We start from the raw sequence: 55016 nt of genomic DNA, 5'->3' as shown, positions 1-55016 counted from the left end.
GATGTTCCCGGCGTGCGGCCGCGAGCATGCCCATGTTTTCGATCTTGATTGACTTGCGGCTGCCGAGGCTCACGAGGTTTCGCAGAGGGGCATACCAATCGTCTTGTTGTTGCATGATTTCTCCTGTCAGTGCCAGAAGCTGGCGAATAAAAACTGGCAGGCAGAGAGCTTGCCTATCGTGCGATAGGCAAGCCTGGTGGGGCTTGCGGTGAAAGTGTTGAAGGGGTTGGTTGCTGATCAGGTGCCGAACTGGCCGAGGAAGAGTTGTAACTTCTCCGCCGCTGGCTTGCTGAACTTCCAGTCCAGGCTGTCCTTGAAGGCCACGATTTCAAGGCCCGGGAAGGTGAACTTCTCGCGCGATTCAAACGTGAAGCTGTAGTCGCCGATTTTGTGGCGTTCGGGCTTGAGTGCCAGAGACAAAGCGTCCAGGCCGCTCCACTCGAACACGTGGCTCAGCGCGTCGAAGACTTCGTTGACATCACGACGCTCGTAGAGCTTGTAGGGTCCGGTTTTCGAGCCGTAGCTTGCTGGTTCGCTCCGGATGTTTTGGTATGCGATGACAGCGTTGGCCGTGCGGCGCATATCCTTGTCGTTCAGGTGCAGGCGCCGGATTAGCAATGGGGCGAGCTGCTTGTAAAGTGCGACCTGGCCGGCTTCCCCTCCATATGTTTTCTCCAGATAGGCCCAGATTTTCTCGAGGTCGACCGGAATGCCCGTGCGGCGTGGCGCCAGCGGGTCGTCGGGCGTGTTGATGCCGCGGCGAGCCCTTACGGGCGGCTGCTCGAATGCCTTCTGCCAGTTTTCCTGACCTGTCGCGGCCAGCACCTCGCTGACCTCAATCGATAGCGTGTTGTACTGGTTGGAAAACTGCTTCTTAGCGTTGTAGATCATCATGTTGATGGCCTGCTTTGCCAGATCCTCGATCCCGTTTGTTCCAGGGCGGGTCGTCAGCGCAAAACCGAGGACGTCGTTCTCTGCGCCAGACATCTTGGCTGCTGCGGCACTGATCGCTTCCTCAAATTCAATGTAGCGCTTGAAAATGTCATTACGTGTTGCAGGTTGTAGAGGCTCGATACTGGCGACACTGTCTGCAACTGAAGGCAGTGCTGCCAGCACGGGCGCGGTAGGTGCCTGCGCGGTGTTGCGGGGAGTGCTGGCGATCGACAGCAGATCGTCGAGGTCGCCGGTATCGTAATTTCGGCTCGAACGTAGCTTGCTCGGTGAGATTGCTTGTTGGGGCATGTGCTTCTCCAGTGGGTGCCGCAGGGCGGCAATAGAAACTGGATGCGCTGACATTGACGGTGCAGCTTGTCCATCGACGCTTCGATGGACAAGCCCAGGAAGGGCTTGTCGTGAAATTGAAAAGTTAGTTTTTGCTCGATCAACTCAAGCGCCGTACTGGCCCAAGAACAGCCTCAGCTTCTCGGCAACGGAATGGTCAAATTCAAACGTCCACTTCTCCTTGAACGCGATGATGCCGAGTCCAGGGAACGTCTCGCGTTGCCGCGACTTGAAGGTGAAGCAGTAGCCGGCAATAGCTGAGCGGGACAGTGCCGCTTGTAGGTCGTATCGCTCTGCCCAGGCCATCACGCATGCGAGTGCTTGGAATGCCCTGCTGATACGCTGGTGCTCGTTGTAGCTCACTTCAAGCGTGCCCTTCGGAGCGTAGTCTTTGTGATTCGACCATACCCTGACCGTGCAAGCCACATGCCGCTTCGTGGTCGCCACTGCTTCGGTGTCATCGAAGCGGAAGAACTTGATCAGCTCGGCTGCAGCTTGCTTGTATGCCGCAGTTTCGCCGGCGTCGCCGCCGTAAGCATCGGCAAGGTACGCGTGCATCCTGGCCAAGTCGAATGGAACTAGTGCCTCCCGTTCGATGAAGCGCCAATGACTGCGTTCGTCGAGGCCGAGATCGCGAAAGACAGCGCTGCGATCGATGGTCAGCGTGCCACCGGGTGGTGCGTACTGCTTTTCGGCCTGCTTGAGAAGGTTTTCGATTGCCAGGTAAGCGATGTCACCGGGGCTCTTGGTTTCCGGCGTGTTGATCACCGAGTCCCAGTGGTCGCCGAACAGGTGCGCCTCGATCTTCCGTACCTCGAAAGCTAAGGCTGCGATCTTCTTTTGGTACTCCCGGTAGGAAGCAAAGAGGTCATTGCGCGAAGTGGGCATCGGCGGCAGGGATTCCGGCTCCGGCGTTGCTGCTATAGGCGATGCAGGTTGAGGGGTGCTGCGGCTGCTGGTTGATGAGGTGGCCAGGTCGAGCAAGTCATCGAGCTCGGCGGAACTTGCGAAGCCAGTACGGCGGCTAGTGCCACTGGGTACAGGTGATTGTTGAGATTGCATGTGCTCTCCAGTTCGTGCCGCGGTGCGGCGGGGAAATGGAGGCGCCCGAAAAGGGCTTGTCAGGGTGACCTGAGAAGCCGGAGCTTGAGGAAAAACAAACGGCCCTGTCTTACGAGAGGGCCGTTGTTGTGCTGCCAGGGCTGCGCCCTGGAGACTTGTTGATTAACGCGTTGCTGGGCGACGGATGTCGCGCTTCACGAATTTATACGCGGCCACGATCGGCGCAAAAAAGTCACGAAAATCTTGCTTGGCTACTTTTTTAACATGTTGCACGAGTTCGCTCATGTCTTCACTCCTTGAAATCATTATATGCCTTGACTGCAATGTACCTCACAACGAGTGCGGCGTCAATCAAGAGCATGATGCTCTCAAGAGTGTACAGCACTGCCAACGTGAGGCCATCGACACCAAGGCTCTCAATGTATTTCATGAACTTGAACAGTAGCACGGCAGGCAGCGCCACCGCGAAGAAGCTCACAAGGCCAACGACCGCGTGGGTGATGTTATCGAGTACGGTGATATACCACTTCGTTCCGTGTTTCACGTTCTTTCCTTCATAACAAATCCTTTCCAGATTCTCAGTGGGAGGAAGTAATTTCTAAGCCGTCGCTTTTGCCGATATAGCTAGACAGAAGTTCCGGTGCTTTTTTAAGGCCCATAGAGCCACATGACGTCAATGCCGGAAATCCGACAGTGCGAAAGGATTGAGTATTTACTCATCGGTCGTGGACTGATGAGTCATCAATTGAAGGGAAGTAGCGAACGAAGGAAAAACGGTCCAGCTCTCGCGAGTTGGACCGTTCAACAGATCAGCGTGAGGTGACTGATCTTAAGCTATTGCTTTCGCAGAGCCGTTACTCATCAGAATCGTCGCAGAATTCGTCTGCAATCTTTTTGATGATGTACCAAAGTGCGCAGGCAACGTCCAAGGTTACAAGAGCATTGGCAAATCCCGAGAGCAGGAATACCAGGTACGTAGTAGCACCATGCGCTTGCAGCCAGTGAACATAAAGGTCAATACCATATGCAGCGGTGGCGACTAGCAGAAAAATGAACGTCCCCATAATAACGTGGACGGTCATGTTGACGGCAGGATTGTCCCAGCGGCCTTTCTTCGCTGGTTTATCCTGTTGTTTTTGGTTTTTGTTGTTTTTGAATCTATCGTTCATTATTTGTCTCCTTCTATAAGAATCCCTTTCCTTCGGACCATTCCGAATAAAGTTGAACGGTTTATCCAGTAGTTTTAAATTCTCCGAAAAGAATCTAGTCCCGCTGAATTCTGGAATGCCTAAACGGCATGAATACATTGCCGGAAATCCGACATAGTAAAATTTGAATGGTGCTCATCTATACGGGCGTGTGTATAGACGAGAAAGTAACTTTGAGGATGTAAGTCAGCGCGAGAGCAGCGGGCGACGAAGTGGTGCAGGTGGCGCGAGGCCGAAGGGACATTGCCGACAGAGCGACACGAGGATTGTATCCAAGTCATTGCGTAGTAGCAAGTACAACGAGCCCACCCCTCCGGGGGCGGGCTCGTTTGTCAGCAGGGTCCGTTGCCCCTCTTGAATGCGCCGACAGGATAGCTCCAGGTGCCAGCTGGTACGATGATGTCAGCGTAGTAGTTTTCGCTTTCGGCCAGCAAAAGCATCTCGAGCTGGCAGATATGTGGAATGCCACGATCTGCTTGCTGCTCAATGCTCTCACCGTGCTTGATTGTCACACCGAACTCGCGCTCATACGATGCAATCGGCTCGAACGCGCCGGGCATGTACAGGCGGACTGTAGCCCACTCATTCGGTCCAGAAAAAATACAGCCTCTGCAGCTCATGCGACTCCAATTTAGGTGGTACGCCGGGTGGGGGTTTATCAAGTGTCTCTTGAGCACATCCCACACCTGGATCTCCGTGAAGGCATGGACAGGACGGTAGTGGTCGATATGACGGGTATAAGCCCGGCCGTCGCGTAGGTCGTCCCTGTGCTTCTCAAACACAGCGTAATTAGCGCGGTTTGCGGACTCCTCTGCGCGCTCACCAGTGACAACCAAAACGCGCTGTCCACGGAAGCGAAGATCATTCGTCAGGATTCTCGAAAAAACATCAATTTTCAAGGCCGGGGAACAGTAGCGTTGCTGTAAGTTCCCGGTCACCTGCGGAAACATCCGGCGGCGCCCCGGCTTTCCCCGTGTTCCGCCAACCGTTACTACCTCGCCCTCGAGGGTCTCGAACGAAACGGGCGCAGTAGACTGTCCGTCTCGTAGCATCTCGCGTAGGAACCCTCCTTCACGCCATGACTCGATGACGCGGATGCCAAGTACTTCTCCCAGTTTCCGAACGTAGCTGGAACTGACGGGCCAATCCATGAAGTTCGGCCCTTTTCCATCGACCAGGTGGTGATGGATTTCGATGCGGTCCTTTGGGACGCCCGCTTCCAGAATCAGTAGCAATGACGCTATTCCGTCTTTTCCGCCACTTACCGCACAAAGAATTTTGTCGTAGCTCCCCAGGTCAGGAAGGTCTTTCTGCGAAGGTCGCGCAAGCGGCCCTACTTCTCGTTCTTCGATACTGCCGTTGCAATCACGCATTTGCGACTCCTATTCAATGCCGGGGGCCGGCGTTTAGATTCGGAGTGCTGTCGGGGAGACATACCGCTGCGCTTGCGCAGTGATATGGGGGGATCTGAGAAGCATGCGCCACCCCCTGTCAGGAGTGGCGCTGCCGTTACGCAGCAGCAGCTTGAGATGCTGCGGCCGCTTTTTGTTTAGGAACCCGCGCGACGTACCCCATACGCTGCCACACATCCGTGTCGAGAGCGATAGGGCGGGACACGCCAGTTTCCAAGTTCACGAATTTGCCAGAGTAGTTCAACTTGCCGTTCCGGAAGAGCATCCACAGCAGATTGAAGACCTCGTTGGCCATCGTGTTGTTGATGACCAGGCTCTGCTTCTGCAGCGCTTCCGCCACCGAGCAGCTTGGCTTGTCGTCTTTCGCATCGAGCTCGACGTTCACCATATCGGGAAACAGATCGGCAACATGCGGCAGCCGAATTGCTTTGCGGTTGCCTTCATAAAGCTCGCCGATGACGACCTGGCCAGTGTTCTCGCTGTTGCCTGCATCGATGTAGTAGCAGTGATAGCCGCTACTCGCACCGATGATTGCTGCCCGGCCTTTACGGGAATCGACGCAGCCGATGATGATGTCCGCGTTGATGCGATCGGACTTCTTCACCTTCTTCGGTACAGCTTCCCACTTCGTCCCCCAGCACTGATTCAGCCGGTTGATGATGAGCGTTGCCTTGTATTGGCCGACGTCTTGCGGGAAGAAGCACTGGCGCCCGATATTCGCCTTCGACACGATGTCGTCGTCGTAGAGCGTCACCTGCAGGCCATGGGGATGGCCCAGTTCTTTCATCGCAAAATGCAGCTGCATCAGGCGCGGTAGCAAGGCCGAGCCGGTGCCGCCGGCGCCAACCACAGCGACTTTGACGAGTTCGCGCAGGAGTGGCGGATGGATATTGTGTTCGACTTTCATGGGTCAGATTTTCCAGGTTAGATTTTTGAACACGCCGCGTGCACAGAGGCGCGAAGCGATCGAAGGATTGTTGGTGTTGCAGTGACCGACAACGAACGCGTACTTCAGCGCATGCTGGTCGTCAGCGTCGTCGGTAGCCGAGAAGAACGCATGTCCGTGGCTGTGCGAGTGACAGTCCACAACGATGTGAACGCCCTCGGGGAGAGTCGGCAGCTCGTAGTCGAGATGGTCCGCGGTTGCCGTGGTCGATTTCGCGCGGAGCAGTGCGTACTGCCCGGTCTTTTCGTCCCAAGTGATCACAGCGCCGATTTCGACATGGTGATCGTTCTGCGCCCACTCCACGAACTCTTGGAGCAGCGCTCGCGGCAGCTTGCCTGCCTTGAACTCCACGGCCGGTTTCAACTCACCGAAGGGCACAGTCGTTGCGAGCGACGGTCCGACCTGGACGACTACACGAATCCATGGTCGATTCACCTCGAGAAAAGTCCCATTTGCGGCGAGCATGATGCGCTCGCCGTTCCGGTCCAGCGGGCTTAGCTCTGTGAACTTTGGCACGCCGGTGACTGGGCAGGACATTTGCAGTGCGATATCGCGCTTGTCCATCATTTGCGCTCCATCAGTTTGCGAATGGCCTTCATCAGGCCGGCGATCGTCGATTCCTTCGGCACGAGATACTCGACCGGGAATTGTTGATAAACCCCATCGAGCAGCTCTTTCCACAACGCGTACTCTCCGCGTGGATGAGACGCCTTCCGCTCCCCGCCGTTGATGTGCGTGAACTCACTGTCAAAGAAGGCAGCTTCCCATTGCGGAATCGCACCAGTAGCGATCCCGACCGGTCGTGCGGCAGAACCAGCACAGATGGAGCCGTCGTCGTAAACGTTGAAGTAAGGCGCGTGGCAAAGCGGCGTATCGAGCTTTGGCCGCTCCGAGCCAGTCAGCGCGAAGACATACCAATTGCTCTTTACGACCGCGAAGACCAAGCCCGGATGAGGGACTTTCGCGGCTCGCTTGCCCAGCTCCTTCGTGTTAAAGAAGACGTTGCGTTCGCATGCAGGCATCCACCAGACCATGTGATCCGCGGAGATGCTCAGCACGTTTTCAGGGAGGAAGTCGACATTCAAGGTCAGCTGTTTAGCGAGCTGCTCGAACATCGCCACGATAGCCTCGCGCGTCACCGGCTGGCCAGCTGCGATTTGGAAGTCAGGATCGGCTTCGGTGCCGAAGTTCTCGACTTTGTGCTGGGTGGCGTACAGGAAGTCGCCGAGCGAACCCTGGGCACCTTGACGCGAGTACAGCATGATCGCCCTCGAGAGCACGATCGCGCTTTCGCCGGTTTGCAGTTCAAAATTGTTCATCGATTGGGTCATTGCTATTACTCCGCGAAAGCCGAATATGAGAGTGATGGGATCAGCGCATCCATCTTCGATACGAGATCGAGAAGGGCGTCGAGATTATTGAAATAGGTTGCGAGGTCGCTGGCCGTGGTCGGCAGCTGGTCGAGCGAGTGCAGGTCAGTGCCCTCCCCGTTCTCCCACAGATACTGGCCCTCCTGGTCCATGTAGTGTGAGCAGCGATCGTCGTTGTTGAAGAGAAGGATGCAGGCGACCCAATAGCAGCGGAGCCCACGCAGACCAGGGAGGTCTGCTTTCATCTCTTTGACGCGCCGGTAAGCGCGGCGCAGAGCCAAAAGTTTCGTAGCGATTCCTCCGACCTCGACGTTGTAATGGCGAGTCAGTTTTTTCAAGCGCCGGTTAGAGAATCGAACACGGTTCCGCTTGCTGCGTGCCGGCCGCGTCTTTGTCGCCAGATCGAGGCAAAATCCGTTTCCGTAGGCCTCGATTACGGCGTCAGGCATGTAGTGGTCGAGGGTCTCTTCGCAGTCCTCCCCGAAGCGGTCCATTAGTTCCTGCCTGGCCTCTTCATCTTCCACGGAGTCAGCATCGGTTCCCCAAAGCGAATAGCAGGTTTCATTAGCCAGAATGCGCTCAGGATGCTGTACCTCTACAGTTCGATAGCTCGCGCTTACGAGTTCAGTAAAGGCGGTCAGGAATAGTCCTGGCACCATTTTTTCGATCTTGCGAGCGACATCTTCGACGTAGCGCAGGTCGGCAGTTGCTCCCTGTATGCCAAGACACGGGCCGGTGAACTCGTCTCCTTCCCACTGCGGATGGTCGACGGCTGCATTAGCAGCTTCGGCGTCCAGAACTTTGACGTCGAATCGCATATGCTCCAGGCCACCGATGCGCCGCATGAACCACGCATTCAGGCCTTCAGCGACCACCTGTTGCGGCGTAAGAGCCTTCTCGGAAATGTCGTCGGGGTTGATGACTTCCGCGGCTAGAAGGTTGTGCCCCAGCTCGGAAAAGTTAGTTTGGTACTGCACCATTTGCGCGGTGCGAGGAACCGAATTGTGAAGCTTCGGCAGTTGGAAAAGCGAAGGCAGGGATTGCGCTGGAATGACGCCTTCGAGCAGGCGCAATTCGGTGTTGTTGAGTTGCATGTGCTACTCCTTGTACGTTTCCGCAAAGCGGTAGGAAAAGGAGCAAGCCGTAAGGGCTTTCTTGTGCTGTTAGCAGAAGAAAGCCCCCTGATTTCAGGGGGCGGGGGCCGCTTAAAAGATCGGCGGCAGTTGTGAGGATTCCAGAGGCAGCGGCCTGGCACCCGTGCGAGCGTGACACAGGCTAGCCAGCGACGAAGCACACGCTAGTGTCTCTGCGTTGCCGACGATGACCGCTTTCGCGGCCATGTCGTTGGCTAACGTGCGCTGGCCGGACAGGATCGCTGTGATGCGAGCCTTGTCCATGCCCTAGCCCTTCGTTCCGACGTTGCGGGTGAAGGTATACGTCGCGACGTCGTCCTTGATGGTCGGGTCGTTGACGATGGCAGTGCTCAGGTCCGGATACTGGTTGCTGTAGATGTCGCGCACTTCATCAGGGGTGAAGGCCTCGCCCGGGTCGGGAAGGTCGGCACCATTGAAGGAGAACTTGCGGGTCATTTTGATGGCTTGGATAGTCATTTCTCTTTGCTCCTTAAGCGCCCATGAGGCTCAACAGATCATCATTCGCACCAGCCTGCGATTTCGCCGCAGGCGGTGCAGCAGGCGTAGCCGGTGCTGTGTTGCCGGTAGCCGACGGCCCGTCAAGGACGTCGTCGCCTTCGTCATGCACGTCGTCGCGCTGGTCGTCGCCGGCTGGGTCTGCCGTCGCTGCTGGCTGCGAAGACTTCTGCAGCGCCTTCGTGGCCTTTCCAGCTTCGCTCTTCTGAGCTGCGGCCATGATGGTTGCAGTGACAGCGACCTGCTCCTTGAGTCCGGTGCGCGAGGCTCCGAACTCCATGAGGGCGCCGACGAAGCCGGAGTCCAGATCCTGCGGGGTGGCGGCCAGCGCCAGGGGTTGAGCCAGAGCGATGTTCGAGCCTTTTTCAGTCTTGGGCATGACGACCACTTTCATGCGACCGTCCTTGCCAGGTGCCGTGATCTTCACGGTGATTTCTTCGTTTTCCCCGATGATGCCGGCGAGTGCTGTGAACATAGTTTTTCCTTCAAAATTTTGTTAAAAAAAGCGCCGGGAGCGGCGCTTTTCTGGGTTTCATTTACTTGTACATCAGGACCGGAGGGATGGTCGCGGCGTAGTCGAAGTCCTTCACACCGAGCAGTTTCGCGATGAGTGGTTCCTTCTTCTCAGTGAACAGCTTCTTGAAGCCGTCTCCGAGCGCCTTGTCCAGGCCAACCTGCTTGGCAACCAGCTCGATCTGGCTCTTCGTGAACAGGTTGAGGAACTCAGCGTCCATCTTCCAATGCTTGGTCAGGTCGAGCTTGACGTGCTTTGCAAGCCGCGTCAGCTCGGTCTCGGGCAGATCGTTCATCGCCGTGACAGCCAGCATCTTCGTAGCCGTGTCGAGGTTATCCGGACCCATCTGCTGCACCTGGTTGGCAACGGCAATGAGGTCGGAACCTTTTTTCTCGCCAGTCAAGCGCTCGAAGACAGCGGTCATGCCGCTCTGGTTCACGTGACGGATGTTCCCGGTCACTGCCAGCGCGATGAGGTACTGCACCGACAGCTGGTAGTCCTTGGCGACTTCCTTCTTCATCGCGCCACGCCAGATGCCGAGGCGGTATTCCTTCACCTTGTCGCCTTCGCTCACCGTGGTCTGCACCTCAGCTGGCTTAGCTTTTGCCTTGTCCTGGGCCGCGCCTTTCGACGAGTCCTTGGAGTCGGCAGTGCCGGAAGTAGCTTTTGCAAGCGCTGCTTTCGCCTCAGTCTGTGCCCGGATGTTCTCGGCCACTTTCTTCTGATTGCAAACAGGATCGAAGCACTGATCCTTGAAAGCTTTACCGAGGTGCTCCGGGATGGCGCTAATGGCCGCACCGAAGTTGTCGCATCCGCGGCATGCTTCCGCCTGCGCTTCGCCGACACTGCCGGGGCCTTCGGCCCTGATCCGCACCTGCGCGAAGTTGTCGCCTGCACGAACGATCCGGATGACCGGGTATTCTTCCTTGAGGCCTTCCTTCATCGCTTCCAGCGCCGCTTCGGTTTTACCCTTGTAGCAGACACTGTTGGTGCAGCTTCCGTCCGTGATGCAGGCCTCGAACATCGTGCCTTGGACGCTGCTGTTGTGCTGGCAGCCAGCGCAATCGGTCTTGTCGAAAATTGCGGCCGACAGCTTGGATGCAGCTTTCTCGATGAGCGATTTCAGGTCATTGACCGTGACGCCGCGCTCGATAACTGCCGGAAGCAGCTTGTCCTGATTTTCCTTCGCGAGAGACGCGAACAGCTCGGCATGCCCCAGCTTGATGACGCGCTCGTTGAGGGCCTTTTGGACCTGTTCCGAGCAATTCATCAGCGCCACACGCGAGTCCAGCTTCGAGCGGGACCAGCTGAGCAGACGTGCTGCTTCATCGCGGTCGCCCTTCACCTGGCCAAGGATCTTCGCTGCCGATTTACCTTCTTCGGTAGGCGACATATCCGCGCGGATGGTGTTCTCGATGTTGGCCAGAACGTCCGCTTCTTCTTCGGTGCAGTCGACGATCATCACCGGCATGTCGTACTCATCACCGTGAGCGGCGGTAGCCGCGCGATAGCGGCGCTCGCCAGCGATGATTTTGTACTTGCCGTCGCCGATCGGGCGGATCAGGATCGCCTGCGCGATGCCATTCACGCGCACCGAGTCGGTCAGTTCCTGCATTTCCTTCGGGTCGAAGTAATCGCGGGGATTGTTGCCAGGCTCGATGAACTTGAGCTTGACGATGCCGGGGGTGCGCACCAGGGTGCTGACGTCCCGGGCTCCTGCTGCGACCGACTCTGGCGAGACGATCTGGATCAGGGCGTGGGGCGTGGTGGCGTTGCTTGCTTCAGGTGCTGCGGTGGTGTGTGCTGCGGTTTCGGTGTTGATGGTGGCGAGGGATGCGTCGACGATAACTGCCGACGGCGCCGATGCGCCAGCTTGCAGGCCAATAACTTGCATTGGAATTCTCCGAATTATGCCGAATACCGGCGTTAGAAATTCAGAGCGAAGTGAAACTTTCGAGTGCGTGGCACTGGAAAGTTACTTTAGACAGCGACAAAGCGCTTTTGGTGGGATAAGTGCCGCATAGCGACCTGCGTAGAGTATCGCAAATCTTGGCCATATGCAATCTTTCGCTGAGGGGAGTCTCCCCTCAGCTTGGATCAGCGTTGTTGGTCAAGAAGCGTGCATGGGCTCATTTTGCCACTGCCGGCACTGGCCACATTTTGCGTCATCGAGGTACTTGTAGTAAGTCAGGTCGGGCGATTCGCAGGCCTTGCAGATGCAGTCGCCTGCGATGAAGACAGACGATGGCTCTGGGTCATCACGACGCATGAATACGATCGGGGCTGGTTTGGTTTTGTGTTTTTGTGGTGATTGCGTGTACATGAAGGAACTCCGTAATTTACCGCGTGGCGGCCTTTAAAGTCGTTCCAGTGAGGCTGTCCGATGCAGTGCATGGGAAAGCCGAATGCAATCCACAGAGGCCCCTTACTGGCGGCGTCCGTGGTTGCATGGCGTGAGCGGTCTTTCAGGCCGCGGTTGTTGGATTAGACGGGCGACAACGCGTCCGCAAGGATAGCGATGACCTGTTCACGGGGGCGGGCCGACATATCGCCGACTTCTTCCTCGATCCTGGTCAGCACATCCGGCTTGGACGTGTAGCCCTTGCCGTACTTGCTGAAGACATACCGGTTGAAGCTGGGCATGTCGATTTGCATGGCTGCCACCTTGACCGCGATCGACATGAGCTTCGCCACGCAGACGTTACCCACCTTCGACATATCTTTCAGCATCTGGACAGCTTTGCCGGTAGCAGCTGGGTCGTCCTCCCAACCAGCGCCGACCTTGATGTCGAAGTACTGGATCGCGACACCTTCATCGAGCTCCATTGCAGTGATCATCTGATCGAGCTGATCGCTCGGATCGTCCGAACTACTGCCACCCTGCCCTACTGGATTGGCATACTGCGTTCGAGCGCCATCGTCGATGACCGCTGGCGCCGGCAGCAGATCTGCACTTGGCATTCCTTTCGGAGCGGCTAGCCAGGCGACTGGAGTCGACGCCGCTGGCAGTGCGATGGTGCGACCGGTTTGCAGGAGGCGTCCAATGTCGATGTCGGCCTGCAGCTTCGGCACCCACTGGTTCCCGGTCTTTTTGTTGCCCCCTTCATCGAAGTACGTACGCTGCTCGAGCACCTTCGTGATGTAGAAGACAGGAGCATCGGGTTTGCTGGGATTCATCCGAGGGATGGTACCGAGCGTATCCAGGATGCGTTGCAGGTCCATCCAGATGCCCTCAGCGGCGTACTCCGAGCTGGTTTCCATCACCATCAGGCCGGTAGTGGGAATGCCCGGGATGTAGAACATGAGCCGGCCGCGGAACTTGCACTGTCCCTGCTGGAACTCATGGCAGATGCCTGGTTCACATTGACCGCGAACCACCTTCTCGCGCCGGGGCATTTTTTTGATGCGCCGCGTTTTGTTCAGCGCCAGCTGCTCTGCCGTGATCTCAGGGAGATAGCGGCAGTAGCGAATGCCATCTTCACCGTAGTGCGACTCGTAGTTCGGGTCGCCACCGTGACGCTTGAACTGGTTCGGGTAAACCTCATTCATGTCGTCGGAGTGGAAGACAACAGGGAATCGGTACAAACGCTTTTCGGCGTCACCGTCGCGGACTTCGCCGTAACGATCCACAATCATCTGAGCGATTTCGGGCATGCCGAAGTCGCTCGCCGCCACGCTGAAATACTGCGTGTTTCGAGGGAACATCGGGTTGGTAAGGTCAGTAACTTCCTTGATCTTTTTCTCGATCTCGGAAAACTTCAAACGCTTTGCGACCCCCTCTTTGTAGAGTTGCACAGCCCTCGGGTTCTGCTGGGCGGCGTTGGTCAGAACCTTGATGCCAGGTCGGATCTTCCCGGCGTGCTTGATCTGGTTGTCGGTGCTTGCGGCCCTCGAAGAGAGGATCGACATTCTGATTGGTGCGTTCATTTCGGTTTCCTTAAACACGGCGTTCGCCGGTTGGTTGTTGACAGGCGTGCGCCTGAAATTCGACTTGCATGCCTCGTGCGAGGCGTCGAGAAAACCGAGTGCGCTAAGCACAGGTATGAACGGTCAGACCAGTGCAGAAGGTTGTGAGGGGCTTTCGCATACTCGGTAGCATGAGAAAACCCCCTGAGAGGGGGTTAGGCCGTGAGGCCATGGAATCAGACTTCTTCCATAAGTTCGAGCATGGTTTCCTTCATCGCGCGGCCGGCACCGAACCAGCTGCTGTCGAGGCGGAATTCCTGATTGCGAGCGCGGACATGGTAGTCAGCGTATTCGGTTACAGCATTGATGAGGCCCCAGCCGGTGCCGGCGACGCCATCGATTTGCGAGCCCCTGCCGGTTTTGTTGAACAGGTCGAGGACTTTGACGAAGCCTTTCGACTTACGGATATCGCCTTGACGACCGAGGTTAGCGAACATGGTTTCGACAAGCTCTTCTGCCGTGGAGCCGGACAGCGACTTGTTGGAGAACAGGCGCATCCGGGTCATGAAGCTGCCGAACACGTTATCCGCGTCCAGGCCCAATTGCAGCTTGACGCTGTTCGGGTTGAACTCGGTGTTGTGGCGGACCGACACGCGCTTGGCAGAACCGCCGCTCAGGCTCATTTGGAGCGTGTTATTGCACACGACGCGGACGCTGGTGAACATCGCGGTGGTAGCCAGGCCCGAGTCGCAGCTGCTGACCAGGAGCAGGTAGGTGCGCACCGTGTCGCCGTCGACTACCTCAGCATCGAGGTTGGTGCGCGCCAGTGCCCAGAAGCGCTTGCCGCCCTTGAGAGTGCCAGCGGTTTCCAGCTCGAAGCCGTGCTGCGCGACCAGGTCGCGGAAGAATTCCAAGACCTGTGCTGGCTGAACGACGTTGTAATAATTGGACACCACGTTCAGTGGCGCCTTCGTGTCGCTGCGGTACAGCACTTCCTGCTGCGGCCAAGTTGTGAGCACAGCATCAGGATCGACAATGATGCCGCTTTCCGTAGTGCCCTCGCTGCGCCAGCTCGATGCGCTGAACTGGACCGGTGCACGCATGATTTCCCAGTTCATACCGGCAGCGATGCGCCAGTCTTCGACGGATGCGCCCGGTACCAGAATCTGGCCCAGACCGTGCCAAGGGGTTTCGCCAACGAAGGCCATTTCAGCGAGGCCGTTTGTGAAGGTGAGTTCGTGTGCCATGGAGTGCTTTCGGAAAGTAAGTTTTTACAGGAGGTTTTCGTAGGTCGCGACGTAGACGCCCTTGCGCAGCTGGACAGCCGGATAGCTGCCTGCGACGAGACGATCGAACGAGGCGCGTGCTTGCGCTTCATCCATCGGCTTGCCGTTCTTCAGCAGCTCTTTGTCTTCGTGCTTGTAGGGGCTGAGCATCGCCGTGCGAACGATGTAGGTGACGCCGGCGCCGTGCGTTTCCTGCATCAGCAAACGCATTTCGCTTTCGCCGGTTTTGGCGCGAACGATACGGATGGCCTTGCGGGTAACGGTGTCTGCCGGGGCCACAGTGACCAGCGGAAGCTGGCCGACGGCGCGTGCCAGCGGAAGATCGGGAACAGCGACTGCGTCGTCCGGGAAGAACGGCGGCGGCAGGCTGTCGAAGGTGAAGTCGTAGGTTGCGGTGTTCATGATGATGCTTTCAATGAGAGAACCGACGTGCGATGGACGAGGAAGTGCAAACAGCGCGCATAAGGCGCTGCAGCACGGGCCGGCGCTTGTGCGCCTGCTGCGTGTCGATGCAGTAGTCGATGAGGTTGCGATTGCCGTCTGTGATGAACAAGCCAAAGACGAACGTGCTTTGGCTGCTGGTGACGGTCTGGAATTGATAGATGCAGCAGGCGGTGTGCTGGAAAAGCTGGCGGTTGCGCTCAAACGTGGAAAGCACGAAATGGGCGCGGTCCTTGAACATGGCTACGGCCGCAGTGAGGTCCAGTCGCTGGAGCTCGCCCGCGGCGTATTGCAGGTTCATTTCGTCGTTCACACAATCGTGTGCGCGAACGAATTTGGAGATCTGTTGCGGGGTGTCGGCGTTGCCGACAGTGATGTTGCGTAGGGAATTCTCGAACGTCTTATGACCAACGTCCGGACATTTCAGTACGGAGGGAGGCATGCCATTTCCTTGCCGCGGTGCGGCTGTTTGAAATGGTCGGGGCGGTTTGATACGCCTCTTCAATGCGTGCGCATGGAAGAAGCTAAATTTGGCTACCTGCGGAGAGGTATAAAAAGAAGTTGCCGCAAAGCGACATTCGGACTTTACTCGATTTCTGTCACACGGACAACTTTTTTTCGGAAGCGATAAGCGGTCGTTTTTTCGACGCACTCAGCCCGGGACGGAGAGAGCACCGCGTTATGCTCGCGTGAACGCGCTTCTCTTGCTGCTCGGTTGTGCACGTCTGCACCAAGCGCAGCAACCTGTCCACTTAACGTCAACTGAAGATATGAACGAAAAAGCCCAAAAACTACTTGTCGCAATGGATGAGAAGCTCTGGCTGCGAATGCTAGTCCTCCTGCTCCCCGGCCTTGTCCTGGGCAAGGTAGCCGGGCAATTCCCCGGCGTGATCTTAGGTGTGGTCGGGACAGTAAGTCTTGTCGTCGGCATGGCCGCCTTCCTGATGTGGCCACGCCTGCGTTCGCTACTGCTGGGGCCAGATCAAATCGATGAGGAATCGGGTGATGATGCGCTGCAGGGTGAACACCAGGGCATCGAGCCAGCTGGTGTCGAGCCACGCGCAGGAATGGAAACGGCCAAACTCATGGCCGAGCTGCTGGAACTGTTTGGTGGTTCCGGTGCGCAGTTGGTCGACGCAATCCAAATGGAGCTCGATGTGAACGCACGCCTTTCATATGCAGAGGCCGTCGAGATGGCGCACCGTCGAAAACGGATTCAGTCGGCACGGTCGTAAAAAAAGGGCGCTCACGGCGCCCTTCCTTTTTGCCTATATCCGATCAGGTGCCCGTCTGGAAGTTGGCTGCCGAGAACCAGACGCCTGCGCCCAGCGCCACCAGCAGCGCGACGAGTGCGGTGGCTGACAACGAGATTGGCGCCAGCGGCAGGAACGCGAACAGGCCGCTCATCAACACCACCAAGTGCGTCGACGAATAGAAGAAGACGGGGTTGGAGGTCTCGAACTTGTACTTCTTGCGTGCACGAACTCCCGAGCCGTCCACGGCCGCGGCGATCGCCAGGGCCAGCAGCGGCAAGAAGAAGATCTGTGCGAGCACATATCCTCGCCACATGGCCTTGTAGACCATCATCCACACGCCGTTGATCCAGTTCTGCGCAACCCCCTGGCCGCCGGCGTAGCCATTACCTCGGAAGAACGCTTCAGTCTTCGGCTTGATGCCGGTCTCGATGAACAACGAAGTGAACTTGTTGTTCGCTGACTCGGTTAGCGTGTTGATGTCGATATTCATGCTCTCGACCATCGCTACTTCCGTTGGACTGATCGGCTGATCAGGCAGGACGAGAGGTATGAAAACCAGCGACAGGATTGGCAGGAAGAGACACCACAGGATGAGGTGCCGGCCAAACGAGTTGCTGACAGATACAGGATGGACAGCCATTTATCACGCTACCAGTTCTTGCCCGTTGAACAGCTCGCTCAGGGAGCGCTGATCCAGCATTGTGCTCGGAATGATCTTCGTCATCATGAAGGTTCGGGCCAGCATCGGGGCAATCTGGCATTCCTTGCGCTTGACGGTTGGCTTGGCGTTCTGCAGCTGGGCCAGGAAGGTACTCAGGCCGGAGGCGAAAGGCGTCCATTCGATCTCGCCTTGGCGAGTCTCGACCACGATGTCCTGGGCGAACACATCGCAGCTATATTCGAGGAGCGCGTTGACGAACGCAGCACGGGCCGCATCCTCATCCTCTTCTCGTTGGACGAACTCGGCCAGTGCTTTCTTCACCGCTGTCACCAGCAGCGGCTTGCCAGCTGCATCGATCGACTCCATGCCGACGTAGCCCGCGAAGCTCATCGCTATCTGTTCAAGCAGCGGATGCTGAATCCATACGACTTTGGCGGTCGCCTGGTCGCCAGTGGCCTTAACTGCATCCGCGAGGGTCTTCTTTTCGTTCACTTTGCACCTTTTCCGGTATTTTTATAGCTCTGCATGGTCATGATCTTCCCACCGCCGTTTATGTGTGTCGATCTAAGTCGACTAATGTCTACTCTAACTATTTTCTCAGGGAAAGAAGCGTGTGTTTTACTACAATGCGCAATATTCCCCCGCACAGTTGAAAATGTGTGGTGTCACTTCAACAAAGGAAGTCTTCCTTTGTAGAGCGTGCTGCCGGCGAGGAAGGCGAAGTACTGAAGGCCCGGCAGCCTGGTGAGCAGGTCAGGGCTGACGAATGGGATCTCGGTTTCGCTAAGCGAGCGGCTGGTCGATCCGCTGAACTCCGTGAAGGACTTGGACGAGCCTGACCCAGTTGAGTGGGTAACCCGCACATCTCGGGCCGCGGTCTGGCCGAACGACGTAGCGATCCATTTCGCCATGTCAGGATCTTTAACCCGCAAACAGATGACATTGTTTAGGTTACCAAGGGCTTGGCCGGTGCGTGCATTGTTTCCGAAAACCACGTCGAAGTCGGCAATGGTTTGAGTTGCAATGAAGGCTTTAATGCCGGCGCCACCGCCTTTGTTCAGCAGCTGAATGCCCTGTTCGTTCATTACCTCGGCTGCTTCGTCGATAAACAAATAAATGTCTTCTGGATCGCGGAAATTGTAGATTGCACCAGCAACGCTGGCCATGTCCGCAAGAAGGATCGAGCCGATTGCCGAGCCAATGATTTTGTTGGATAGTGAATCCAGCCCGACGTAGAGTACCGCCTTTTCCTCAATGATTTTCTGCGTGTCGTAAATGGGTCGCGTGTCATTCATATCCAGCGGATCAGGCGACAGCATTGCGCCCAATTCGTCCGAGCCGAGCATTTCAAGAATTGGCTCCAAAACCTGGATCATCTTGCTGTAGTGCTCTTTGGAATGGTGCACCATCGAGATCAGTGAAGAAATCGCTTCATCGTCCAAATTCAACGATTGGAATTTCCCGATCATTCCTTCCAAGCGCTCGGAACCGATGGGAGATTTTTGGTTGGAAGCGCGCGGCTGCTTCTGGACATACGACTGTAGGTCCTGGTCCCATGCGCCGCCCTGCAGGGCATAGAGCTTCTTCTGAATGAGGCGCTCGAGCAGCGGCTCAACGCCATTTTGCACGTACTCCTTGGCGCTTTTGATCGTAGGGCGAGTGCCATCGGCGACCTGGGCGCGCATCACTCGGAAAAGGGTTTTCCATGCGAACGCGCCAAAAGTGCCTTCTGCATCGATGAGTTGACCAATTCGGGTGGCGGCTTCTGAAACAGTGTTCCAATTTGCCAGGGGGTTCAACCGAATAGAGCGCGAGGGATGGGCTGGGTGAAAGTAAAGGAACTTTCGGCCGGCTCGCTCGCATTCATTGCGCACCCGCTTTTCCCAATCCTTATCGCCTTTCGGATCGATAATGATTAGAATCTTTTTTGCATTAACGATCTGCGCGGATAGCAATTCGTAAAGTCGAGTTTTGCCGGCGCGGGTAGTTCCGACGATAAGCGTGTGGCCGGATAACGCCTCGATTGGAAGCGTTAATTCCTCTTCTTCTGTGCTTAAGCCGTGAATCCACGAAACGCCGATAGCATCCTCTTTCAATGGCACATGGTTCGGGGGCTGGATTGCTTTCAACAACGGAGATGGAAGCCACGACGGAGGCCCCTGGATTTCGCCAGGGCTTCTGAACATAATCTGCCGTGCCACTTCCGCATGATGTTGGGTCCAGCGGAAACCGCGGCCTAGATAGAATCCCCCCTTCCCGCTCGTCTCGGTGATTTTCCTGCCGTCGAGCTTAAGGTGCTTCCGAGAGAGCTTGATGGCCTCTTCAACCGGAATCATCTCGACGCGGAGCGCAGAGATAGATGCGCGGAAGCGGTACAAATCAATCGCCTGCTTACCGCGTAAGGCAGAGGCGGCCATCATACCGACCGCGAGGACCGGCCACATTGGCGGGTGAAGAATGCTGAAAGCAGCCGAAGAGGCTGCCCAGGTTGCGCAGGCCGGCAGCTCGTAAGCTGGCCGAAACATATCGTGATAGGTCCGAGCCATGTTCTCGACTTCAGATTAGGAAACTTGTGGTTGGGTGGATTCGGGCGCCGGTGCTTCAGCGAATAAGAGCGCGCTTAACGAAGGCTGCACAACGATACTGCGTGCGTCGTCGGATCGCCGTATCACCAGGTTCGCGCCCTCCATCATCTTGCGGATGGCGGCGCCGGAGGTGCCGAACATGCCGAGCATGTTGATGGGGACTTCAATGCCCTCGTCTGTCGTCTTTAAATGGTCGCGCAGCGAACCGTAGCGCGGATGCATCTTCAGCGCGGCAAACCACTCGATGAGCACACGATCCGCGCCGCGCAGCGGGTCACCTTGCGCAAGAGCTGGCGCTGGTGCGGGTGGTGCGTCAGGAACGGCTGAAGTCGGCGCCTGACCAAGGGTGTCACCAGATCCCGGCGTAGGCATGGGGTGGGCCGGGACAACTGCGGGCTGGGGTGCGTGAGTAGGAGATGCTGGCACATGTGCAGGCTTGGCACCCGCCGGGGCCGCTGGAGCAGCAGGCGGCTGGGCGGGCTGGCCTACCGAAGAAGGCGTCGCGAGCGGATTGGTCGGCACCGTAGGGTTCGCGACGGCGACGACGCGGTTCGCGATAGCAGTCGCTTCAGACGTAGTGATCCCGATATCGTTCGACGGTTCGCGGAATACCGAGGCCTGTTTCGATGTGTAGTGCTCCAGTACCGCTTGCGTGGAAGATCGCACGACGCGAGCCAGCGTGCTCTCGACGCCGTTCATGGAGGATTTGATGTTGACGCCTTCGTACAGCATCATCACTGCACGTTTGTCGAACAATTCAAGCAGCCCGACAGGTATAAAACGCGCGGCGATCGCAGCGCATACTGGGGCGGTGAGGGGCGCTTCTGCGCTGCGCCAAGAAAATGCTGAGTTCGGTCGTTTGGCCAGCCATCCAGCCAAAGATTCGCGCGACGTCAGGGGATGATACTCATCGCCGTCGAAAGTAACTTTTCCAGCTCCATTCACCATTGCGACACTGGTGGCAAGGGTCGCGACAAAACTCATGAACTTGCACTGCGGCTCCAGGCGGCGGCGCTCTTCCGCGCCAATCTCGGGAAAGTAGATCACGGTGCTTGCGTAGCGGTAGGCAACCATCGCCGCAATGAGGCCAAAGTCCCAGGCGCCGCGCCCCGTCGAGAACGTGGTCGGTGAAAGAGGTAGGCCTTGAACGTGGTTGGCGTACGCGGTTAGAACCGGCATGCACAATCCGTTGAATTGTGCATCCGGCAGTCCAGCGGCAGTCTTGATGCCTTCGATCGCGCCAGCGGATTCAGCGATGAGCTGCGCGGCGTCTATAGGAGCGGTAAGTCGATTCATCTGAGGATTATCTTCCGCGCATCAACTGGAGGACGCGGCGAATGCTCGCGAAATACACGAACTCCTCAGTATTTTGACGGATTTGACGCGCCAATCGTTGTGACTCTTGCTGGATTGGAAAGTGTTTTTCCGGATTCGGGGCCACGTGGCCCCCGGCACTTAGCGTGCTGCTGATCGAGCGATCTGCAGCCGGAGCAGCGTGAGGACAGCTACGGGGCCACGTGGCCCCGAAGCTGAAGTCTGTTCATTCGTCGCCGAGAGTTGTCACCATATCCATGGAAGTGACATCGAACAGTGGGTATATGTCGCTGCAGTCATCCGCGAGGCATACGTGCCACTCACCTCGAAGCAAGTAAGCCGCAAAACGATGAGTCGATCCCTTCCGCGCATTCCCCAGCTGGACCTTACATGCCAGGGCGTGCCCGGCAACTCTCAGGGTGGCATCGGTCCAGGCCGAGATGCCCTTTACAAATGCTCCATCAGACGATGGAACGACTGTGAGTAGTTCGACACCGAAGTGTGTCTCAATTGCCTCAATTTGTGGGAGTGTAAAAACGCTTGCGCCACTAAGTTTCCGATAGGCCTGGGCGCTTGCAACTCCGAGAACTGTGGACAAGGTTTTAGCGTATCCAGAGGCGGGGACTCCGGCGGCGGCGAGTACGCGTTTGACCTGCAAAACTAGGTCCCTGCGTCTCTTCTCCAAGCTATCCATATCTATAGTTATATATTTGCAAAGTGTAGAGAATACCCGCTTTCTAACACTAAGTGAATTGGAAAAGCTCATGCAGATCAGATACTTACACCAGCACGGGCGTTCTAATTCTCACTAAATGTCACATGTCGCAATAAAAATACGCACAAGACAACTTTATTTCTCGCGGGATACATTTTCTCTTGACAGGATAATGTGACGAGGAAATACTGCAGTTTTTGCAGATATTCTTGAAGTTGCCTAGACAAGTCGAGCGAAACAAGTCGTCCATCTCGCCCGTACCACTTCCTGAACCCTAAATTGTTAGCAAAATCGCGCAGTTTTCAAAAGCATTGCTCGGGGGAAATCATGCATACTTTTTTTACCACCTTGTGGATTCGATAGGATACGGATATGTCAGCACGTGAAGTTGGTTTCCTCGCACAGCAAGTCAACGAGTACGAAGAAGGAGGCGAAGTCAGCGGTACCGTTGACCTCACGGACCTGTCAGAAGAAAACCGCACGGTGCTGCACTCCTGTGTGTCCGAATACCGTTCGGCTGGGCGGCGCGTGGTAAGCGAGCTTCACACGATGACCGAGCAGCTGGTCAAGATTCAGGAAATCGTCGGCGGCCGTCGCTTCTACCCGTTCGTCCGCAACGAGCTGGGACTGAGCAAGCGCACCATCTCGCGCTACCTGCATCTGCACAAAGTTCTCCAGCACCACTTCGCTGTCGAAGGCAAGGTTCCACACAGCGTGTCGAATTCGATTTCGTCGCGCGCACTGGAAATGCTCAGCCCGGACACCGATGCGGCCGTTATCGAAGAAGTCAAAAGCGTCATTGACGGCGGCGGCAAAATCGATAGCCGTGCAGTCGAGGCAATCCTCGCGAAGCGCGAAGCCGACCATTCGACGGCTCTAGCCAGCGCGCAAGCAGAGGCGCAGGCATCGGCACGTGCTCTGCAGGCCACCCGCGACCAGTTTGAAGTCGAGCTTGCACGTGCTCAGCGGGAGCTGAACAGCCAAACTGAACTGCTGCGCCGCGCCGAGGCCGAGCGCGACGACCTCGCTCAAGACAATGATGCGCTTCGTCGCCAGTCCACTCAAGTTCGCTTCGAGGAGAAGAGGGTCGAAGTCGTGCCACCTGGCTATGGCAGCGTTCAAGAGGCGATCGAAGCGAAGCAAGGCCAGCTGGACGAGCTGGCGGCCAAAGAAGAAGCCGCACAGCGCACCGTAGCGGCGCTCGAGCAGCAGCGGCGCGAGATGGAAGGCAAGCTTGCCCTCTTTAATGCAAACGTCGGCGACCTTATGGCAATGAAGGACCAGGTCGACCTGCTCATCTCCAAGTTCCCCATGGCCACCCTGAAGGAACTGGGCGCCGGCGACAAGCAAGTCGCTGCAGCAATGACCCATCTGGGACAAACCATGATGCTGTTCGGTGAGCAGCTGAAATCGGCAGCAGCTTAAGGGAGCCGATATGTCCGACGAGACCAAAAACAAAGATATCCCCGCATCCAAAGCGATCTTCGACACGCACAAGGCTGTGATCGCCAAAATGGAAGCGGCAAACCGCGCGGTTCACGAAGCCCTGGTGACGATGGTGGCCTACAAAGACCCAATGGCTCCGATCATCTTCAACGCGACGTGGGAGCAGCTGGAAGCGATCGCAAACGCGCCCCGCTCGAAGCTGAACGTGATCTTCCGGACCGGCTTCCCGGTCTTCGCGCTGCGCATGGCCAACGAGACGTTCCACACGGTGCTGAGCAACACCGACGACCAGGATGCGTGGCTGCGCACTCTCCTGGAAACCTATTCTGCAAATTTACCAATCGCTTCGCTGTAAGAGGATCTCGTGGACCACATCTCCGGCCATTTGGCGCACAAGGCCAGCGCACCCTACGCTTCTAAAGTGGCTATCGCGCAGGCGCTGGCCAGCATGGGCGCCAGGGCCGTGACCATCACCGCGATCGCACGTACCAAACCCGCTGACTCCCGCGCAATCTACAAGGAAGTGAACGGGACGCAGTCCCTCTCGGGTCAGACGCCCACCAATCACGAGTGGTTTCTTGGCAGCCGCAGCCTGCGCCTGCAGGCAGCATTCTTGCTGCTGATGTACGCCGGCTATCGCGAGCGCCACAGTGCTGAAGCAGATGCGCACGGCATCGCGTTCACACTGGCGTACCACAACTACCGCCGCCTCTATCCGGACGAAGCCTTGATCAGTCCAGAGCGCCTGGCGCTGTTGATCGGAGGTGGCTATAGCATTGGATGGCGCGAGATCCCCAAGGGCGGCGTGTCCAAATTCTCGGCTGGGAATGTGAAGGTTGCGAAATGTCGGAAATGTAAACTCCCGCACTTGGCCGAGGCCCACTTCAGAAGCTACCAGTGTGCAGACTGCCAGGCCAAAATCGAGGAGCCGCTGCTGCTTGCCGCGTGAGACAAGGCCCTGCTCGTGAACAAAAAAAAAGCCCGGCAAATGCCGGGCTCGTTGTTTCTAACGGAAATCAAAAACGCACTTGCTTGGCTGGTGCCAAGTTAGTGGCCCCCTTGAAGACGTCTGGTGTTGGCAGCGACGCCTTCACCCTTGCTTGCTTGACGGCCGGGACGTTAGCCAAGGCTGCTTGGCCGCCCTTCTTAATGCCGCTCAGTGCCACACGAACGCAGTAGCGGAGGATCGGCAGCAAGACGCTCCGAAGCACGAAGTACACCGCAATGACGACTGCTGCGATGACTGCTCCGAGGATGGTAGTGATAACTGCTTCGATCATGCCGGTCTTTGCTGCTTTCTCTGCTTGCGGTTTCATATATGGCTCCTAAAAAGTAAGTTTTTGATGGCCTAGTGGCTGCTGTTAGCTGAATGACCGGGAACGGTCGTGCTTGTGAGGTGTAAGAAAAAAGGCCCCAGACGGGGCCTTTTCGGTTTTGTGGCGGACGAATTACGTCGACCAGTTGTATGCGTCGTACGACGGCATGAAGTCGTCAAGGCGCAGGTTTGCTTTGAGGGTGAGCATGATGGCGAGCACGAACGGCGTTACCACGAAACCCACGAACAGGCCGAAGCTTTGCAGCGTGCCAGCGAGCGACGGGAGATCACCGAAGACGCCAGTCATGACATACGACGTGATGTTGCCGTTGTCGATCGCGAGCAAAGGCTGTCCAGCGATATGGTTCTTTGCCTCAATCACGACGCCGGCCATTGCGAGCACGGCTGCGATCATGAGCAGAACGATGACGGTGAAGATGATGCCTTTTTCGGACAGAAGTTTGCGAGCGAGTTTCATGGTTGTCTTTCGAGGTATGGTCGTGCGTTGTGGGCCGAAGATGCGCGAGGCTTTCGGTATGGTCTTGCGAAGAGGTGTGGCTGTTGCTGGTGAGGGCCGACTGGTTACGCTGCTTCGATGACGCCGGTGACTTCGGAGCCGACCACGAAGGTGGCGCCGTTGAGTTCCGACAGGTCGATAGCGTTGCAGTATTCCAGGAAGGCTTGCTCGTTGCTGAGGTCGATGGTGAACATCTAAAACTCCTAAGATCAATGCCGCAAAAGCGACGTGGGAAAAAAGGAGTAGCCATTGACGGCTTTCCTGCTGCCGGGCAGGAAAGCGGAAGGAAATTGGAGGTGGAGAGTGCATCCGGATGGATGCACCTCGAGAGGTTGTGGTGCGTCGGCGCGTCAGCGGACGCGGCGAGCTTTGCTAGTGCGCACGCACGAACACCTGGCGCATGGCGTCAAAGTGAAAGTTCGGGCGGAACTCAGTGTTGAAGTATTCCATGAACGCTATGTGGCGCTCAGGAGTGGCTTCGCGGCAGATGTTGAAGAAAACTGCCAGGCTACCCATCAGTTCGGGCTGAAAGTCAGGATGCGCGACTATGAGGCGGAACTCGCTCACATCACCAGCCTGCACCGCGACCTGTGCCGGCGTCATGCTGAACATGTTCTTGCCGTTGATGTCGTTCTCGTGCGGATTCCAGCCGTTGGTTTTGCCAGCGAAGGAAAGTTGGTAGGTGTTGGAATTGCGATTCATGATGCCTCCTTAGTCAGTTCCGCAAATGCGGTGTGGGAAAAGGAGTAGCGCGAGCGCTTTCCGATCTGTTCGGAAAACGGAGAGTTGAGCCGGGCCGTGGCCGCCCTGGATTGTGGTGGATTTTCAGCCCGCCTGACGAGGTCAGCTGGAGACTGGAAAGCACGAGCTGGATCGCTCTTGAAGAATTGCCGGAAGCCGACATGAGAATTGTACACGTACTTTTGCACGTTGGAAACAGGAGGGCTGTGAAGCCCTCCTGCTTGGTTACGCGTGCATTACATGCGTGGTTGTCGGAACCCGCGGCGCCGGGATAGGCGCCGGGAGCTTTTGTGTTTCGCGCTGGTGCGATGGCATATGCGTGCGCTGGCGCTGATTCTGCGAGCCGCAATACTGCACCCACATATCAGCGAAGTCCGTTCCCTCGACTGGTGGAATGCGGATCTCGACGTCGTATCCAGCTGCTTCCAGCCGGGTCTTCAGTAGCTTCGCATGATGCTCGCCTGGTCGATGGCCCTTTTTCGGGTCAACGGCGTCGTGATCGGCGAAGATGATGATCTTGTCGAACCGTCCCTTGGGGATGTCCGCCAGCTCGAGGTTCCCGCAGTTGAGCATCGACCACACGTTGATGCTGTAGCGATACCCGGTCCCTACCGCGACGGCGTTCTCAATCCCTTCGGCCAAACCCAACACACGGCTTTCGGGGACATTCACAACACGGATCGCAGCGCCATCGAGCTTTCGCACCCCGGCCATCTGTTTTTTGACCATCTCAAACGGAGCCTTGTCGCCGCCGGCCGTCAGGAATGTCCTGTGACAGGTGATCGGGTTTTGCTCTGCGTCGATGGCCTGCGCCAGCAGCGTCGGAAACGTGCCCAGCATCGTGAATTCGCCGTCGTCTTTGCGGTCCCAATACTGCATTCCACGGTGGAAGCGTAGCGAGCGGCTCAACTTCGACACATCGCAGCCGGGCACCCTCTTCTGAAGGTAGCGCGATGCCGGATCGAGCCCGGTAAGCGGCGCCGCCCTGCTCCACGCTCGCCGCAGCCGTTCGCGGTTCTTGGCCACCTTCTCTGGACTGAAGTCCTGGTCCTCGAAAGTGAACGCTCTTATAGGCGCGTCAGTGCTGCCGACCGTGCCGTCATCGAGGAACTTGAGCACCTCAGCCGCCGGCCAGCCAGTGAACTGCTTGAGCAGCGTGTACCCATTCCCTGCCTCACATTGCTGGCACCACCAGGTTCCTAAGTTGCCCTTGTTATCGAACCGAAAACGGTCCTTGCCGCCGCATAGCGGACACGGCTTTCCCTTACCCGACAAGCAGTTCTCATCGATCCCTGCGGCTCGGAGTTTCTGATGCCAATCTACCTTGCTGAAATCAATTCCCATAGATGCCCTCATTGCCAGGATCTGGCTATTGAAAATGGCGTAGGCACTCAGTACGTGAGGCTTTCGTGAGGCGGGACGACCTCAAGAAAACCGTGAAGGTTTTCCGGTGGAGCCGCGCTCCACCTGGTTGTTTAGAACTCGACGTGTGTGATGGCGTCTGCTCGGGCGATGAACGGGATCTCGTCTGATTCCTCCACCTTTGGCGCCGGTGCGCGACCTGGCGGACGATTGCCGCCGCCGGCGCCTCCGCCTTGCGATTGAGGTGCAGGCCTTGGCGCAGCTGGCGCCCTGCCCTGCCTTGCGTTGTCGAGCGCCTCGGTGATGGCCTGACGCGCGGAGCTTGGCTGAGATGATCCGTAACCGGCGTCCTGGTGGTCTCCGAAGTCATCGCCGCCAGCGCCAGCACGGCCGCCCAGCATCTGCATGTTTTCGGCAATGATGTCGGTCGCGTAGCGCTCGATACCGTCCTTGTCGGTGTACTTGCGGGTCTGCAGACGTCCTTCGACGTAGACAGACGAGCCCTTCTTCAGGTACTGCCCAACGATCTCGGCCAAGCGGCCGAAGAACGAAATGCGGTGCCATTCGGTCTGCTCTTTCTGTTCGCCGGTCTGGCGGTCCTTCGACTTGTACGAGGTGGCCACCGCAATGTTGGCGATCGCGTCTCCGCTCGGCAGGTAGCGCACTTCCGGATCGCGGCCCAGGTTGCCGACGATGATTACTTTGTTGACTGATGCCATGACGGCTCCTTGTGTTTGAAGCTGCCCGGGAATGGGCAGGCGTTAAGGTAGTGGTACCGGCCGCTCAGCGTCCGGGGTGAGCAACTGGCGTTGCGACCATCGCAGAATTGCCCACGAGGTGCTCGGCAACTAACTTGTCGAGGCGGACCAGCTGCTTGACCGACAAGCGGTCGCCGGTTGCCAGGGTGGCTTGCATCTCGAGCAGTTCTCGACGTTCGGTATCGATGCAGCGGAGATAGGTCTGTGCATATGCGCTGACCGATGCGTCGGCAAGCTTGGCCAGCCATAACGCGGCGGCCCTGTCGAGCACCTCGAGCGTCTGCTCGATCTGCTTTTCCAGTTCATCCCGGTTTAAGCTGCGCGCTACCCACCAGATGGCAGCTCCGATGAACAGGAGAAGGCCGCAAGCGAGTTGAGGAATAGAGAGCATCTTGCCTCCGTTAGAAGTTAATGAACCTTGATCGAGTAGTGGTTGCGCTTACGCGGTTCCATCTTCCCGTTCACCTCCACTTGGAAGTGTTCTTTGCCGACGAGCTGAACCGTAATTAGGTCGCCAATGCTCAGGCCGTTCTTTTCCACCAGTTCCTGCAGGTGCTCGCCGATGAAGTCCTTGGTGTATTCCATGGACTCGGATTCCATACGAAGCACGTAGGTCACGTACGCCTTCTGGTCACCGCGTGCAGGACGCGTTTCCTCTCCAAAGTTCAGGATTCGGCCTCGGAAAGGTCGACCCTGACGCTCGTCAGCCGGCACAAGCGTATGGGTGAAGGGCTCGGCCGCGCCGGTAGAGGCAGGCTTCTGGCTCCGCGGCTTCGCCAGTCCAGGGCGGGCCATGGGGGGCGACTTGTACGGCTCGTTGAGGGGCGGCGCCGACAGGTCTGCATCGTTCGATTGCACGACGCCGCGGCGCTCCTGAGACGATGTCTTTTCAGACTGAACACGTGCACCACCGAACCCGCGCTCGCGGATCCACTGGATAGCGCCGTCAAGGTCATACGCAATACCGCATTCGTCAGCGATCGCGGGAGTGAACGTCGCCTCCTGCAGTCGGCGATTGGCGCGGCACGACACCTTGATGACCTTCGCATCGAAGTACTGGAAGAAATTGACTTTCAGGCCGCCGATGTCGGCGCTGCAAACCCGGTTGGCCACGGTGAATGCTGTCGATGGCGCTACCGTTGGGGCTTGGGGTTTAACTGCCGCTGGTGCCGGCGCTGCTGGCGCTGTTGCAGCTGCTACTGGAGTGCGTGACAGGGTACGTCCGATGAGACGGCCTGCCGATTGAAGGACCATGTATGGCATGGTCAAGGCTGCGACAGCGAATGCCTCGCCTTTTGTAAGGGCCTGCGGGGGAAGGCTCATGAATTCTCCTCATTGCCGAAATTCGGCTTAAACAAGGAGTGAGCTTTGTGTTGCGCTCTTCGATACTGCTATCGAACAGCGTGGGAGATGCGATTGCCGGTTGCCGACAGGAATTATCTTACCGCATATTCCTGGTGGAGCAAAGACAACCTTGCAACGCTGAGAACAAAATCCGACGCCCAAGGGGCGCCGGATTTCGGATTGCTACAGTTTTGTCACATCGATCGTGAAATCAGCCACGCTCCAGAGTTCAGGGGTGTGGGTGATGAAGTATTCACGCTCGTAACCGCCTTGTGCCAATACCGCTCGCTTCATGGCCATGAAAGTACGTTTGACGATTGGGTCCAGGGCACCATCGCTCTCGTCCGTGAACAAGGTTTGATAGCTCGCCTTTCGATTTGACTGCGATGCGTGGAGAGCGATCGCACGAGTAAGGCACTCGTTGACCACCACCTGCTCACCGCCCGACATCAGGCGCAGAGGTTTGCCCTCTCCGCCACGCGAGCTGTCGAAAACCGTTACCTCGAACGTCTCCTTGAGGTTGCCGTTTTTCTGTGCCGTCTGGGTGTCGAGCCGGACCACGAATCGGCCGGCGAAACACTCTTTCAGCAGGTTGTTGCAGATGATGGCAATTTCAGGCCCCGCGTCATCGATGCTCAGTGCGACGCAGCCGTCATTGCCCAGCCCCTTTTCCAGCCGCTTCCAGAGCGCGATCTCGTCAGCGCACTTCTCGGCCATGACCTTGATGTGCGCGGAGCGAGCTGCCAATGCACGCGCCGCTTCAAGCTTGCCCACCATTGCCGTTTGCTGCTCGATGAATGCCGCCCGCCGTGCGCGAGATTCCTGCACCCCGCGGCTTGCAGCTTCGACGATTCCCTTTGCCCGATTGACCTCGACATCGGTGACCGGCGCAGCCAGGCTGTTCAGGCGCGCTTGGTAGTCGGCGATCTCCTGCGCATGGCTCGACTCCAGTTCGCTTATCGCGGCCTGGTGCTGCATATCGAGTTGCTGGAGCTGCCCGCTCAACGCCTCAGCACGCTGAACCGCCGAGTCACGCATCCGCTTGTGGTCGACGATATCGGCTTCTAGGATGGGCACCCGACGTTCAGCCTCATCGAGCAGTGGCTTCTTCGCGGCCGTCGTGGTCGCGCTGGCCAGATGCTCACCGATGCTCTTGCGTTGTGCCTGCATTTGCTGGAGCTTAGCCTCGATCGCAACGTAGCCATCGAGAGTGCCCTGTAGAGCCTTGGCACGAACGACGAGCGCTTCATATGCCTGACGCTTGGCTACCAAGTCACTTTCGGTACTAGGAATTGCGCCCGCCGCTTCGTTGGCATTCACGAGCAGCTTGCACTGCCCCTGCAGGCCGGTTCCACGGCACGGCACCTCTTCGATGAGAGCGGCAGTCTGCTTGAGCCGGATAATGGCTTGCGACTGTGCTTCACCTTGCGACTTCAACGATGCCTTCTCAGCGACAAGGCCCTGCATCGTTGCGCGATCGTCCTCAGCGCTGATCAGTTGCTGCCGCGCCTGCTCAATGCCCTGGTCGACCTCGGCCAGCGCAGATGTCGCTGTGACGACTGCTTGCGCAGCCTCAAGGACCGAACCGCGCTGTGCGAGAAATGCACGCTGACGCGCCAGCTCATGCTCGCTTGTGACGATCATCTGCTCCGCACGCGATCGCTCGGCACGGCAGCTTGTGGCCTCAGCTTGGATTGCCTTTCGTTGTCCCTCCGTCTGCGTGAGCAACTCGGTGCGCCTTGCGGCCGCTTTGCTGGTCGCACTGGCGACCTGCGCCGTGAGAAAGTTGCGTTCTTCGATGTCCCGGGCCTGGGTGTCGCGCTTGGCCTCCAGCAGCGACAGTGCCTGCCGTGCTTCATCCAAGATCGTCATCCTCGACTGCTCCTCCGCTTGCACGGTCGTCAGCGAGACTGCGATGCGCTTAAGTTCGTCGGACGCCAAGGCCACTTCGGTATCGTGCTTCCTCGCTTCCGCCAGGTCACCGTTAAGTTGGTCGAGCCGCTGCCTTATGAACTTCTGGACCCGACTCGCTTTTTCGGACAGCGAGTGAAAGTCGTCGAGGTTGAGCACGGACGCGAGGATCGACTTGATGTCGCCCACCTCATACTGCGCGATCGTTTTCCTCTTCTGCGCCGAGAACTGAGCGGTGAAGAACGCTTCGGGCGGGCCGAGAATATCCTCGACGCAGCGATCGTAAGTCGCTGTCCGGCCATCGCTGATCGTTCCATCAGCCAGCGCCACTGGTTGCCAATCCAGGGAGCCTTCGACAAGACGGTACAGGTAGCAATCGGACTTCGTCGTCTTCCCGGCCACACGGAACGAAAGGACAGTCTTGTAGTCGATTCCACCGTGCTCCCACTCCAGCTCCTTGAGAGCAGAAGGACCCTTAATGTGATCCCAGTACGAGAATCCACCAGGGCCCAGCGTGGTCGAGTGCGATGGCATGCACCTGTACGGCTGAAGGTTGTCCAAGATCGTGGTCTTGGCCGATCCGTTCGGGCCGATGAGGCAAACCAGCGCTGCTGCCGCTGGAATGGTCGTGAGGTCGAGGAAAAGCATGTCTCGACCGAAGGCATAGAAGATGCCTGCGAAGCCTTGCAGCTTAAGTTTTTTGGGTTTCAAGTTGATCTCCATGCCGCGTGGCGGCGTTTAAATGGAGTCAGCCTGTAGAAGGGCTTTCCGATCGGGTATCGGAAAACGTAGAGGGAAACATGTGGTTGCCGCTGAGCGACCCTGCCATCATAGCAGCAAGTTGCTTTTGTGGCTAACGTCCAACTCTGGGGGATGCGAATACATGGCCTGAGCGTATCTGCGGATCCAATGGAGCGCTTGAACTCGTCCAAACTTGCCGTCATAACTAGGTGCGCTCTACACTGCGCTGTTCGCAGGTCTTAAAACCGCAGAACCGTTGCAACCTTAGCTGTTCATTAAATCGAAAATCGATGGAGGTAATATGGAGTGGTGGTTGGCCCTGATCACAGGGGTTCTTTCAAGTGCCGTTGTCAGCACCTTTATCACTACTTGGTGGGCCGCCCGGGTGAGGCGCCAGGACCTGCAGCGCGAGGATGTAAAGGACGCAGAGCGCCTCAAGCACGTATACCTGGCTATAGCAACGCAACTCGAGACGTTCTGCTATCGGTGCATGATCCGTAAGAGCGAGATCTCCGAAGCACAACACATGTACATTACAGGCGAAGACCGAGATGCCTTGGGGCGACTCAGGGGCGTCCCCCTACTATTGGAGACGGACGCAAAATGGTTGGATCTCCCCGTATCAGTAGTTGACGAGGTGAACACACTTGTAGCGCGGTACGCCGCTGCAGGGGAGTGGATCGCCGGCGTTTTCCAAGACTACGCAGACGCGATGGACGCGAGCGATCTCGATTCGCAACGTTTTACGTACTATGGCCGAGAAGCATCGCGTATCGCAAAGAACATTCGGCACACGATTGGGCAAGCCAGGTCAATGCACGAGGGGTATGACGACGTGTTCAACTCTGATCTGGAACGTAGTCGGAAACGTCATGAGGAGTATCCAAGTAGTACCATCCTCCCCGAACTGCGCAGGACTTTTGCTAGCGCGTGATGGTTCGTTCCGTTAGGCCCGACTTGCTGTAATAGCTTAGGCCGGATCGAAAATGAAAAAGGCTCGCCTAAGCGAGCCTTTTTTCGATTCCGTTACTGGAAATTTCTCAATCGGCTGCTGTGGCGGAACGCCCATGGCGGCGTCGGATTAGCGTCAGCCCATAGGCCGAGGCGCTCACGCTTCGCTGCATTTTCGGCGCGGATGTAGGCCGGGTCGTTATCGAATTTGCGATAGTGCCAAGCGAAGCCTCGCTCGAGCTGTGCTTTGTTCACGTCGACGCCATTGACGAAGACACGGCAGACGGAGCGACCATAATGGTCACGGTCGACCACCTGGACGTGCACCGTTTTGTTGTAGACCAGATCGGACAAGCTCTGCTTCGAGCGCTGGCCATACGGCTGGTTCGACTCCGGCGCATCGATGGCAAAAAGCCTGCACTTCACTTGCTGCCGATCCCCGCTCAACACTTTAATCGTGTCCCCGTCGGACACACCGACGACGCGGTATTGGTCGGGCTGCGCGTGGGCGGTGCCGAAGGTCAGAGCCGCGGCCAGAATAGATAGGATTCTCTTCATTAAGGTCTTTCAGATAAGCGCATCAGCGCGTGGGTTTGACTTCGTGAAAACGACTTAACCACGCTGGTCCGCGCGACGGCGGACCAGGTGGATTATTGCATTGGCTTGCGACCTTTGTGAACTTCCGGCACGTAGTCGAAGACCCGGAGCGCGTACTGCTCGCTCAGCTCGCGCGCATAGTCAGCAGCCAGCTGGTGGGTGCTGAAGTCGCCGACTGCGTCCGCACCACCCTCCTTGATGTGCGCATACACCGAGAACGACTGCGGGTTCAGGTTGTCGACTTCATACTGCGTGTCACTGGCGCCGGTGCCGGCGAGCAGGTCGCGCACGCCCTGCACTTCGAGCGCGTCGTACAGGTGTTCGTGACCGCGCATGAAGGCATCGGCATAGCGGTCGTTTAGCTCCGGCAGTTCGCCGGCGATCGCCACGGAAGTTACTTTATTGGGTGCGCTGTCATGCGCCGAATTGTTCAAGGTCAGGTTCATGGTGAGGTCTTTCAAATGGTCGAGAAAAAGATAGCCCGCCGAAGCGGGCCATTGCGGTCTTGCGCGGCCTTGCGGCCATGCGTCAGGTTGTCGAGCGGGCGCGGCTAACATGAGCGCGTGCGAAGCGAGCGCTTCTACGCAGGCCAGCCATTGCTTGCGCAGCGATCAAGGCGATTCCAGAAGCGGCAGCGACTACAGCACTTCGACTGATGACGATCAGGTGTGCGGACACCGTTGTCGTCATGGACGAAGCGCGTCGGATTTCAGCGGCCCGAACGCGCCCCGGGGTGAAGGAGCCGGACCACGTGAAACCTTGGCTGAAAGCCTCATTGCGGACGCGCGTTTTGAAAGACGCTTGACGCAATGCGAGGTTTTGATCGCAGTGCAGTCGCTCCACCTGAAGGAGGAAGAGGATGTCCTGCTCTGCGCGGTGTAGCTTCTCTTTGAGGCGCTTGCGACTCATGTACTCCTTGTGGATCAAAGCGCCGATGATGGTGCTGGCCAAGCCAAACAGGCCCGAGATAATTGCGGAATCCATATTGAGGTTCTCCAGTGGCCGGCGGCGGTTGCCATGCCGGTAGTTGCGGGTGGTGTACGCGCGAGGCGTAGTCGAATGCCGAAGATCGGCTAGGGAACTGGTGAGTGGTACTCATCGATGAAGCGCATCGAAAAGTAGCTATGGGGCGGGGTTACCAGCCGCCCGATAGGGCGACTGGTCGTGGTTGTGAGGTAGGGTTGTCGTGTTACGCAGCGAGGGCGAGCTCGATCGGAGCTTGCCAGGTGAAGCGCGGGTTGATGAAGAGGGTACCGGCCATCTCGATGGCGGCCTGTATCGCCCAATCTTCCAGTGCTGCCTTGTCGCCATCCGAGGTGCCGGCCATGACAGCCAGCGTGGTGTCGTACACGGGCTTCTCATAAGTACCGGTACGAACGATCGTCACGGTTCCGACACGAGTATCATTTTTGTACAGCCAGAAGGCGCTGGCGTTACCGATACGCTTGTACGGGATCGGGGTATGCGCCAGGCTCGGGAAGGATTCGCGCGTGACTTCCTTCATCGAGAAGCTGTCACCACTTCGGGCGACGTCGATGACGTAGAAGCGATCTTTCGAGCCGAGCGCTGTCAGGTAGGTAGGGTGCTCGTTCAATTTGGCGTGCACACCCAGCTTAGCGAGATGCGTGTGGCAGTCGCCGACTACCCAGCCGATCTTGGCGCCGGCGTGCGCGCTACGCGATAGCATGTTGCGGTCGTGGACGAGAAGATCGTCCGGATAATGCTGGAGCAGCTCAAGTTTGTGGTGGTCAATCTGGGCCAACATGGCTTCGATAATTTTGTTTGCGATAGACATGCGATCTCCTAACGCACCGCGGCCGCATTGCGGCCTGGTGCTGGTTTTTTGAGGGCGGCTCAGAAAGTCAGATCCTCAAGATCGACTTCATTCACCTGTTGAGGGGGATGCGGCTGCGCCGCGAGTTGTAGGTCCGCTGCTGGGACAAGCGATGCGAAGAACTCGGTCGCGATGTCTTCGGGCGACATGGTCTGGAGGGCCGACAGGCGGTCTTCCAGGCCATCGGGAGGTGTGTTCGAGAACTCGCACCACCGCATGAATCGCTCATTTACCGTAACGAGTGTCGAAATGCCGGCGCAGCGCTGGCGCTGAATCGTCAGCACTTCGCCTTCGATCCGAATTTCAGCAGCTGATGCCAGGATTTGCTTGATCGCCTGCCGGTCCACTGTCTGCGAGTATTCCTCGTCGACCGAGTACCTGACGCGCACCCAACTATCCTTGCAGAGGTGCGCAATTCCGGCCAATTGCTCCAGGTCAGGCGCACCGTCAAAGCCGATATCGATCATGCGCTTCGATGGAGTAGCGTGTGCCACGAAGTCGGCGCCGTCGGCGGTGACATCCCATTCCAGGACATACTTCTCACCGTCCTCGCCGTAATGGAACCGGCCGCAGGAACCTGCGTAAGCGATGCGCTGAAGATGCGTTGCGTGCCTGCGCTCCCACTGCTGGTGCTTGTGGATATGGCCGAGCATTCCCGCGCTTGTGCTCGCTGCGAAAAGGGCCCCGAGCGAAAACTCGTGGTCCAGGCCTGCCATGGGCACACCGTGTTCGTTCAGCGAGCCATCGACAGTGCCGTGTCCAACCAGCACGGTGGGCACGCCGCGGCGGCGCAGTGCATTGTTGGCTGGTCCGAAGGACGCAAGCAGCGAAGCCAGATGGTTGCCCATCTCGACGTTTGCGTTCTCCGCGCCTACTGCTAGCGCCAGCTCAGCCTTGTTGACGGTCGGGATGGCTGTAACCACGAGCTGGCACTCGGTGACTTGGTCAGCCGGATCGTATTCCACGAACTGGCCACCAACCATGCCCACCATGCCGATCTTGTCAGCGACGTGGATCGAATGCTTGGCGCCGATCATTTCGAGGATTTTCAGAACGCCGACAGGTTCGTGTGAGAACGTTCCTTGCAGCAGGAGCACCGGGCAGTGGTCGGCCAATTGCTTGATGCGTTTCGCTAGCGCACGTAGCGCGGGCGAGTGACCGTCTAGTGCGTGGTCGGTTGCGTCTCCGCTGATGATAGCCAGCTCGACTTTTTGCTTCACTGCGGTTTCGACTGCAAACCCGAAACACCGATCCGCTTCGACCAGGTTGGCCGGGCAGTAGTGCAGGTCAGAGGCGTGCAGAATTTTCATCTGGATCTCCCATTGTTGCCGAAGGTCGGCGGTTAAATGGGGAGAGCGAGGACCGCTCATGGCTGCCTGCGGCAGGCATGAACGTCATTGGGTGCGGAAGGGAGGCCAGCGCCGGCGCCAGCGGATGCTGGTGCCGGTTGCCTGGATCATCTTAAGCACGCGGCTTTACGAGCTGGCTATTCCAGCGCGGCGATGATGTCGAAGTAGGGTTTCGTTTCGACGCCGAGGACCTGGCGATCGCAGACCACTTCAGCTTTTACTCCCTGATTGTCGATTTCCAGATGTACTTCGTTGGCGACGTCAGGGTCTGATGCGATCACGCGAACGTTTGTTGCGTACACCCAGGTGACGCCGTTGTCGAGGGAGACCTGCAGGCGATCCATGCTCACGATTTGCTTCCAACGGTGAGCGCGATCAGGCGCATGTAGCTGGTCGTTTCGCTGGGCGGGCTGGCGCGATCCGGGCCGCCGGCGGCAGCGGCTTTACCACTGGGACAGGAGCGGGCTTGTGCTTGGATTGGGCGCCCGCCTCATCGAAGATCGAGGCGAATGCAGATCCGAAAGCGGTGTTCAGGTCAAAAAGATTTTTCATGCTTACTCCGGTGAGGTTGTTTAGGAAAATTGTTAGTTGAGCTTCCAGGCCGACACGTCGACGTAATCCGAAAGAGTCTCTTCGCAGAGACGGGCGTAGTCGGGATCGATGATCGTTGAGAGCAGGTTGACGAGCTGTTTCAGTTCCTTGCGCATGCTGCGGCCGGTGACACGCCGCACGCGGTGAACGTCGAACCCGAGCACGTCACACACCCACTCGAAGGGAACGAGGGGTTGGTCTGGGTTCAGGCTATACATCCAGACGAGTGCGTCGAGCCGGTCCTGTTCGGCCTGGCTTGAGGTTGACGCTTGACCGAACAGGTCGTGCGTCGCCGCCGGCGCTGGTTTCGGCGTCAAGTCCCAGATCATGCGGAGGAACATGCGCTTGGCCAGCTTGGTCTCGATGCTGTCGTTCGGGTCGACGGACTCAAGGTCAGGCACGATGCCGTCATCGAAGCGCTGGCCAGGGAGCGGAAAGTCGAGCTCATCGGCAGTCAAGGGTGTAGCCGGTGTCTTCTTGCGCGCGGCAGGAACTATGGTTTCGATTTTCGGTGGGGCCGCCGTGCGTGGTGCAACAGGGCTTTCCGCAGCTGCTGCTTTGGCAGCAACGCCGGATGGCTTGCTGCGCTGATTGACGGTGATCTCGTCGCACTCTCCGAAGATGTTCCACTGTCCAATGACAGTTTGAGTCAAAGAGGCGGCGACTTTTGCGGTGGGCATTGGTACCTCCTGTGATTGCCGCGTAGCGGCAGTAGAAAGAGGTATCCGGAGGGGATTTGCGCTGGAACTGGTCCAGGGCAAATACGGATGAGGGCTTTGGGGGGAGACTTGCGCGGTGGATAATGAGGCCTAGAATTGGCTCATTATTTACCACTGAGGATGTTATGTCGGACCTGAACAGTATGAGCAATGCGGCGTTTGATGCGTGGCTGCAGGAGCAGAGCAGCGGACCGGGCCTGTCGAATGACGAGCTGCTGGTGGAGGTGGTCAGCAAGGCGCTGATGGAGGAATCGCCCGAGGGGCGAGCACAGAAGCTGATCGAAGTGGCCAACCTGTGTATAGCAATGGCCGACAAGAGCCTGGGTTCCCAGGTTCCTGTCAGCACTTGCCTAACGCTTACTCGCCACTGATTAGGAGAGCAAGGTCATTTTTGCGGTACTGCGAACGGCGCGGACATTGCGCCACACGCGGTCATTTTCGATGCATGGCTCGTCTTCGATGGTGTTGAGTTCATCGATGACTTGCTGTGCTTTTTTCGGGTCCCGGGCGGCTGCGAAGAGACTGCTCCAAAACTCCTGCGCGTGAACGGGGAATTGGGAGTAGCGTTGCGCGCCTTCAGGCTGGTTCAGGGTTGCTTGGAAAGCTGCCTTGGTGGCTGCAGTCAGAATTGCGTTCATGTGCACTACTCCTAGTCGATCCCGCATAGCGGTGTTGAGAAAAGGAGTAAGTGACTTAGCGTCACTTTTCTATCGAGGATAGAAAAGTTAGTTGGGATGGTGATTGCCGGAGGCCGACACCGCTAATTTACCGGAACATGCCGCTGTTGTCTAGCGGCAAATAAAGCGAGCAGGCACGGTGGTAACTGAATGTTCCAGCGCCAGCTACACAGCGATCACGACGGCCGCTTACCGGTGCGGGCGTATTCCACCAGGTAGTCGAAATCGAAGCTCAGCCCTCGTGGCAGGAAGACTCGCTGCGCGGCCTCAAAGCGATCCCGATCAGGCTTTGAGAAGTCCTTGGCGGCAGCGCGCACCCTTTTGAGTCTCTCAGGTTCAGCCTCTTCTTCTGGCAGCGCCTTATTGACCAGGTCGTCGATCCGTTTAAGCCGCCTCTTCCCGAAGCTTTGTGCCTTCAGCAGACGGGCATAAGTGTTTGCGAAGAAGTGCTCAGCTTTGAAAGAACCGAAGTCCGCAGGGAGGGTATCGAATGCACGATCAAGATCCGGGGCTTTGATGATGACGGTGTAGAACGCTCGGGCTGCCGATTCCAGCAAACCCGCCTCGACTGGGGAGGCAGGCCCCACAAGATACATGTACGGCGCCGGCTTCTTGATTGTCAGGTGTCGCAGAGCTTCAAAGCCTTCGCACGCTGCTATGAAAACGCCGAGGTTAAATCCGCTGGCCAGGTTGATGTCGCGGAACCGGTCGACTAGAGCTTCCCAAGGAATGATGGCGGCTCCCGGGGACCCCGCTAGGCCTACCTCAACCCCGCACTTCCCGGCGTGAGCTTCGATGTGGATGAGCGCCTTGTATCCGTTGATACAGTCTTCTTCTATCCGGTCCAGCTGCGACCAGAATTCCGCCTCCGACCCGATGCAATGCCGCTGGAGCCTCGGCGCTGGACCAGGAATGATGTCCCGGAGATGCTCATGAAGCGCCCGTCCGGTTTGCGCATCCTTTCCTGGGATAAGGCAGTCGATTATTTCGATCGTGCTGTAGCTGATACCCGATGCATATTTTGAAGCCATATCGGCGCGTCCATCCCGAGGTTCGTAGTTGAGTGCCGTTTCTCTAAGTCTCCTGTGTTGAGGCGGCGGGGCCACGCGGCCCCGAAATGCACCACTAACGTGCGTGCCATCTGCTGCCTCCAGGCCCCGGCAGCTTCATCCTGCACTTCGGATTCCGACGAAAAACGCGGGAGCATTCTATCGACGGCCGTAGCCGAGCTCGCCCATGATACTCGGACCCCACCCATCCTTCACGACTGACACAGTCGCCCTCAGCGCATTAGCCATAAATGAAACTAACGAACGGAGAAACGAAGGCCAAAGACAACCCTCCAGAAACGCCGCGGGCTGTTCAAGCTCCGCTCGTCGCCTGGCCGCCCCTCGTCGGGTGCTAAGGGAACAAAAAGAACGAAAAGAACAAAGCGAATCCAGAGAATCCCCCCGGCCTACCACCGGAGTCCGTAGCAGTCGCATCCCGTAAGGGTTGGGGCAAGTTGCCTGTCTGTTAGTTTCATTTATGGTATCCTAGGCGTCATCCATTCCGAGAAAACCTGCTGAGATGGCGCCTGCGGCGCCGGCCACCTGGCCAGCAATTCCAGCGCAAACCGAGGTGCGCATGACCGATCCGAAAAAATGGGATGCCGACCCAATCGGCAGCTTCGCGGCCTTCATCCGGTCTGACGAATTCGCCAAGACTAGCCGGCGCCTTGGGGAGAAGGATCCTGAGCCCGTTTCGGAAAAGTCGGCTGCGGTCTACTCTTTCATGTTCCGAAAGTTCGTGACATGGCTCGCTGGCGAAAATCGCGGCTTCTCCCAGGTTGGCGAACAGGAGCTGGTGCGTTTCGTTAGCCAGCTGCGTCGCCACGGCGAGCAGAACAGCGACATCACCGAGCGCTACCTGCGGCTGCTCGAGCGGTGTTACACCTTCCTGCGCATCGCCCCGAACCCTGCGACGTCGGCCAAAAAGCTGGCAAGCGAGAACAGATATCTGGCGAAGAACCAAGGCACCGAGGCTTTGGATCAGGAGCAGATCGACGCTTTCACCGCCGCCCTGCCCTCGCTCGACGTTCCGGGCGCTAACCGAGCTGGCCGACCGCCCAAGGCGTGGAAGCGCCGCCGGGACCATGCAGTGCAAGCCACCCTTCTGTTCGGTGGACTGAAGGTGGCCGAGGCGATCGGCTTGCACCTGGATGAGGTCGACGATGCGTTTGACCATGGACCCATCCGATTGAAGATCAGTCCACGGGACAAACACGACACCAGCTACGAGCACCAGACGATCGTGAACGGCTACGGCGCCGACGCGCTGCGTCACTGGCTGCTCGAACGAAAGTCCACGAATCGGAAGGGTGAACCGATCTTCGCCGGCGAGCTGGTGTTCCCGGGTGACGTGGCAGGCAAACCGATGTCGAAGGTTACGCTCTGGCGCCAGGTGAATGCGACTTTCGCTCGGGCCGAGATCGAGGTCAACCGCAGCGGAGGCCGGACCTTGCGCAACACGTTCGCGGCGCAACAATTGACGACGCACGGCCGCACGAAAGACGACGTGAGGGAATATCTCGGACTGGCGCTGGAAAGGTCGGCTGAGCTTTACGAATCCGCCAAGCCAAGAAAGAAGAAGTCCGATGAAGCTGTCTGAGATCACCAGCATTCTCGCCCAGGCCGGGCTCCCTCCCCTCGCGCGCGAGCAGCTGCTCGAGCTGTCGGGCACCGAATCTGGGAAACGGTTTGCGAAGGCGCTGGTCGATTTTCGGAATGGCGATCGCCTGCAGCGGGCTATGCTGGAGGCGACGGTGCGCATCCTCGGCGCGAAGACCCTGCCCGCGTTTCAACGCCTCGGTGGCCAACTGCCGGTCGACCAGCTGGTGGCCGTCGCGTGCAGGGAGCAGCGCCGCCTGTTTGATGCGCTGGAAGCGATCGAGCAGCGCACTCCCCGCGCCGCCGGCGCCCGGCGCTACCTCGCTGAGCTAGGCATAGCGAACGAGCTGCCCGCGGCAGCGCAGACAGCGCCGGTGGATCCGCCCTACTACAGCTTTAAGATTTTTTCGTCTACAGCGGCATTGTGCATCGCTGAGGCCACCACCAGGGCTGAGCGAAAGCACACTATCAACATCGAGGGTGCGGTGGTGCTGGCCGGGGGCGGCGCCCGCAAGGCTTTCGACTGGGCGAACAAGATTGTCGTGCAGCTGACTGTTCAGGAAGCGTATCAGGTGCTGGCGCTACTGGAGAACAAGATCCCTTCGCTGCGCTTTGACGGCCACGGCGCACAGCACGACAAGTCCCTGCAGGTTGAGTTCCAGGAGTCGCACTACTATTTCAGGCTCACCCAGCGCGGCCGTGCTGCTGTAGCGGTGCCGGTCCGGGCGGTTGATTCGATCCAGATCGTCTCGCTGCTCTATAAGCAGCTGCTTCGGAACGATCAGCACCTCGGCATTGATGATCTTCGTGGCATGGTCGACCGCATGGCTTCGATGACGCAAGGTCGCTGAGGTGGCGGAGAACCGCGGACGCTAGCTCCGACGGCATCATCCAACAAGGTGTTGCTGGCCCGAAAAACGGTCATATTTCCAGCACGACTTGATCCAGTTCCGGTCCCGGTAGATGCTACATTTTCGATTCTCTTTCTTTCTGCCCTCGACGTGTAGAACTCCTACCCGTCATTAAGCGACACTTGCTCAGTTGATCCCTCCTAGCAACATGATTCTGTCCAGGGTAGATTTTTCCGTGTTTTCCGTTGCAATGTTACCCGACGGATTGTATGATGCAATTACGTTAAATTTGGAGGGTGTATGTCGACACGAGAATTCGCAGGGGTGAAGGCGCGAATGGCGCAGGAGCTGTGTGGCTTTTCCGGATCGCCTAAAGCATTCCGTGAGCGCTTCACCGTTGCGAATCAGGGCCAGTATCACCGCATCTATACGGCCGAGGACATTCGCCGTATCAGGATGAGTATGTTGTCGCTTCCCCTGGATACGGTACGTGCCAAGACCCTCCCGCCTATCTTGAACTTCCGCATGGCTAAAGGCGGAACCGGCAAAACTACGATCTCGGGCAACATCGCGTCTGCACTTGCGATGATGGGCCACAAGGTCCTGATGATCGACGGAGATCCACAAGCATCGCTTACTAGCCTTTTTGGCATCGACTGGGTTTCCCAGAATATCGTCCACATTGGCGAACTGATGCGCAGGGCCGAGCGCAAGGAGACCGTAGACATAAAGGGCGCCGTCTGGCCGATCTATGGCGGCGGAATGCTCGATATCATCCCTGCCGACATCACTTTGGCAGATGCGGATTCGTGGCTCATGGGAACAACCAACCGTGAGTTCGTGTTCTCACGCCTGCTGGAGCGAAACGTCGATGTGTTCGCAGAGTACGACGTCATCGTGGTCGACTCTGCACCATCGACTTCTTTGCTAACGAATACGCTGATGACTGCCTGCAAACGACTGCTTGCTGTGGTCGTGCCAGAAGGGCCGAGCACGAAAGCACTGGAAATCCTCGAGTCGAATATCCAGGAGCTGAACGACGCGTTCGGAAAGCAGGGGTTAAACCTCGATTTCCATGTGATCGTCAACCGCTACAACCAGACCAAGAAGCCGCATAACGACGAGCTTGCGAAGCTGGTCTCGAAGTATCCGAGCCAGCTGAACGATACGATCGTTCGTGACTTCATTGGTTTCGTACGCCAAACGGATTCGTTTGACGAAAAGAACAATGGTCCGGTTCTGGAAAAAGAGCCCAATTCGGTCGGGGCTCGCGACGTACTCGACCTCACCAAGTCACTTATCCGCATGTTCGACATCAAATTAGCCGACGTGAACAGCCTCGCACCTCTGGCCAGCGTCGGGAGGGCCGCATGAGAAAGGGTCCACTTAAAGTAAGCGGGCTGGTGGCTTCTGGAAAGGTGAAGCTGCCGGAGCCGGGCAATGGACAGGAAGGTTCGAGCCGTCCTGCTGAGTCCACGGACACGCCTATGACTCAACCACAGCGTTCACTCGACAAGGATGTGTCAGCGCCTGGATTGGGGCCCGCAGCAAATCAGCCAAGTCTGGACAGCACGACTGCCGACAATTTAGACGTCAGTCTCGCAGATGTAACGCCGCCGGCAGCTAGTCATGATGTTCAAGACGAGTCGCTTCCGGCTCTGACGTCGGTCGCGGAAGCGGTTCGCCACGCGTATCCCGGCGCGGTAAAGATTCCTCTCGCCCTGGTAGACGATTCGCCCTATCAGCCGCGTAAAGAGTACGATCCGGAGAAGCTGGACGAACTCGCTATGACCATGAACACGGCGGGCCAGGCCGAGCCGATTCGAGTGCGCAAGAAAGGCGCTCGATTCGAGCTCATCAGTGGCCACCGCCGAAAGCGTGCTGCGTTGAGTCTCGGCTGGGTGGAAATTCCGGCCTTCATCGAGGAGAAGGACGATGCCAAGGCGCGCTCCGACACGATGCTGGCTGCAATCGGCAGCCATGGACTTTCGGACTGGGAAATTGCAGGTCTACTGAAAGTTGCGATGGATGAGGGGTTAGCATCCAACCAGCGTCAGCTGGCCGCATGGTCAGGGCTTAACTTGTCCAAAGTGAACGGCTGCCTTCAGATGTTACAGCTGCCGCCAAGCATTCTCAGTTACCTCGAGCGTAGGCCTAGCCTTTTTGGCTACGAAACTTCGCGCGTGATTCTTAGCCTCGTCAAGGAGTACCCAGGCCATCTTGCTGACATCGAGCGTGGCGTTGACCGTCTCGTGGAAGGCAAAGCTCAGAACACGCTGAAAGGATGGGTCCTCCAAGCCATTAAGGGCCGTCCGCAGGCGGATCAGGACCGCAGCATGATCACCAACGCCGGTCGGCTCATCTTCACCACGAAGCGTGATTCTGATCGCGCAGTGGTCGTGAACTGTAAGTCTATGGATGTCGATATGGCTGAGTTCGAGAAAAAGCTACAGGCTTGGCTTGAAGAACAGGCGTCGTCGGTCGCTGGCGGCGCGGATCCCGCGACTGAGGAAAAGTGATGGGCTTTTATTCAAGGCGGATCGAGCGCGTTCAGCCTCTATACGCTCCAGCCCGCAACAGCTACGCGAAGGGGGGCCACCCCCTCCATAACCTCTCCGTCCCTGCCCTTCTCATCCAGCAGGGAGTCTCTATTTTTGCCCAGGACGGTTGTTTAGAATCTAAACGTGCGCAAGCACATGTTGCAGCGCTTGCATCGCGTTTAGATTCTAAACAGTCGTTCGATATTGATCTTCATGTAGAACGTGGCGAGCTGGGCCTGATTCAACTCAAGCGTTTAGATTCTAAACGTGACCTTCGATTGAATTCCGACCGCAAGAATTGGCGCCAGGAACGTAAAGGAGAACAGCTCATGATGAGCTAGAAACAAAAAACCCCAGCCTAGTGAGCTGGGGTTTTTCTTTCCAGTCCCGGTTAGGTGGACTAGATGAAGCCTGAGAACCCTCATCTTATCCCCCCCTAATCCGGTAGTCAAACGATTTTGCGGCGCTGGACGCCGCAGGGGACTATTTTGTTTTCGATTTTTTCATATCCGGCTCCGCTGGAGGGTCTTGCACACCCTAAAAGTGACTTTGCAGGGAACCAGAGGGGGGGTTTGGTATGCTGAACCTCACCTATAACGAGATGTTGAGCGCATACAGCAAGTATCCAGCGCCTATCCGGCCGTATCTGCTCCGTGCTGAAACCCATCCCCTACTCAGGGAGACGCTCACCAAGTCGTTCATGCGGGCATTCATTGACTTACTTTCTCGGGCCAATATTGCTAACCCATCGCGACCGATCCAGGTCCGCATGGATCTAACCGCACGAAGGCTAGGCCTGAGCGCAAAGACCGTATCAAGGACGATCGGTTTAATGCTTGAGAATGCCTGGCTGACCGTAAACGAATCTCACGACGGTCGTAACTGGGAGGGCAAGTACGCCGGCAGGGAATTCATCATCTGCGACTCTCTACGTAAGCTCGTAGGCCTTCCATACGGCCCCGGAGTGCAAGCAGTTGACGATGACGATAGCGACGACCCTAAGGGGGCAGGAAGCTCTAGCAACTGCCCTGGTGATCTGAGCTACGCGACTAATCGCTGCCCATCCACGCAGTGCGAACCTCTAGCCAAACCGAATATCACTGCTGTGGAACCGGGCGGATGCACCAAGCCTGCTCACACAGCGAGCGCTGTTGATAACGGTGGGGATAAGCCTAATTTCGACCGGACAGAATTGTCCGATGGAGACACCAGTTATCCACAGATTGGGGCCAAATCAGACCCCAACCAGACTGAATTGTCCGACGGCCATATAGGGGTTAACAAAGTCTTTTTAAAAAAAGAAGCTTCCCTTCATAAAGGAGCCTTCATTATCGAAAATGACCACGGAAAACCAATACGTGTGCCAGCTGACCTGGCTGAGCTTCACACCGTTCTCGGCATCACAGGCCGAGGAATCTGTACGCTCATGCGTCTGGCCAAGGAACGGAGCCAACGGCTTCAGGACGTTTGGAAGGCTAAGCAAGAACAGATTTTGAAAGCAGGAGCTACTGGAGGACGTGCGATGCAGTATCTTCGAGCCCTGCTCAACTGTGGTGAAGACTTCAGCTACGTCGCGCGGTGCAAGATCACGAACCCAATCCAGGACATTAATGCTGGACCCTCATCGTGCGGCAAAGCAAGTCCAAGTGCGGGTACCGGTGCAGCAGTTCAAGCGTCAGTGACCGCGGGTGATATGCGATCGAACGAAGACCTTAATCTCGCAAAACTTGGGCAGCTTTGTGCTTTCAAGAAGTTCCGCCACATCAGCAATGGCATGGTCGTCCGCTTCTTTGACGGCACCGCCGAAGTATCGCGGGGTAAGGAATGGCACGTATTCGCCGGCTGGGAGATGATGCGGAACCTGTACTTGGGCGTGGCGAGGGGCAATTTGGTTGAGGTAGCCCAGTGACCCCTCCGGCGGTTAATTGCATCAAAGAAACTTTCTGCCGTTGCACGTTGTTGGTGCTGTGGCCCCGTGCGCTGTTCAGATGTTTAGATTCTAAACAGCGCCGCCCGCGCTCCTTAGGCGGTTCGGCAATGCGGTAGATAGACTGGCGTCGAGACCATTGCCGCGCTCACCCTGGTGTTTAGAATCTAAACAGCGTTTGCCGGCTGCCTCAGGTAACCTCCTCCGTAGCTTGTTTAGAATCTAAACATGTGGGGGTCGACAAGAATGCTCATGTTTAGATTCTAAACGTCGGGCGTTTGGACCGACCAAGGACGCTGCACCTAGAGGTTCGCGTTTAGAATCTAAACAAAAAAGACGACCGAAGTCGTCTCTTTAAAGTGGCTTGCCTCCCTAGCCCGACAAGGCCCGCAAGCTAGACATTAGAGGTGAACTGCTCACTGGTACCGGATCCGCTTGCTCGGACTTATCTGACACAGGCTTACGGGGCGTGTCCTGCTCGCTGTCTGTTGCCATCTCAGGTGTCCCACCATTGGAGGTAGTACGAGATGGCACATTTCCAATAGCGCCTCCGCGTACGGCCTGCACAACACTGGTACTTGTTAGATCGCCGTCCCAGACCCGCCCACCATGACGAAGGGTCTCGCCATCCAAAATAAAGCCAGCCTGCTCGCACGCATAACCGAGCTCGATAAAGCGGCGAAGCTCAGCACTTTTGTCGATGTTGGGTAACGATAGGCGCTCCATAACTCGTGAGCCAACTGGGGTTGCCCGCAGCGTTACCTTCTCTTGTTTCGACGATGATCGCGTGTCCTTCGCCATTGCTGACCTTTCTTACGATGCCAGTGCTACCGTGGTCCGACTTGCTTTGGGCTGGCCAGTCGCCAGGACAGCACGCTCTTCAAGGGAAACGACAAAGGTACCATACTTCCACATTCCTCTCGCGTTGGCGTACTCTGGTTCGGGCGCAATAAGGCGTCGACCTTTATAGAGGCTCGCGAACGCATCGGAGCCCAGTATCGACAGAATAAGAGCCGTACCGCCGCCGACAAATAACACCGCACCAAGGTCGGAGCCATCGCCGAGTTTGGAAACTATGAAGTTCTGCACCTGTGCCAGGTACTCGCGGGCCGCGGCCTCGACAATCGCGCCGACGTCCTTTTCTTCGCCAAACAGCTCGAACTTCTTGGTGCGGCATGCCTCCTCGATATACGGGAGTGGAGGGTTCGCATTCAGCTGGAACTCGGCTTTGATCCGTTCAGCTACTTTGTCGAGCAGCTGCAAGACGCCGACATTAACAGTACCGCTTCGATCGCTGTACACCGAGCGCACATTCTCAGCGATGACGACGATATCGGTAGTCTTACCGCCGAGATCAACTACACCAACCGGTCGACGGGAAATTAGCTTCTCGATCTGCTCGTCGAACTTACCGTCGTGTTGAATGAGCGCGTCATAGAACGCCGCGATGGCCTCGCTGATAACCCCCTGCTTAACGATCGCTGCAAGTCCTGGGCCGGCGCCGATACGCTGGACGGGCGTGGCTAAGTTAGCGATCTTCGCATCGATCATCTCGGCATCGGGAGCGCCGTTGCGGTAGTACTGGTCGACAGGTAAACCTGTCACGAGGTACAGCGGAGTATCAGCCAGGCCGCAGTCCGCCAAGGCATGATTCACCAACGTACGGTTGAGCGGGGAAAGTGCATAGTTGTCCATTCGCGTGTCGAGTGAACGCAGGAGGCTCTGTCCGTCGGCAATGGTGAATCGTTGATCCTGAGTCGCATATGCGCCGCCGGCGCTGCCGTTACGGCTAACGGCCATAACCTGCTCCAGGCCCTGAACTGCACGGGATTTGTGGTAACCGTACAGCCATTTTCCGGCCGCAGCATCCCACCCCATGCACGATTTAATGGTGTCGTGACCATCATCAGTCCCAACCACTCGTAGAGTTTCGTCTTGAACGTTCTTACCCATATCGATCCCTTCGTAAAAGTTCCCACACAGCACAGGGCGGCTGCAGTAGGCCTAGCGCAATCTGCTGGCCACACTACTTTACTCGACAATCGAAGCCCTGAAAAGGTCTATATGTCCCATATTGGGACAAAAAAGGGCGATCCGCAGGACAAGTTACACGCGGTTAAGGTGGATTTGGGTCAATTTGGGACTAACGGGGCTGCGGTCGCGCGATGACGGTCGCACTGTGACGCCGGTTCACTTCTGTATATTGCCTGGATCGTCTAGGCGTTAGACAAGCAAAAAAAAAACCGGCTGCATCAGCAGCCGGCTACAAAGTAAGTTTTTTAGGTGCGGGACCTGAACAGGCAGTCTGCTATCAAACCTTGCCTGCAGTTACCACATCATGACTGCCTCGTGCCAGCCTTATTCGTTCTTCCGCTTCCCGACAACGCTCCGAATAGCAAGCCGGAGGCTATACCTATACAGACGTCGTCATACAACATTTCGGGCGTGTACCAAGCACCTGGCAATGTCACATTAGACCGGCTCTCCACATACAGAAAGAAGCCAGCAAAAATAAGAAGTGAGCCGATTACGATTGCGACTGTTCGACCTTTTTCGCTATCGAAAAGGCGACCGAGGATGGGTTGTAAATAGAAGGCGAGGCCCACAGCGTACAGAACCCTGTTCGCAATCCAGAATCTCGGGTCACTGGCCAGAACCTCGGGTTCGTAATGTATCTGCCATGCGTTGACCAACATGAATATCACCATGACCCAGCACGCGGCCAGTCTTTGCTTGCCATGAGTCGTGATGATGATGGCGACCGAAAGCAGAAACGCGGCCAAAATCAGATACTGATTTGGGCCTTCCAGGACAGAAAAGCCTAGTGCCCCGCAAACGAGTCCCGGCCAGAAGCCCAGCTCCCGTATGAGTCCAGCGCGTGTCGCCTTGATGTTGCGTTGTCCGGTGCGTCCGGAGGTATTGTTTGGCATTGTTAGCCCTTTCAAGTGGTTGATGGTGGTTACGAAGCTCACGGCTTCAACCTAGTTAAGAAACCGGATTTATTTTTTCCGCAAAATTTTTTCATCGAGTTGACGTCCGCATCGAACGTCTGGCGTTGAAGGAGTGCGCCCAACGTTCTTGGGTTTGGGAACACTTCATTACGGTATAGCATCGGAGCGCACCCTAACGCTGCAAACGGTGCCCGACACACGATTACTTGCTTTTTTGATGCAAAAAGTTCTGAGTCGAGCGGGGCGTTGCAGGTTCAACCGCGGAGTGCGGTTCCGTGAAGGTACGTCCGAAAACGAATCAGAGTTCCCAGCTCTTCGAGAACTTCCGATGTGACACCTCTAAGGTCAGATGAAAAACCGCGAAGGGAGGATAGTGACGAAGACCTCCGCATTGCGCAGAACGCGCGCAAAGGGATTTGTGTATGCCCAACCATAGGTATCTGCGTTTCGGTACACCGTCATCGGGAGACCATGCTTATCCGCGTCGCGCATCGCGCTCAGCCTGGCCGCCAGAAGAGGGACCTCATCGCTGTACACCGCCGCGGCGCGGCTGGTGTACTCGGCAAAACTACTTGCGAAGTCGAGAAGGGTAGGGGAGTGCGGGATGCGGGATTGTTGCTGGACTGCTGCTTGTTGGAATTGCATATACGCTCCTTAATGCCGGAAGCCGGCGCCATAAAAGGAGTTAGCCAAGATGGCTTGCGACACCAGGTGTCGTAAGCCGGGGACCGGGAAATAACCGCCAAAAGCCACTTGCGTGACTTCTAGCGGTTCGCTTTTGGGGAGGCTTACTCGCCTTCGTAGTAGCGGAGCAGCAGATGCCCAGCGACGTTGTTGAGCAGCTCCATGATCGGAACGAGTTCGCCACCTGGTTCTTTGTCGGGCACGTAGCCGACATTCTTCAGGTACCAGATGTTGAGGCCCGCCCGCCCATCGATGACGACAGAACCCAGCGTTTCCTCTACGCTGTCGTCGAAGATCGCGATGGTGATATCGTCGGTTTCAGGCGCAACGGGTGGCGCCGTTCCTTCTCCGTTCGATATAAGCGCAAATAGCCCAGGGGCGTCAGGTTCGACCGCACGCCATGCAGCCGTGCCGGGCCCGGTATCGACCAGGGTGAAGGGGAGGGGGCTCCCGGTCTCGTTATGCATCGCTTTGTCCATGTACCTGCTCCATTACGCCGGCGTCACAGCCGAGACATTGAGCATGTTGGAGGCAAGCGCCAGAGCGGTCTTCCAGAACTCGCCGAGGCTGCCAGAGCCAGTAGTCAGGGTCAGCTTTTCCATACCATCGAAGTTCTCGGAACGACGCAGGATCTCGAAGCGATAGGTCTGCGCGGGCATCGCCTGCACGTAGATGGATATGATCGTGCGGCGGTCGGCCAGCTCGTGTTCAGCAAACGGATGTACTGCCCCGATACAGATTTCCTCCCCGAGCTTAGCTGTCCAGGCTGGCAGACCCAGGCTGCGCAGTAGCATTGCGTCGCTCAGGGAAGGTTTGTTGGTGTCGAAGAAGTCCGACATCGATTGATTCATGGTTTCTCCTTAGTGCCGAATGCCGGCGTGATAAAGGAATTAGCGCATGGGCTCGCCGAACTCTGCGAATCGGTGAACCGGAGGGGAGGGGAGCGCCGACCGGGATTAGCCGGCGCCCAAGTTACTTATTTCGACTGCAGGAACTCAAGCGCCTGCAACAGCGCCGCGACCCTGCTTTCTGCTTTCAACGGCGACAGCCGTTGCCGCCAGCTCGCTGCCAAGTGCTCGATCATTGCTTGCGAGTGAAGCCAAGGCGACGCGAGCGTTAACGCGCGAGCTGCGTACCAATCTGCATTCACGGCAATGTGCTCTTTCAAGTGCGACATGCCGCGCTCGAGCGCATGTGACGCATAGCCAGCAATCACATAGGCGACTCCAGCCGAAGTACGCACGATGTCGTAACCAGCGCAGTGGTCGATACCGATGGCGTCGAACTGGACGAAGGACCGCTCATTGCCCAGGTTACGGCCGTAGAGCAGGCCGTAGCTCATCGGACCTACGTCGGCCGCAAGCAGGAAGCCAGCCACACGGACTTCATCTGGGAAGGGAAAAGTGCGGGCGTAGTTGAGCTTGCGCCTCTCGGCGAGAGGAAGGGCAGGGCTTGATGAAGGTTGCTGCGGAGATGATGCAGTTGAGAGGCAGGCCTGTTCGGGCTCCTGCACCGCTGCTTGAATGTTTAGGTACATGTGTGCTCCCTGTCGAATGACCGACAAAATAAAAGCTGGGAGTCAGGCGGAGACTCGTTAGAGCGAAGGCTAAAACGAGGCGCTATATTGCGGGCCGCGGCATGCGCCAGGCCGCCGGAGCAGGGCGTTGCGCGTGAGCGTTGGACTAGAAGTTTTGAGAAAAGCGATGCCGCGTAGCGACACGGAAGTATCGCATCAAATTAGTCTGACAGGCAAGAATCCTCGTAGGAACGACCTGGCTTGCGGCCGCCTGCCGCATAATGCTGACTGGTCAAAACGTGGGAATTCGGTATGGAAGCGAAGATTCATCCAGTCATGGCTTATGGCGTCCGCTGCGCGGATGCGATTGCATGCCTGCGTCAGCATGATCACATCGAGCAAACTCTATTGGTGCTGTACGCGGGAATCGACACAATGGCTTGGTTGTCGGTACCGGAGGAGGAGTCCAGCGGCCTTGATTTTCAGCGGTGGGTGGAGGATTACATGCTGTCGCGGAATGGCCAGCTGCTCCCCAACGTCACCGCTGCTGATCTCTGGGGGGCGCGATGCGGCTTACTCCACACAGGTGCGCCTGAGTCGCGGGATTTCCGTAAGGGCAGGGCGAGGAAACTCTTCTATACGAATAATGTCGAAATCATCGCAACGATGCCGACCGACATTGCCATTGTCTCAATCGAAAACTTGGGACGGGCGTTTGCGTCTGCGCTCGTATGGTTTATCGATGACCTGGAAGCGAACACCGCCCAGAATCAGATTGCAAAAGAGAAGCTTGGGCGAACCCTCGTTACCCACCCGATGTGAACTCTTGAACTCGACATTAGAAAATGTAATGTCGAGTTGACAACATTTGTTCCGTGGTGTCATCTAACGACCGCATGTTTTCTGCATCGGCTTAGCATGGCCGCGTCTCTGAACCTACTCTCTCGAAACGGTATTCTTGGAGTGAGACTCCAATTCGTTGCTCACGCCAATCGGCTAAAACTTGAAGTCGCTCGCTTGATGCGTACCATCGACCATGCGCTGCTCCCTTTGCGGCGTCGACCCGGGCGAGAAGCGGCACAAGTTCCTGCTGTAGTCTTTGCTCGATCAGCGCGAGGTCGGCTGCCTGCACACTGGTCTTCGTTGCTGCAGTACGCCCTGGTGTAGCAAACAGCTTGGCTACGAACCTTTCATCGAGACGACGCCCGAGAACACGCTGAGCTGTGCCTTTGGCGACTGTGGGTGTCACATCAAGCCCGGCATTGCGTGCATCAACCAGAGCGGTAAGGAGCCAGGCTCGTTTCTCTCGCTTTACGGCCGCACCGACGCTTGCGCCACACCTCGCAGCAGCCCTTTGGACCAGTTTTTGCACCAGCTCGTCATCCTGCGGCAGGCATGGGGCACCATCGGGGGTGCGCCCGATACGCACAAAATCCGAGGTAAGACGCTCATAAGCTGTTCGCAGGTCTGTTTCCAGATGCGACTGTAGGGTTACGGTGCCCATGATTCGATCGTCCTCCTTCGCGGATTCTTGTGCGCATGCCAGGGCAAATTCTACCCCATCGGCTGCAATGCTTAACACATATATGTGTTAAGCATTCGGTGAAACAAAATAGCTCTCGGAAGTGATTTTGTAAGATCGCCACCGTCGTCCCTCATAGCAGCACAGCTCCCTCAAAAGTCTCGGTCTGAGAGTTTTGCTTCCTTTTTTGGGAAGTAAAACTAGCACTTCGCTGACGCATGTACTAATTTGTTCAGATCAGTGTCATCTCAGACCACCCGGAGGGGGCGATGGCCACAGCAAAGACTCCACGATCGGCGCAGCGGGCGCGCGTGCTTGACGCCTATCGCGGGCGCGGTCGCCAAAACAGCAATCTTTGGCTTGGCTACAGTGTCAAGCAGAACGAAGATCTCATTTTTCATTCCGACCGTAGTTTTGTCCACTGGCTCGCGTTCCTCGAAAGCGATCCTTCGGTCGTCGGGTTTTACCCCATTTCTAGAGATTTGAGCACTGTGCTTGAAGTTGCTCCCGAGTGCGCAATGGTGGTCGATCGTTCAAAGCAGCAACTAGAGGTGCACATCGTCGCCGCAGCCGCACGTGAGCTTGCGACAGTCCAGACGGATTCCGGGCCCGCAACGGTACGGATGATTTGCCTCGACGAACTGCGCGCACGTTCGCGCCTTGCAGTTCACTGGCTAAAGGCAGTCAACTACGCAGGCATGCTCCGGTACATGAACGTCGCTGCCGTCATGAACCATCTGGCTTTGGCACTCACACGCAGGCACTCAGGATCGCTCGACGACCTGATTGATGACTTGGCCGGGCATGATCGCGCTACTGTATTCGGCGCCGTTGTGAGAGCGGCAATTCACGGTCGGGTCGACCTTGACCTGTCGTCACATGGATTGTGCGGGGCGAGTCGCTGGGCAAACCGAGTCGCGCGGGCGCAGTAGCGACATGGGCACACGAGAGTCAGTTATCAAGGACGCTGTGCCGATTGCCTTGTGGCCGACGGTGCTCGACGTTGAGTTTGAAGACAAACAACGAGAACATTTTCGAGCGCAGGCAGAGGCAATGCGCCTGTACTTCGCATGGGTTCCCGTTGCCGAAATCGAAGCTCGAACCGGCATCCATCAAACCTGGCTACCCAGGCTGGCGAGACGCTGTCTTGAGATCGCGCCTGACGGGCGTATTCAAGGCTTCCGTGCGTGCATTCCGTTTGCTCGCGCCAAGGACTATTGCAGGGTCAGCAAACTGCCGCATAATCCGCCGGGAGTTCCATCTGGGATGGCCGGCGCACTCGGCATGGTGCTTCGGCGATTTCCAGATATCGAAGAGCAGCTGGTTCTGTACATCAAGAATGAAGCGAAGCATCTTGCCGTTCCAGAGTTCAAGCTTAGGCCATGCGATCTGCACAGAATCTTTATTCGCTGCCTGACAGAGAAAGGGGTGACGTCCAGCGAGTGGCCATTCACCACGCAGTACAGGGGGCTCCGCTCCATCCAGGCATATATGGGGGAAGTCCTGAATCAGCATTTTGCGCGAAGTGCAGCGACACGCGGCGACAGCGCGGCCCGGGCGCACGTTAATGTAGGGCGCGGTGTTGCGCCACTGCTCAGCTTTGACGAACCATACGATGCAGTTGAGATCGATACATACAAAATTGAAGCGCATGTTACGGTCGCGTTCCAAACGCCGGATGGACTTGAAACTGATTTAAGGCTGGACCGGCTGAACCTGATTGCAGTGGTTGATCGCTTCAGCAGTGCTGTGTTGGCGTACACAGTTGTTTACCGGCCTGAAATCAGTGCGGACGACATCCTCAAAGTTATTCGGAATGCAGCATGCGGGGCCTGGAAGCCTATGGAACTGAGCATTCCAGGATTAGCCTATCCGGAAGGCGGCGGTCTGCCGAACGGGGTGATCGCTGGCGCGCACG

Annotated in this window: 63 protein-coding genes (2 of these 63 only partly in view); 15 read left to right on the top strand and 48 right to left on the bottom strand. The window is 57.3% G+C overall.

Annotated elements, in window-relative coordinates; genetic code table 11:
- From ACSQ25_RS24750 to ACSQ25_RS24665, 18 genes are all read right to left on the bottom strand, one after another.
- Nucleotides 1-115: the 5' portion of an SNF2-related protein gene (locus ACSQ25_RS24750; RefSeq protein WP_436108392.1), read on the bottom strand. 2993 nt of this gene lie to the left of the window's left edge; only the first 115 of its 3108 coding nucleotides appear in the window; its start codon is at nt 113-115; its stop codon lies off the left edge, out of view.
- A 122-nt stretch (nt 116-237) separates the two neighbouring features.
- On the bottom strand, nt 238-1242 hold the full coding sequence (locus ACSQ25_RS24745; RefSeq protein WP_436108391.1) for a hypothetical protein: 1005 nt from the start codon (nt 1240-1242) through the stop codon (nt 238-240).
- A 144-nt stretch (nt 1243-1386) separates the two neighbouring features.
- A complete protein-coding gene (locus ACSQ25_RS24740; RefSeq protein ID WP_436108390.1) occupies nt 1387-2343 on the bottom strand; it encodes a hypothetical protein in 957 nt (318 codons plus the stop codon).
- Between the two features lie 162 nt (nt 2344-2505).
- Nucleotides 2506-2628: a hypothetical protein gene (locus ACSQ25_RS24735; RefSeq protein ID WP_436108389.1), complete on the bottom strand. Its 123-nt coding sequence runs from the start codon at nt 2626-2628 to the stop codon at nt 2506-2508.
- A gap of 4 nt (nt 2629-2632) precedes the next feature.
- Nucleotides 2633-2887 (bottom strand): hypothetical protein, encoded by a 255-nt coding sequence (locus tag ACSQ25_RS24730; protein WP_436108388.1) that lies wholly within the window; start codon nt 2885-2887, stop codon nt 2633-2635.
- 310 nt (nt 2888-3197) lie between these two features.
- On the bottom strand, nt 3198-3512 hold the full coding sequence (locus tag ACSQ25_RS24725) for a hypothetical protein (RefSeq protein ID WP_436108387.1): 315 nt from the start codon (nt 3510-3512) through the stop codon (nt 3198-3200).
- A gap of 371 nt (nt 3513-3883) precedes the next feature.
- A complete protein-coding gene (locus ACSQ25_RS24720; protein WP_436108386.1) occupies nt 3884-4924 on the bottom strand; it encodes a phosphoadenosine phosphosulfate reductase domain-containing protein in 1041 nt (346 codons plus the stop codon).
- A 136-nt stretch (nt 4925-5060) separates the two neighbouring features.
- The gene (locus ACSQ25_RS24715) at nt 5061-5870 is read right to left on the bottom strand and encodes a PRTRC system ThiF family protein (protein ID WP_436108385.1); all 810 of its coding nucleotides are present in this window, start codon (nt 5868-5870) and stop codon (nt 5061-5063) included.
- A gap of 3 nt (nt 5871-5873) precedes the next feature.
- Nucleotides 5874-6476 (bottom strand): PRTRC system protein A, encoded by a 603-nt coding sequence (locus ACSQ25_RS24710; protein ID WP_436108384.1) that lies wholly within the window; start codon nt 6474-6476, stop codon nt 5874-5876.
- Nucleotides 6473-7240, bottom strand: a complete 768-nt coding sequence (locus ACSQ25_RS24705) for a PRTRC system protein B (RefSeq protein WP_436108383.1) — start codon at nt 7238-7240, stop codon at nt 6473-6475. Before ACSQ25_RS24705 ends, ACSQ25_RS24710 begins: the two co-directional genes overlap by 4 nt.
- A gap of 5 nt (nt 7241-7245) precedes the next feature.
- The gene (locus ACSQ25_RS24700; protein WP_436108382.1) at nt 7246-8373 is read right to left on the bottom strand and encodes a hypothetical protein; all 1128 of its coding nucleotides are present in this window, start codon (nt 8371-8373) and stop codon (nt 7246-7248) included.
- Nucleotides 8374-8679: 306 nt separating this feature from the next.
- Nucleotides 8680-8889 (bottom strand): PRTRC system protein C, encoded by a 210-nt coding sequence (locus ACSQ25_RS24695; protein WP_436108381.1) that lies wholly within the window; start codon nt 8887-8889, stop codon nt 8680-8682.
- Nucleotides 8890-8902: 13 nt separating this feature from the next.
- Nucleotides 8903-9403: a PRTRC system protein E gene (locus ACSQ25_RS24690; RefSeq protein WP_436108380.1), complete on the bottom strand. Its 501-nt coding sequence runs from the start codon at nt 9401-9403 to the stop codon at nt 8903-8905.
- Nucleotides 9404-9464: 61 nt separating this feature from the next.
- Nucleotides 9465-11336 (bottom strand): PRTRC system ParB family protein, encoded by a 1872-nt coding sequence (locus ACSQ25_RS24685; RefSeq protein WP_436108379.1) that lies wholly within the window; start codon nt 11334-11336, stop codon nt 9465-9467.
- A 590-nt stretch (nt 11337-11926) separates the two neighbouring features.
- Nucleotides 11927-13369, bottom strand: coding sequence for a recombination directionality factor (locus tag ACSQ25_RS24680; protein WP_436108378.1), 1443 nt, complete (start codon nt 13367-13369; stop codon nt 11927-11929).
- Nucleotides 13370-13584: 215 nt separating this feature from the next.
- Nucleotides 13585-14595, bottom strand: a complete 1011-nt coding sequence (locus ACSQ25_RS24675; RefSeq protein ID WP_436108377.1) for a DUF932 domain-containing protein — start codon at nt 14593-14595, stop codon at nt 13585-13587.
- Nucleotides 14596-14619: 24 nt separating this feature from the next.
- Nucleotides 14620-15036, bottom strand: a complete 417-nt coding sequence (locus ACSQ25_RS24670; protein WP_436108376.1) for a hypothetical protein — start codon at nt 15034-15036, stop codon at nt 14620-14622.
- A 10-nt stretch (nt 15037-15046) separates the two neighbouring features.
- A complete protein-coding gene (locus tag ACSQ25_RS24665) occupies nt 15047-15517 on the bottom strand; it encodes a hypothetical protein (RefSeq protein ID WP_436108375.1) in 471 nt (156 codons plus the stop codon).
- A 328-nt stretch (nt 15518-15845) separates the two neighbouring features.
- Here ACSQ25_RS24665 and ACSQ25_RS24660 point away from each other — a divergent pair, with 328 nt between their 5' ends.
- Nucleotides 15846-16310: a hypothetical protein gene (locus ACSQ25_RS24660; RefSeq protein ID WP_436108374.1), complete on the top strand. Its 465-nt coding sequence runs from the start codon at nt 15846-15848 to the stop codon at nt 16308-16310.
- A 43-nt stretch (nt 16311-16353) separates the two neighbouring features.
- On the opposite strand, the gene ACSQ25_RS24655 is transcribed toward ACSQ25_RS24660, so the two are convergent.
- The 5 genes from ACSQ25_RS24655 to ACSQ25_RS24635 all read right to left on the bottom strand — a co-directional run bounded on the left by ACSQ25_RS24655 (nt 16354) and on the right by ACSQ25_RS24635 (nt 21585).
- Nucleotides 16354-16821, bottom strand: a complete 468-nt coding sequence (locus tag ACSQ25_RS24655) for a DUF4400 domain-containing protein (protein WP_436108373.1) — start codon at nt 16819-16821, stop codon at nt 16354-16356.
- 153 nt (nt 16822-16974) lie between these two features.
- Entirely contained in the window at nt 16975-17484 is a 510-nt protein-coding gene (locus ACSQ25_RS24650; protein WP_436108372.1) for a hypothetical protein, read from the bottom strand.
- Between the two features lie 173 nt (nt 17485-17657).
- Nucleotides 17658-19538 carry a conjugative transfer system coupling protein TraD gene (traD, locus tag ACSQ25_RS24645; RefSeq protein ID WP_436108371.1) on the bottom strand — a complete coding sequence of 627 codons (1881 nt, stop codon included), beginning with the start codon at nt 19536-19538 and terminating at the stop codon, nt 17658-17660.
- Between the two features lie 15 nt (nt 19539-19553).
- Nucleotides 19554-20873, bottom strand: a complete 1320-nt coding sequence (locus tag ACSQ25_RS24640) for a TraI domain-containing protein (RefSeq protein ID WP_436108370.1) — start codon at nt 20871-20873, stop codon at nt 19554-19556.
- A gap of 244 nt (nt 20874-21117) precedes the next feature.
- Complete coding sequence (locus ACSQ25_RS24635) at nt 21118-21585, bottom strand: helix-turn-helix domain-containing protein (RefSeq protein WP_436108463.1); 468 nt, start codon at nt 21583-21585, stop codon at nt 21118-21120.
- A 393-nt stretch (nt 21586-21978) separates the two neighbouring features.
- On the opposite strand from ACSQ25_RS24635, the gene ACSQ25_RS24630 reads away from it, so the two are divergent.
- Genes ACSQ25_RS24630 through ACSQ25_RS24620 form a run of 3 tightly spaced genes read left to right on the top strand, consistent with a single transcriptional unit; the run spans nt 21979 to nt 24001 of the window.
- Nucleotides 21979-23031 (top strand): hypothetical protein, encoded by a 1053-nt coding sequence (locus ACSQ25_RS24630; RefSeq protein ID WP_436108369.1) that lies wholly within the window; start codon nt 21979-21981, stop codon nt 23029-23031.
- 10 nt (nt 23032-23041) lie between these two features.
- Complete coding sequence (locus tag ACSQ25_RS24625) at nt 23042-23407, top strand: hypothetical protein (protein ID WP_436108368.1); 366 nt, start codon at nt 23042-23044, stop codon at nt 23405-23407.
- A gap of 9 nt (nt 23408-23416) precedes the next feature.
- On the top strand, nt 23417-24001 hold the full coding sequence (locus ACSQ25_RS24620; protein ID WP_436108367.1) for a hypothetical protein: 585 nt from the start codon (nt 23417-23419) through the stop codon (nt 23999-24001).
- 67 nt (nt 24002-24068) lie between these two features.
- On the opposite strand, the gene ACSQ25_RS24615 is transcribed toward ACSQ25_RS24620, so the two are convergent.
- From ACSQ25_RS24615 to ACSQ25_RS24575, 9 genes are all read right to left on the bottom strand, one after another.
- On the bottom strand, nt 24069-24368 hold the full coding sequence (locus tag ACSQ25_RS24615; protein WP_436108366.1) for a hypothetical protein: 300 nt from the start codon (nt 24366-24368) through the stop codon (nt 24069-24071).
- Nucleotides 24369-24500: 132 nt separating this feature from the next.
- Entirely contained in the window at nt 24501-24845 is a 345-nt protein-coding gene (locus ACSQ25_RS24610) for a hypothetical protein (RefSeq protein ID WP_436108365.1), read from the bottom strand.
- A gap of 104 nt (nt 24846-24949) precedes the next feature.
- The gene (locus tag ACSQ25_RS24605; RefSeq protein WP_436108364.1) at nt 24950-25078 is read right to left on the bottom strand and encodes a hypothetical protein; all 129 of its coding nucleotides are present in this window, start codon (nt 25076-25078) and stop codon (nt 24950-24952) included.
- 178 nt (nt 25079-25256) lie between these two features.
- Nucleotides 25257-25586: a hypothetical protein gene (locus ACSQ25_RS24600; RefSeq protein WP_436108363.1), complete on the bottom strand. Its 330-nt coding sequence runs from the start codon at nt 25584-25586 to the stop codon at nt 25257-25259.
- 264 nt (nt 25587-25850) lie between these two features.
- Nucleotides 25851-26969, bottom strand: a complete 1119-nt coding sequence (locus ACSQ25_RS24595; RefSeq protein WP_436108362.1) for a DUF7146 domain-containing protein — start codon at nt 26967-26969, stop codon at nt 25851-25853.
- Between the two features lie 131 nt (nt 26970-27100).
- The gene (gene ssb, locus ACSQ25_RS24590; RefSeq protein ID WP_436108361.1) at nt 27101-27706 is read right to left on the bottom strand and encodes a single-stranded DNA-binding protein; all 606 of its coding nucleotides are present in this window, start codon (nt 27704-27706) and stop codon (nt 27101-27103) included.
- Between the two features lie 64 nt (nt 27707-27770).
- On the bottom strand, nt 27771-28136 hold the full coding sequence (locus ACSQ25_RS24585; RefSeq protein WP_436108360.1) for a hypothetical protein: 366 nt from the start codon (nt 28134-28136) through the stop codon (nt 27771-27773).
- A 17-nt stretch (nt 28137-28153) separates the two neighbouring features.
- Nucleotides 28154-29068, bottom strand: coding sequence for a hypothetical protein (locus ACSQ25_RS24580; RefSeq protein WP_436108359.1), 915 nt, complete (start codon nt 29066-29068; stop codon nt 28154-28156).
- A 204-nt stretch (nt 29069-29272) separates the two neighbouring features.
- Nucleotides 29273-31711, bottom strand: a complete 2439-nt coding sequence (locus ACSQ25_RS24575) for a hypothetical protein (protein WP_436108358.1) — start codon at nt 31709-31711, stop codon at nt 29273-29275.
- Between the two features lie 331 nt (nt 31712-32042).
- Between ACSQ25_RS24575 and ACSQ25_RS24570 the strand changes: the two genes are divergently transcribed.
- On the top strand, nt 32043-32675 hold the full coding sequence (locus tag ACSQ25_RS24570) for a hypothetical protein (RefSeq protein ID WP_436108357.1): 633 nt from the start codon (nt 32043-32045) through the stop codon (nt 32673-32675).
- A 92-nt stretch (nt 32676-32767) separates the two neighbouring features.
- Here ACSQ25_RS24570 and ACSQ25_RS24565 read toward each other — a convergent pair whose 3' ends face one another.
- The 7 genes from ACSQ25_RS24565 to ACSQ25_RS24535 all read right to left on the bottom strand — a co-directional run bounded on the left by ACSQ25_RS24565 (nt 32768) and on the right by ACSQ25_RS24535 (nt 37743).
- The gene (locus ACSQ25_RS24565; RefSeq protein ID WP_436108356.1) at nt 32768-33250 is read right to left on the bottom strand and encodes a thermonuclease family protein; all 483 of its coding nucleotides are present in this window, start codon (nt 33248-33250) and stop codon (nt 32768-32770) included.
- A gap of 92 nt (nt 33251-33342) precedes the next feature.
- Nucleotides 33343-33735 (bottom strand): hypothetical protein, encoded by a 393-nt coding sequence (locus ACSQ25_RS24560; RefSeq protein ID WP_436108355.1) that lies wholly within the window; start codon nt 33733-33735, stop codon nt 33343-33345.
- Nucleotides 33736-33817: 82 nt separating this feature from the next.
- On the bottom strand, nt 33818-34273 hold the full coding sequence (locus tag ACSQ25_RS24555) for a hypothetical protein (RefSeq protein WP_436108354.1): 456 nt from the start codon (nt 34271-34273) through the stop codon (nt 33818-33820).
- A 205-nt stretch (nt 34274-34478) separates the two neighbouring features.
- Nucleotides 34479-35084 (bottom strand): hypothetical protein, encoded by a 606-nt coding sequence (locus ACSQ25_RS24550; RefSeq protein ID WP_436108353.1) that lies wholly within the window; start codon nt 35082-35084, stop codon nt 34479-34481.
- Nucleotides 35085-35143: 59 nt separating this feature from the next.
- On the bottom strand, nt 35144-36433 hold the full coding sequence (locus tag ACSQ25_RS24545; RefSeq protein ID WP_436108352.1) for a metallophosphoesterase family protein: 1290 nt from the start codon (nt 36431-36433) through the stop codon (nt 35144-35146).
- Nucleotides 36434-36609: 176 nt separating this feature from the next.
- Nucleotides 36610-36816, bottom strand: coding sequence for a hypothetical protein (locus tag ACSQ25_RS24540; RefSeq protein WP_436108351.1), 207 nt, complete (start codon nt 36814-36816; stop codon nt 36610-36612).
- Between the two features lie 240 nt (nt 36817-37056).
- Nucleotides 37057-37743, bottom strand: a complete 687-nt coding sequence (locus tag ACSQ25_RS24535; protein ID WP_436108350.1) for a hypothetical protein — start codon at nt 37741-37743, stop codon at nt 37057-37059.
- A gap of 164 nt (nt 37744-37907) precedes the next feature.
- Here ACSQ25_RS24535 and ACSQ25_RS24530 point away from each other — a divergent pair, with 164 nt between their 5' ends.
- A complete protein-coding gene (locus ACSQ25_RS24530) occupies nt 37908-38153 on the top strand; it encodes a hypothetical protein (RefSeq protein WP_436108349.1) in 246 nt (81 codons plus the stop codon).
- On the opposite strand, the gene ACSQ25_RS24525 is transcribed toward ACSQ25_RS24530, so the two are convergent.
- Nucleotides 38154-38420: a hypothetical protein gene (locus tag ACSQ25_RS24525; protein ID WP_436108348.1), complete on the bottom strand. Its 267-nt coding sequence runs from the start codon at nt 38418-38420 to the stop codon at nt 38154-38156.
- Nucleotides 38421-38635: 215 nt separating this feature from the next.
- Nucleotides 38636-39490: a hypothetical protein gene (locus ACSQ25_RS24520; RefSeq protein WP_436108347.1), complete on the bottom strand. Its 855-nt coding sequence runs from the start codon at nt 39488-39490 to the stop codon at nt 38636-38638.
- 595 nt (nt 39491-40085) lie between these two features.
- Here ACSQ25_RS24520 and ACSQ25_RS24515 point away from each other — a divergent pair.
- The 6 genes from ACSQ25_RS24515 (at nt 40086) to ACSQ25_RS24490 (ending at nt 46407) form a co-directional block, all read left to right on the top strand.
- Entirely contained in the window at nt 40086-41108 is a 1023-nt protein-coding gene (locus ACSQ25_RS24515; RefSeq protein ID WP_436108346.1) for a tyrosine-type recombinase/integrase, read from the top strand.
- A complete protein-coding gene (locus ACSQ25_RS24510; protein WP_436108345.1) occupies nt 41095-41958 on the top strand; it encodes a hypothetical protein in 864 nt (287 codons plus the stop codon). Before ACSQ25_RS24515 ends, ACSQ25_RS24510 begins: the two co-directional genes overlap by 14 nt.
- 300 nt (nt 41959-42258) lie before the next feature.
- Entirely contained in the window at nt 42259-43332 is a 1074-nt protein-coding gene (locus ACSQ25_RS24505; RefSeq protein ID WP_436108344.1) for a ParA family protein, read from the top strand.
- Complete coding sequence (locus ACSQ25_RS24500; RefSeq protein ID WP_436108343.1) at nt 43329-44477, top strand: ParB/RepB/Spo0J family partition protein; 1149 nt, start codon at nt 43329-43331, stop codon at nt 44475-44477. The genes ACSQ25_RS24505 and ACSQ25_RS24500 overlap by 4 nt, the downstream gene beginning before the upstream one ends.
- A complete protein-coding gene (locus ACSQ25_RS24495) occupies nt 44477-44839 on the top strand; it encodes a hypothetical protein (protein ID WP_436108342.1) in 363 nt (120 codons plus the stop codon). The genes ACSQ25_RS24500 and ACSQ25_RS24495 overlap by 1 nt, the downstream gene beginning before the upstream one ends.
- A gap of 236 nt (nt 44840-45075) precedes the next feature.
- Nucleotides 45076-46407, top strand: coding sequence for a hypothetical protein (locus ACSQ25_RS24490; protein ID WP_436108341.1), 1332 nt, complete (start codon nt 45076-45078; stop codon nt 46405-46407).
- Between the two features lie 831 nt (nt 46408-47238).
- On the opposite strand, the gene parM is transcribed toward ACSQ25_RS24490, so the two are convergent.
- The 6 genes from parM to ACSQ25_RS24460 all read right to left on the bottom strand — a co-directional run bounded on the left by parM (nt 47239) and on the right by ACSQ25_RS24460 (nt 51597).
- Complete coding sequence (parM, locus tag ACSQ25_RS24485) at nt 47239-48378, bottom strand: plasmid segregation protein ParM domain-containing protein (protein ID WP_436108340.1); 1140 nt, start codon at nt 48376-48378, stop codon at nt 47239-47241.
- A 383-nt stretch (nt 48379-48761) separates the two neighbouring features.
- Entirely contained in the window at nt 48762-49397 is a 636-nt protein-coding gene (locus ACSQ25_RS24480; RefSeq protein ID WP_436108339.1) for a hypothetical protein, read from the bottom strand.
- 324 nt (nt 49398-49721) lie between these two features.
- A complete protein-coding gene (locus ACSQ25_RS24475; RefSeq protein WP_436108338.1) occupies nt 49722-50021 on the bottom strand; it encodes a hypothetical protein in 300 nt (99 codons plus the stop codon).
- 143 nt (nt 50022-50164) lie between these two features.
- Entirely contained in the window at nt 50165-50539 is a 375-nt protein-coding gene (locus ACSQ25_RS24470) for a hypothetical protein (protein WP_436108337.1), read from the bottom strand.
- Nucleotides 50540-50551: 12 nt separating this feature from the next.
- A complete protein-coding gene (locus tag ACSQ25_RS24465) occupies nt 50552-50911 on the bottom strand; it encodes a hypothetical protein (protein ID WP_436108336.1) in 360 nt (119 codons plus the stop codon).
- Between the two features lie 125 nt (nt 50912-51036).
- A complete protein-coding gene (locus tag ACSQ25_RS24460) occupies nt 51037-51597 on the bottom strand; it encodes a hypothetical protein (RefSeq protein WP_436108335.1) in 561 nt (186 codons plus the stop codon).
- Nucleotides 51598-51888: 291 nt separating this feature from the next.
- Between ACSQ25_RS24460 and ACSQ25_RS24455 the strand changes: the two genes are divergently transcribed.
- Nucleotides 51889-52398 carry a hypothetical protein gene (locus tag ACSQ25_RS24455; protein WP_436108334.1) on the top strand — a complete coding sequence of 170 codons (510 nt, stop codon included), beginning with the start codon at nt 51889-51891 and terminating at the stop codon, nt 52396-52398.
- 91 nt (nt 52399-52489) lie between these two features.
- On the opposite strand, the gene ACSQ25_RS24450 is transcribed toward ACSQ25_RS24455, so the two are convergent.
- Entirely contained in the window at nt 52490-53080 is a 591-nt protein-coding gene (locus tag ACSQ25_RS24450) for a hypothetical protein (protein ID WP_436108333.1), read from the bottom strand.
- A 287-nt stretch (nt 53081-53367) separates the two neighbouring features.
- Between ACSQ25_RS24450 and ACSQ25_RS24445 the strand changes: the two genes are divergently transcribed.
- Complete coding sequence (locus ACSQ25_RS24445) at nt 53368-54030, top strand: hypothetical protein (protein WP_436106042.1); 663 nt, start codon at nt 53368-53370, stop codon at nt 54028-54030.
- A 4-nt stretch (nt 54031-54034) separates the two neighbouring features.
- Nucleotides 54035-55016, top strand: partial view of a hypothetical protein gene (locus ACSQ25_RS24440; protein WP_436106041.1) — the beginning only. 992 nt of this gene lie beyond the right edge of the window; only the first 982 of its 1974 coding nucleotides appear in the window; it begins with the start codon at nt 54035-54037; the stop codon falls past the right edge of the window.

The organism is Massilia sp. LjRoot122, from assembly GCF_964252725.1.
In the GTDB taxonomy this organism is placed as follows: Bacteria; Pseudomonadota; Gammaproteobacteria; order Burkholderiales; family Burkholderiaceae_D; genus Telluria.
Note: the sequence above shows the minus strand (reverse complement) of the source record. Positions and strands in the feature narration are given on the sequence as shown.

Coding starts and splice junctions, on each gene's coding strand:
- ACSQ25_RS24745 (WP_436108391.1), bottom strand. CDS start 1,242: ATGCCCCAACAAGCAATCTCACCGAGCAAGCTACGTTCGAGCCGAAAT.
- ACSQ25_RS24740 (WP_436108390.1), bottom strand. CDS start 2,343: ATGCAATCTCAACAATCACCTGTACCCAGTGGCACTAGCCGCCGTACT.
- ACSQ25_RS24735 (WP_436108389.1), bottom strand. CDS start 2,628: ATGAGCGAACTCGTGCAACATGTTAAAAAAGTAGCCAAGCAAGATTTT.
- ACSQ25_RS24725 (WP_436108387.1), bottom strand. CDS start 3,512: ATGAACGATAGATTCAAAAACAACAAAAACCAAAAACAACAGGATAAA.
- ACSQ25_RS24720 (WP_436108386.1), bottom strand. CDS start 4,924: ATGCGTGATTGCAACGGCAGTATCGAAGAACGAGAAGTAGGGCCGCTT.
- ACSQ25_RS24715 (WP_436108385.1), bottom strand. CDS start 5,870: ATGAAAGTCGAACACAATATCCATCCGCCACTCCTGCGCGAACTCGTC.
- ACSQ25_RS24710 (WP_436108384.1), bottom strand. CDS start 6,476: ATGATGGACAAGCGCGATATCGCACTGCAAATGTCCTGCCCAGTCACC.
- ACSQ25_RS24705 (WP_436108383.1), bottom strand. CDS start 7,240: ATGACCCAATCGATGAACAATTTTGAACTGCAAACCGGCGAAAGCGCG.
- ACSQ25_RS24700 (WP_436108382.1), bottom strand. CDS start 8,373: ATGCAACTCAACAACACCGAATTGCGCCTGCTCGAAGGCGTCATTCCA.
- ACSQ25_RS24695 (WP_436108381.1), bottom strand. CDS start 8,889: ATGACTATCCAAGCCATCAAAATGACCCGCAAGTTCTCCTTCAATGGT.
- ACSQ25_RS24690 (WP_436108380.1), bottom strand. CDS start 9,403: ATGTTCACAGCACTCGCCGGCATCATCGGGGAAAACGAAGAAATCACC.
- ACSQ25_RS24685 (WP_436108379.1), bottom strand. CDS start 11,336: ATGCAAGTTATTGGCCTGCAAGCTGGCGCATCGGCGCCGTCGGCAGTT.
- ACSQ25_RS24680 (WP_436108378.1), bottom strand. CDS start 13,369: ATGAACGCACCAATCAGAATGTCGATCCTCTCTTCGAGGGCCGCAAGC.
- ACSQ25_RS24675 (WP_436108377.1), bottom strand. CDS start 14,595: ATGGCACACGAACTCACCTTCACAAACGGCCTCGCTGAAATGGCCTTC.
- ACSQ25_RS24670 (WP_436108376.1), bottom strand. CDS start 15,036: ATGAACACCGCAACCTACGACTTCACCTTCGACAGCCTGCCGCCGCCG.
- ACSQ25_RS24665 (WP_436108375.1), bottom strand. CDS start 15,517: ATGCCTCCCTCCGTACTGAAATGTCCGGACGTTGGTCATAAGACGTTC.
- ACSQ25_RS24660 (WP_436108374.1), top strand. CDS start 15,846: ATGAACGAAAAAGCCCAAAAACTACTTGTCGCAATGGATGAGAAGCTC.
- ACSQ25_RS24655 (WP_436108373.1), bottom strand. CDS start 16,821: ATGAATATCGACATCAACACGCTAACCGAGTCAGCGAACAACAAGTTC.
- traD (WP_436108371.1), bottom strand. CDS start 19,538: ATGGCTCGGACCTATCACGATATGTTTCGGCCAGCTTACGAGCTGCCG.
- ACSQ25_RS24640 (WP_436108370.1), bottom strand. CDS start 20,873: ATGAATCGACTTACCGCTCCTATAGACGCCGCGCAGCTCATCGCTGAA.
- ACSQ25_RS24635 (WP_436108463.1), bottom strand. CDS start 21,585: ATGGATAGCTTGGAGAAGAGACGCAGGGACCTAGTTTTGCAGGTCAAA.
- ACSQ25_RS24630 (WP_436108369.1), top strand. CDS start 21,979: ATGTCAGCACGTGAAGTTGGTTTCCTCGCACAGCAAGTCAACGAGTAC.
- ACSQ25_RS24625 (WP_436108368.1), top strand. CDS start 23,042: ATGTCCGACGAGACCAAAAACAAAGATATCCCCGCATCCAAAGCGATC.
- ACSQ25_RS24615 (WP_436108366.1), bottom strand. CDS start 24,368: ATGAAACCGCAAGCAGAGAAAGCAGCAAAGACCGGCATGATCGAAGCA.
- ACSQ25_RS24610 (WP_436108365.1), bottom strand. CDS start 24,845: ATGAAACTCGCTCGCAAACTTCTGTCCGAAAAAGGCATCATCTTCACC.
- ACSQ25_RS24605 (WP_436108364.1), bottom strand. CDS start 25,078: ATGTTCACCATCGACCTCAGCAACGAGCAAGCCTTCCTGGAATACTGC.
- ACSQ25_RS24600 (WP_436108363.1), bottom strand. CDS start 25,586: ATGAATCGCAATTCCAACACCTACCAACTTTCCTTCGCTGGCAAAACC.
- ACSQ25_RS24595 (WP_436108362.1), bottom strand. CDS start 26,969: ATGGGAATTGATTTCAGCAAGGTAGATTGGCATCAGAAACTCCGAGCC.
- ssb (WP_436108361.1), bottom strand. CDS start 27,706: ATGGCATCAGTCAACAAAGTAATCATCGTCGGCAACCTGGGCCGCGAT.
- ACSQ25_RS24585 (WP_436108360.1), bottom strand. CDS start 28,136: ATGCTCTCTATTCCTCAACTCGCTTGCGGCCTTCTCCTGTTCATCGGA.
- ACSQ25_RS24580 (WP_436108359.1), bottom strand. CDS start 29,068: ATGAGCCTTCCCCCGCAGGCCCTTACAAAAGGCGAGGCATTCGCTGTC.
- ACSQ25_RS24570 (WP_436108357.1), top strand. CDS start 32,043: ATGGAGTGGTGGTTGGCCCTGATCACAGGGGTTCTTTCAAGTGCCGTT.
- ACSQ25_RS24565 (WP_436108356.1), bottom strand. CDS start 33,250: ATGAAGAGAATCCTATCTATTCTGGCCGCGGCTCTGACCTTCGGCACC.
- ACSQ25_RS24560 (WP_436108355.1), bottom strand. CDS start 33,735: ATGAACCTGACCTTGAACAATTCGGCGCATGACAGCGCACCCAATAAA.
- ACSQ25_RS24555 (WP_436108354.1), bottom strand. CDS start 34,273: ATGGATTCCGCAATTATCTCGGGCCTGTTTGGCTTGGCCAGCACCATC.
- ACSQ25_RS24550 (WP_436108353.1), bottom strand. CDS start 35,084: ATGTCTATCGCAAACAAAATTATCGAAGCCATGTTGGCCCAGATTGAC.
- ACSQ25_RS24545 (WP_436108352.1), bottom strand. CDS start 36,433: ATGAAAATTCTGCACGCCTCTGACCTGCACTACTGCCCGGCCAACCTG.
- ACSQ25_RS24540 (WP_436108351.1), bottom strand. CDS start 36,816: ATGGATCGCCTGCAGGTCTCCCTCGACAACGGCGTCACCTGGGTGTAC.
- ACSQ25_RS24535 (WP_436108350.1), bottom strand. CDS start 37,743: ATGCCCACCGCAAAAGTCGCCGCCTCTTTGACTCAAACTGTCATTGGA.
- ACSQ25_RS24530 (WP_436108349.1), top strand. CDS start 37,908: ATGTCGGACCTGAACAGTATGAGCAATGCGGCGTTTGATGCGTGGCTG.
- ACSQ25_RS24525 (WP_436108348.1), bottom strand. CDS start 38,420: ATGAACGCAATTCTGACTGCAGCCACCAAGGCAGCTTTCCAAGCAACC.
- ACSQ25_RS24520 (WP_436108347.1), bottom strand. CDS start 39,490: ATGGCTTCAAAATATGCATCGGGTATCAGCTACAGCACGATCGAAATA.
- ACSQ25_RS24515 (WP_436108346.1), top strand. CDS start 40,086: ATGACCGATCCGAAAAAATGGGATGCCGACCCAATCGGCAGCTTCGCG.
- ACSQ25_RS24510 (WP_436108345.1), top strand. CDS start 41,095: ATGAAGCTGTCTGAGATCACCAGCATTCTCGCCCAGGCCGGGCTCCCT.
- ACSQ25_RS24505 (WP_436108344.1), top strand. CDS start 42,259: ATGTCGACACGAGAATTCGCAGGGGTGAAGGCGCGAATGGCGCAGGAG.
- ACSQ25_RS24500 (WP_436108343.1), top strand. CDS start 43,329: ATGAGAAAGGGTCCACTTAAAGTAAGCGGGCTGGTGGCTTCTGGAAAG.
- ACSQ25_RS24495 (WP_436108342.1), top strand. CDS start 44,477: ATGGGCTTTTATTCAAGGCGGATCGAGCGCGTTCAGCCTCTATACGCT.
- ACSQ25_RS24490 (WP_436108341.1), top strand. CDS start 45,076: ATGCTGAACCTCACCTATAACGAGATGTTGAGCGCATACAGCAAGTAT.
- parM (WP_436108340.1), bottom strand. CDS start 48,378: ATGGGTAAGAACGTTCAAGACGAAACTCTACGAGTGGTTGGGACTGAT.
- ACSQ25_RS24475 (WP_436108338.1), bottom strand. CDS start 50,021: ATGCAATTCCAACAAGCAGCAGTCCAGCAACAATCCCGCATCCCGCAC.
- ACSQ25_RS24470 (WP_436108337.1), bottom strand. CDS start 50,539: ATGGACAAAGCGATGCATAACGAGACCGGGAGCCCCCTCCCCTTCACC.
- ACSQ25_RS24465 (WP_436108336.1), bottom strand. CDS start 50,911: ATGAATCAATCGATGTCGGACTTCTTCGACACCAACAAACCTTCCCTG.
- ACSQ25_RS24460 (WP_436108335.1), bottom strand. CDS start 51,597: ATGTACCTAAACATTCAAGCAGCGGTGCAGGAGCCCGAACAGGCCTGC.
- ACSQ25_RS24455 (WP_436108334.1), top strand. CDS start 51,889: ATGGAAGCGAAGATTCATCCAGTCATGGCTTATGGCGTCCGCTGCGCG.
- ACSQ25_RS24450 (WP_436108333.1), bottom strand. CDS start 53,080: ATGGGCACCGTAACCCTACAGTCGCATCTGGAAACAGACCTGCGAACA.
- ACSQ25_RS24445 (WP_436106042.1), top strand. CDS start 53,368: ATGGCCACAGCAAAGACTCCACGATCGGCGCAGCGGGCGCGCGTGCTT.